Here is a 55,913-nt window from a genome sequence, read left to right on the forward strand (position 1 = left end):
CTTCGCGATCCTGTTCGAAGCGCTGTTCATCCTCACCGCAGTGGACGCGGGCACGCGTGCCGGCCGCTTCATGCTGCAGGACCTGCTGGGCAACTTCATCCCGGCGCTGAAGAGGACCGAATCGTGGACCGCCAACATCATCGCCACCGCCGGTTGCGTGGCGCTGTGGGGCTACCTGCTCTACACCGGCGTGATCGATCCGTTCGGCGGTATCCAGACGCTGTGGCCGTTGTTCGGCATCTCCAACCAGATGCTGGCCGGCATCGCGTTGATGCTGGGCACAGTGGTGCTGTTCAAGATGAAGCGTGACCGCTACGCCTGGGTCACCATCGTGCCGGCGCTGTGGCTGCTGTTGTGCACCACCTACGCCGGGCTGATCAAGATCTTCGACAGCAACCCGGCGCAGGGTTTCCTGGCGCAGGCGCACAAGTTCCAGGCCGCCATCGCCAGCAACACCATCACCGCACCGGCCAAGACCGTGCCGCAGATGCAGCAGATCGTCACCAACGCCTACGTCAACACCGGGCTGACAGTGCTGTTCCTGTTCGTGGTGGGCTCGATCCTGATCTACGCAGTCAAAACGATCGTGGTCGCCCGCCGCAGCCCGCAGCGCAGCGATCGCGAAACCCCGTACGTGGCACTGCAGCCACACCAGATGGCGGATCTGTAATGGGCACTCAACTCGTTCTTGCCAGCCAATACCAGGCCCATCGCCGCATCTGGCGCCGCCTGGTGCAGACCGCACGCCTGTGCTGCGGCATCCCGGACTACGACAACTACGTGCGCCACATGCTGGAGAAACACCCGGACAAGCCGGTGATGGACTACCCGGCGTTTTTCCGCGAACGCCAGGAAGCGCGTTACGGCGGCAAGAGCGGGTTCCGCTGCTGTTGATCGGTAATCGATAGATGTACACGCAACAGGGCGCGATGCGAATCGCGCCCTGTTGCGTTGATGTGGACGCGAAATGCGGTTTTCTTTATGCGATTGGACGGTGCGGCAGATTGGCTGCAGAGCGGTTGATCTGCGGCTTGGGTGGAGGGCCCTTTGCCCGCTCACCGTCGCGGGACGCGCCGGAAGGTAGAGCGGCTGATCTGCGGCTCTGCGGCTCTGCGGCTTGGCTGCACAGCCTGCTCGCTCACCGTCGCGAGCCACGTCGCAAGCTGGACAGGCTGATCTGTGGCTTGGCAGCAGGGCCCTTGCCCGCCCACCATCGCGGGACACGCTGCAAGTACGTCCTTGTAAGCTCTTACGCGGCATCCATGCCGCGTAAGGTCCCGCGACGGTGAGCGGGCAAGGACCAGTCGAGATGGTCGGTGTGCAAGATGCAAGCAATACATGAGGTGCTTCTAATTCGCGAACTCATGTCGTTGCGACCCGCAGCAGCAAGCCAATGCAGCTGGCGAGATGGCCCGCTTATCACCTAACTACCAACCAACTCTCTGGTGCGGTGCCCTCATCGCTTACGGGACCGTGTGGCGGCATGGATGCCGCCACCGAGCCTACAGGGACGTACTCGCGGCGTGTCCCGCAAGCGGTGAGGGCACCGCACGCGCGACCGAGCAGGCTTTTGATCCAAGCACTGACTGCAGCCAAACAATGCGACGAAGCGACACCCTCAACCAGCGCGCGTTTGCGCGAGCCGCTCGAACAACGCGGGCAAATCGCGCATATCGTCGAACACCTCCAGCACGCCGATCCGTCGCAGGGTGTCGCCGTGCCCTTGCGGAATATGGCTGGCACCGGTAAATCCCAGCACCTGCATGCCGGCCGCCAGCGCGGCGGTCGCACCGGTGGGGCTGTCTTCGATGACCAGGCAACGCTCCGGCGCTACACCGGCCGTGCGCGCAGCCAGCAGGTACACATCCGGTGCGGGCTTGGGCCGCTCCACCATGTCGGCGCTGAAGATCCGCCCTGCCGCACGCGCCGTGAGCCCGGCACGCTCTACGGATGCAATCACGTTATGGCGGCGGCTATTGGAGGCCACCGCCAGCGGCAGCGGGATCTGCTCCAGCGCCTGTCGCACGCCCGCAATCGGCTGCACCTCGGCGGCGATCAAGGCCTCGCTGCGCGCCTGGATCTGCGCCAGCAAGACTTCCGGCAACTGCAGCGCAAAGTGTTCTTCCACCCGCCGCAATACCTCGCGCGTGGTCTGCCCGAACGTGGTTTCCAGCAGATGTTCCAACGGCTCGGCCGGCACGAACGCTGCCAGCGCCTCACGCATCACCCGGTCGGCCAGGATTTCGCTGTCGACAAGAACCCCATCGCAGTCACTGATCAGTAGCTCGTACGCCATTGCACCCATCTGCTTGCAAAGCGCCATTATGCCGGCCCGGTCGTGACCGTCGGCTGTGGCGCAGTGCCCGCGCACATGACGAAGACGCCCGCGGGCCCATCAACACGGTCCGTGGCCAAGCAGACCCGGCCAGACGCCCGGCCTGCGCGCCCATGTCACGAAATCTTACCGCTTGGGATTTTTACAGCTGGTAGGATCGGCCCCGCTGTGGCGGGACGTGCCGCAGCGTCATCAGGAATGCGATCAGGAGAAGGAGATTTCGATGCAGACGCGATTCCCCACCCTGCTCGTTCTTGCGACCTCGTTCTTCGCGGTCTCATGCACCGCCTCGCCCGGTGCCAAGGAGCAAACCACCATGTCAGCTACGCTGCAGGACCACGCCGTCGCTTTCCGCGACCCCGGTCTGACCGACATCGCCAACGCCATCGCGCACGGCGACATCGCACGGATCAAAACGCTCGCCCCCACCGTCGATCTGGCCGCACACGGCGATCAGAACGTGACCTTGCTGGAATGGGCGATCTGGAACGAACAACCACGCGCCCTGGACGCGCTGCTTGACGCAGGCGCGGACCCGGCGTTGCCGGGCATGGACCAGGAAACGGTCGTGCACATGGCCGCCATGGCGCAGGACCCGGAATACCTGAAGATTCTGCTGCAGCACAAGGCGCCGATCGATGTGGTCAGCGCACGTGCCGGCTGGACGCCGCTGTTTCGCGCGGTGCAGAGCAAGCGCGATGCGCAGATCGGCCTGTTGCTCGACGCAGGCGCCGACGTGCAGCGCGTCGACCATACCGGTAACAGCCTGCTGCATCTGGCCGCGCAGAGCGGCGCCGCCAGCCCGACAGTGTTGCAATTGCTCAAGGCCGGTGTGGACCCCACGGTGCGCAATGCACAGCAGAAGACCTTCCAGGCGTATTTCTTCACGACGCCGGACCGTCTGCTCAACGCCACCGGACAACAGGTCAGATCGGATGTGCGCGCATGGTTGAGCGCTCACAACATTCCCGTGGAAAGCAGCCGCTAAGCGCGCTTTCCGCACGACGCACGCAAGGAACCGCGCATGTCCCCGTCAGAATCCACATCCTCCACCGCCGCATCCACTCCGTTCGCAGAGTCGATGCGCGGACAACAACCGCAGCCGCAGGACCGGCAATTTCCGGAGCTGCTGCAAGATCTCTATGCCACTGCCAATCAACGCCGCGAAGGCGGCGCCGAAACCTTCGCGCCGCTGGCCAACGGCTGGTCGCGCATGGACGACAGTGCGCTGCAGCAGGCCGGCATCGATCCGGCACTGCTGCACGACGCCAAAAGCGGCTTCGATGCCGCGTTCTATCGCAACGATCAAGGCCAGGTGGTGCTCGGTTTTTGCGGGACCGACGAAGGCAAGGACTGGAAGCACAACATCGGCCAGGGCCTGGGCTTCGACGATGCGCAATACGCATCGGCAATCCAGCTCGGCAGCCAGGCCAAACAGGCCTTCGGCGACCAGGTGGTGATCTCCGGCCATTCGTTAGGCGGTGGTCTGGCATCGGCATCTGCAATGGTCAACGACATTCCCGCGGTGACGTACAACGCGGCCGGCGTCAACGACCGTACCCTCGAACGCGAGGGCCTGGATGCATCGGCAGCCAAACAGTACGCCAGCGAGGAGTTGATTCGCGGCTACCACGTCAAGAACGAAATCCTCACCCATCTGCAGGAAGACAGCATTCCGCTGAAGTGGACGATGCCCAATGCGGCTGGCCACCAGATCGAATTGCCGGAGCCGGACCCGCTGTCGTTCGGGCAGCGGCTGGTACCCGGCATGATGCTCAAGCACCGCCTGGACCTGCACGGGATGGACTCGGTGATCAAGGCGCAGGACATGCAATCGCCCGACCAGGCACGCGGCGCGTCGCTGCAGCCCGGCAGCCAGCTGTTCAACGACGCGGTGGTGCAACTGGATGGCCAACGCGAGCGGCTGGGGCTGCGCGACGACACCGCGTTTCTCAACACCGCCGCCAGCGTGGCCGCGCGGGCAGGCAACGACGGCCTGCAGCGGATCGACCATCTGGTGCCCAACCGCGATGGCGACAGCCTGATCGCGGTGCAGGGCCGCATGGACGACCCCACCCATCTGCGCAGCCATGTGCAGACGGTGGCCGCGGCCAACGAACCGGCGCAGACCAATGTCGGCCAGTTGCAGCAGCAGAACCAGCAGCACGCGCATCCACAGGCCCAGCAGCAGGACGAGCAGCGCCGGGTGATCCAGCAATAAGCTGCTTGGCAAACCGTGCCGCATGCAGTCCTCGTCAGGTGGACGCGTGCGGTGCGGGAAGGTCCAGCAAGTGACCATCTGTTTACTGCGGTCAACCAAGCCCACCGCAGAGCTCATGGAGCTGTTGCAGGCAATCGCTCCATGACGCCGGCAAGGCAGCGTTAACCTGCCCCGGCCATCGCCCGCAAGGTAATTCCGACCAGATACGCCAGGTAGGTGCCGGTGGCATAGCCCATGGTGCCCAGCAGCACACCCACGGGCGCCAACGCGGGATGGAAGGCCGCAGCGACCACCGGCGCGGAAGCCGGCCCGCCGATGTTGGATTGCGAGCCGATCGCGAAATAGAAGAACGGTACCCGCAGCAGGCGGCCCAGGCCCAACAACAGCACGATGTGCACGGCAATCCAGATCAGCCCGAGCAGGAACAGCCACGGGCGATCGAGCAAGGCCAGCAGGTCCATTTGCATGCCGATGCAGGCGATCAGGAAATACAGCAGCAAGGTCCCGATCTTTGAAGCGCCCGCGCCTTCCAACGTGCGCGCGCGGGTGAAGCTGAGCAGCAGGCCCAGGCTGGTCGCCAGCACCACGACCCACACGAACGGCGTGTCCAGACTGAACTGGCGCGCCCAGCTCAGGTTCGCCTTGCACCAGCCGGCCAAGGGGGTGGCGAGCGCATGCGCCAGGCCCACGCCGCCGAACGCCACGGCCACGATCACCATCAGGTCCGACAGGCTGGGAATGCGCGCGTGCTCGGCCTGGAAGCGCGCCATGCGCTCCTGCAAGGCATCCAGTGCACGCGTATCGGCGCCGCTGCGCGCATCGATGCTGCGGGCGCGCCCGGCCAGGAAAATCAGCACCGCCATCCACACATAACCCACGCCAACATCGACCACGGCAAATTGCCCGAACGTGGTGGCATTCACCGCGAATACTTCGCGCATCGCCAGCATGTTGGCGCCACCGCCGATCCAGCTGCCGGCCAGCGCGGCCATGCCGGCCCAGGTATCGCCGGCCACGGTGGCCGGGTGCAGCCAACGCATCACCCAGAACGCGACCACCGCGCCCAGCATGATGCTCAGCGATGCGCCCAGATACATCGCCACCAGCTTGGGGCCCAGGCGCAGGATGGCGCGCAGGTCGATGCTCAGGGTCAGCAGGATCAGCGCGGCCGGCAGCAGCACGTCGCGGGCGATGGGGTTGTACAGCCGCGTGTTGGCGCCATCGATCAGCCCTACCGTGTTGTAGATGCCCGGCAGCAGATAGCAGAGCAACAAGGCCGGCACCACCGCGTAGAACCGCTGCCAGGGGCCGCGTTCGCGGGCGGAGGTCCAGAACACGGCGCCGAGGGTGGCGGCGATCAGACCGAACACGACAATGTCGTTCTGGATCAGTGCAACAGGGGGTGGGGTCACGAGCGGTGGAGATCCTGGCAGATGGCCGCGCAGTGGCGGATCGTCCAAGCGTGGCCGATCACCCGAATCTAGCCGACCGGCGTGCCTGCGCAAAGCGCGGGGATGGACTCGGTTTCCCTGTGCGGATGCCTCGGGCATGTGCGCACCGGTCTGTCAGGCAACCGGGCACCTGCGGGGACTTCTCCCCCCGACGGCTGACTCTCAGGACAAGTTGGTTGCGCTTGCCGCTGGAAGACGCTGCCAGCTCCCGTCCGCGAGGTCGCAAGCTCAGCCGTAACGCCGGACCAAACGATCGCCGTCGCCGGTATTGAGCACCACGCCGCTCGGCTCGCCGGTGGTCAGGCAGTGCAGTTTCGCCATCAATTCGGCCTGTGCCAGGGCGCCCTGCTCTCTCAGGTAGCGCAGCGGCGACCACTGCGGGCGCGTGACCCACCAGCCGTTCTTTTCCGAATGGATACGTACGACGTAACGGGAGTCGTCCATCTGGCCCTCCGGCCGGTGATGCAGCGAAGCGAGACAACCGGCCTGGAGCGGCGGTGCCTGCATGGGAATCGGTGTCTGGCGGGTGTGCCGGCGTGCCCTTACTCAAGGGGCCGCGGGAGAGTGGCCCAAGGCCCCGCGTCCGGCATAGCCAGCATGTGCCTATGGCTATGGCTGGCGCCGTCAGGCGGACACTGGCTCGCCGGTAGGAAAATTCTTACGTGACACACGTCACGCGCAGCGCTACATTCCGATACAGATAAGTGCCTCTGGGGAGGGTTTGCATGTATCTGCTGAGGAAGTTCCAATTCCCGGTCAAGACCGCCATGGTCGTTGGCTATGTCCTGGTGATTCGCGAAGCCGTGGTGCTCTGGATCTGAGCGCTTCGACCGCACATTAACTGACTGGCAGAAGGTGCATGGCTGCACCTTCGGCGTTGGTGTAGGTGCTTTGCAGCAGAGCGCGACGGCACGCGGCGATGCTCAGGAGCTGCGCGTTGCCGCTAGATCGTGAAGTGTCTGGTAGATGGTGCATGGCTGCACCGTCTGTGTTGGTTTGGCTGCTTTGCACCAACCGCGCGACTGGTCATGCCTACGTCACGCATGCGATCGGTGCCGCGCCGTGAGCTGGGCGATGCAGCGGTGCGACTAGGCGTCTCATAGCGATGCACTCGGCGATGCACTTGAACCACCGCGCACCGCAATTACAGCCGCTTACGCGCAGTGTGTTTTTCAGCGCAGCGCGTTGTTGAGATGCTTGTCGCGTGCATCGCTTGCGTCGCGTGCTGGCGCAGTGTGCGCGTGACTGGCGTACGTTGGAATGACGCACTCCGTGCAGCATGGCGAAGTATCGACACTGCACGCGTTGGCAAGGCAGCACACTCGCAATGTGCCGCGGGCACTTGCCAAATCACCTATCTACGCCAACAGCCACGCGCGGCTCAATCTGCATCGATCCAGCCACGCGCTTGCGCAGCAAGCAGGTCGGCCGGGGTGTCCACGTCCAGGGCGAGCGCCGGTGCGGTGACGCAACCCAGCGTCTGCGCATCCAGGCTGGCGAACAGCGCGCGCAGGCCGGTGTCAGCCAACAGCGGCACTTCATCCCACACCGCGTGCGTGACCACCACCGGAATCCCGCGCACGCCTGCATAGCCGCTGGTGGCGCAGCCCGATGCGGCCAGGTCGGCTTCTTCCAGCAAGCTGCGCAGATGCGGCGTGTCCAGCGCGGGCTGGTCGCAGCCGAGGATCAGGCTGCGGCGCAGCGTGGTGTCTTCGTGTACGTGCGCGCGCAACGCGGCAAGACTGGTGCCCATGCCGTCGGCCCAGCCGGCATGCCGCACGATTTCCACATCCAGGCCGCGCAAGGCCTCCATCACTAAATCGGCATCGGCGCCCACCACCACCACACAGTGCCGCGGCGCTGTCTGCAACGCAATGCGGGCTGCGCGCCGCACGAGGGGTTCGCCATCGCGCGTGAGCAATTGCTTGGAGCGGCCGAGCCGCCGGCCCGCGCCCGCCGCCAACACCAGCGCGGCATGGTCGCTGCTCACGCGCCGCGCCCCGCACGCCATGCAGCAAGCACTGACGTGTCAGCCGGCGCACTGCAATGCTGCACACCTGATCGCGCTGCCACCACGGTGTGGCACGCGTGCGCGGCGGTGCGTGATGGCGCGGCGGGCGCTGGAAGCAAAGCGATCATGAGCGGGCTATCTTGCATGTAAGGATGCCTGCAGCGTAGGGCCAAACATGTGCGCAGTGGGTGACCACGCAGCAAAGCCGCGCGTAGCGGCGGTGTGCATGCGCGACCACGACGCTCGCTGGATCTTTATGCGCAATTGCACAACGGCGAGAAGTCTCATCTGCGTAGTGATTGACCGCGCCGCATGGCCGCGCGCCTACAGACGTGCGGACATGGCCACCAAGTTTTTCGCTGCTTTACGCGCAACATTACGACTTCGGGAGAAAACCCTTCGCGACGGCACCATCGTCAAGCTGGGACGCGTGCACCACAGCGACTAGCGTGACCTGCAGTGCACTGCGACGTTGCGCGTCACGCTCGGTGAGCGATGTCGGCACGAAGCGAATCGATAAGTCCTGACGCACTGCGACCTAGAGAACGACCACCATGCACGGCGTTTCGGGAATGACGCCGAGGCAACGCCCGGGGATCACGCTGGCAGCAACCCAGGCCTGCGCATGACGCCCTATGCGCAATGCGCCCACTGCTCCAAAAAACCGAAAGTTCCTAAGGCGCTGCAGCCTGTAAATCGGACACTGCTTGCGTGGCTTCGGCGATGATGCCAAGCGCGATGCCGTGCGGCGACGATGGCCCCAGGCGGATGCCGGCCGGCAGGCGCACGCGTTCCAATGCGGCATCGTCATGACCGAGTGCGCGCAGGGCCTGCAATCGTGCCTGCCGTTTGTTGCGACTACCCAGGATGCCGATGCAGGCCACCTGGGACGACAGCCCGCGATGTGCAACCTGCAAATCGATGTCGCCGTCGTGGGCAAGGCTGTACAACGCGCAATGTGCGTCCAGTTCCACCTCTGCCAACGCATGCGCAAGACCGCGGCGATCGTAGTGCTCGGGGGCCAGCCCCGGTGGCGGTTCGACCGGGCCATGCGGGCGCAGCACCCGCACTTCAATCCCGGCCTGCGTCGCCAGCGCGATCAGCGCCAGTACCGACGGATCAGCCCCCACCAGCACCAGCCGCAGCGGCGGCCGCCTGGAGAACACGAATTCGCCGGGAGCGGCATCACTCGGTGTAGCCAGATAACGCAGCGTGCCGTGCACGCGATCCAGCGCAACATGAAACGCGCGACGGTGCTGGCGCGCATTGCGCCAACGCGCGAGATACCCGCCCAGATCCTGCACCGCACACACCAGCACGCCGATGCGCCCGCCGCAGCTCAGCTGGATATCGAGCACCTCGCTGCCTTCGCCGTAATCGAGCAAGCGCGGGTGGCCATCCTGCAGGACCGCCAACGCTTCATGCGCGACCGCCGCTTCAACGCAACCGCCCGACACATAGCCGGCCACCTGTCCGGTGCTGCTGATCGCCATCTGGCTACCCAGCGGGCGCGGCGAGGAGCCGCGCACCTCCACCAGCGTGGCCAGCGCCACGCGCTGACCGGCGCGGTGCCAGCCAGACAACGTCGGCAACAGGTCATCTTGCAGGGCGTACTCCGGCCAGGCCGGCCAGGCGGCGGCAGCCGGCATACCATGGCTGACAGGAGCCGCCACTGCACTCACGCGCGCAGCGGCTCAGGCAGATGCGGCAGCAGCTTGTCCAGCGTTACCGGGTAGTCGCGTACGCGCACGCCGGTGGCGTTGTAGACCGCATTGGCGATTGCTGCAGCGACCCCGCAGATGCCCAACTCGCCCACGCCCTTGGCCTTCATCGGCGAGGACATCGGGTCGGTTTCCTCCAGGAACACCACGTCCTGATGCGGGATGTCCGCATGCACCGGCACTTCGTAGCCGGCCAGGTCGTGGTTGACGAAAAAGCCCAACCGCTTGTCGACCACCAACTCTTCCATCAACGCCGAGCCGGCACCCATGGTCATCGCGCCGATCACCTGGCTGCGTGCGGTCTTGGGGTTGAGGATGCGCCCGGCCGCACACACGGCCAGCATGCGCCGGATGCGCACTTCGGCAGTCACCACGTCCACGCCGACCTCGACAAAATGCGCGCCGAAGGTGGACAGCTGCTGCTTCTTGGCCAGGTCGCCAAATTCGATCTTGTCCTCGACCACCAGTGGGCCCTGGGCAGCGGCATCACCCAAGGCGACGCGCTTGCCGCCGGCACGCACGTGCCCGTCGGCAAATTCGGCCTTGCTCGGGTCCAAGCCCAGTTGCGTGGCAATGGCCTCGCGCAGTTTCACCGCCGCCGCATACACGCCGGCGGTGGAACTGTTGGCGCCCCACTGCCCGCCGGAACCGGCCGAGACAGGAAAGCTCGAATCGCCCAGGCGCACGTCCACCCAATCCAGCGGCACGCCGAGCATCTCGGCCGCCGTCTGCGCAATGATGGTGTAAGAGCCGGTACCGATATCGGTCATGTCGGTTTCCACCACCACGCGGCCGCCCTGCTCCAGGCGCATACGCGCACCGGAGGTGGTGGCGATCGCGTTGCGGAATGCCGACGCCACCCCCATGCCCACCAGCCAGCGCCCATCACGGGTGCTGCCGGGTCTGGCCTTGCGCTTGGACCAGCCAAATTGTTTTGCCCCGTCTTCCAGGCACTTGACCAGCTGCCGCTGCGAAAACGGCCGCTGCGGGTTTTCGGGATCCACCTGGGTGTCGTTGACGACGCGGAACTTCACCGGGTCCATGGCCAGCTTCTCGGCCATTTCGTCCATGGCCACTTCCAGCGCCATCAATCCCGGTGCCTCGCCGGGTGCGCGCATCGCATTGCCTTCGGGAAGGTCCAGCACGGCCAGGCGTGTGGTGATCAGGCGATTGGCACCGGCATACAACAACTGCGTCTGTGAGGCAGCAATTTCCGGTGCACCGCCAGGCAGATCGCCCGACCAGCTCTCATGCGCAATGGCAGTGATCTTCCCGTCGCGCTGCGCGCCGATGCGGATGCGCTGCACGGTCGCAGGGCGATGGGTGGTGTTGTTGGCAATCAACGGCCGCGGCAGCATCACCTTCACCGGCCGCTTCACCTGGCGCGCGGCCAGTGCAGCGAGCACGGCGTCGGCACGCAGGAACAACTTGCCGCCGAAGCCACCACCGATGTACGGCGACATCAGGCGCACGTTTTCCGGCGGAAGACCGAGCGTGCGTGCCAGATCGCCGGCACCCCAGTTGATCATCTGGTTGGAAGTCCAGACATTGAGCTTGTCGCCCTCCCACATGGCGATGGAGGCATGCGGTTCCATCATCGCGTGCGAATGATCGGGCGTGGTGTATTCGGCATCCAGCTGCACCGGTGCGGCCGCAAACGCACCGGCAAAATCGCCGACATTACTGTTCGGTGCACCGCCTTCCTTGGTGACCTCGGCTTTGGGACGCGCGCGTGCCAGATCGTATTCGCCCACGTGGCGGCCGTAGTCCACCTTGATCAACTGACCGGCCGCGCGTGCCTGCTCAAATGTCTCCGCCACCACCACCGCAATTGCCTGGTGATAGTGCTGAATCTCCGGTCCACCCAACAACTTGGCCGTGTTGAGCTTGCCTTTTTGCAGCTTACCGGCGTTTTGCGCAGTGACGATGCCGAGCACGCCGGGCGCATTGCGCGCGGCACTCAAATCAATACTGCGAATCGTGCCCTTGGCAATGCCGGCGCCAACCACGTGGCCATAGGCCGCCTTGCCGGGTAGGTCGTGATGCTCATACGCATACGGCGCCATGCCAGTGGTCTTGAGCGGGCCGTCGATGCGGTCGACCGGCTTGCCGACGATCTTGCCCTGGTCGATGGGATTGGTACCGGCGGGAGTGTCGAATTTCATGTCAGGCCCTCGTGTCCGCCAGGATCGCGCTCAAGGTGCGTTCCACCAGCGGCACCTTGAATGCGTTGTGTTCGGTGGGCTGTGCGCCCTCCAGCAAGATGGCCGTGATGGCACGCCCGCCCTGGCGGGTCTGTGCTTCGGCGACCTCGTTCCGCCATGGCTTGTGCGCCACGCCGCCAATAGCCACCTGCGCATTGCCACTGCGTGGCACGATCGCCGCCACCGAGATCAGCGCGAAGGCGTAGGACGCGCGGTCGCGCACCTTGCGGTAGACGTGCGTGCCTTCCACCGGCTTGGGCAGGGTTACGGCCGTGATCAGTTCGCCACGCTCCAGCACGGTTTCGATATGCGGCGTCTTGCCCGGTGCGCGGTAGAACTCGGCGATCGGGATGGCGCGGGTCTGCCCATCTGGCCGCACGGTTTCCACCACCGCATCCAGGGCGCGCATGGCCACCGCCATGTCGCTGGGATGGGTGGCGATGCAATCTTCGCTGGCGCCGATCACCGCCAGCTGGCGGTTGAAGCCGCCGATTGCCGCACAGCCACTGCCCGGCAGCCGCTTGTTGCACGGCTGGTTGGTGTCATAGAAATACGGGCAGCGCGTGCGCTGCAGCAAATTACCCGCAGTGGTGGCGCGATTGCGCAGCTGCCCGGACGCGCCGGCCAGCAATGCGCGCGAGAGCACTGCGTAATCGCGGCGCACGCGCGCATCCGCGGCCAGATCGGTATTGCGTACCAGCGCGCCGATACGCAGGCCGCCCTCGGGCGTCGCGTCAATGGTGTCCAGCGTAAGGCCGTTGACATCGATCAGATGCGAGGGGGTTTCGATCTGCAGTTTCATCAGATCCAGCAGGTTGGTGCCGCCGGCGATGAACTTGGCGCCGGGCTGACGCGCGGCCTTGGCTGCGGCATCTGCCGGGGAGGTGGCGCGCTCGTAACTGAAAGCCTTCATGTGCGGTCTCCGGCAACTTCGGTGATCGCCTCGACGATGTTGGAGTACGCACCGCAGCGGCAGATGTTGCCGCTCATGCGCTCCTGCAACTCCACCGTGGTGAGCCGCGTCTTGGCAGTGAGATCGTCGGTGACGTGGCTGGGGATGCCGCGCTTGACCTCATCCAGCACCGCCACCGCCGAGCAGATCTGCCCCGGCGTGCAATAGCCGCACTGGTAGCCATCATGTTTGACGAAGGCCGCCTGCATCGGATGCAGCTTGTCGGGCGTACCGAGCCCTTCGATGGTGGTGACCTTGGCGCCCTGATGCATCACGGCCAGCGACAGGCAGGAATTCATGCGCTGCCCGTCGACGATAACGGTGCAGGCACCGCATTGGCCGTGGTCGCAGCCCTTCTTGGTGCCGGTGAGATGCAGATGCTCGCGCAGCGCATCCAGCAAGGTGGTGCGGTTGTCCAGCGTCAGCGTCACCGGCTTGCCGTTGACTTCGAAGGCCACCTCGCTGGATGCGTTGGCGGGTTCGGCGGCCTGGCGCTGCGACAGCGCGTTGGCGGCGCCGGCAGCCATGGACTGACTGGCAGCGACGCTGGCGGCAGACGCCGTGCCAGCGATCAACACCTCGCGTCGGGTCATCTTGATATCTCTCATGGCTGGCATCTCCAACAATGCTGGCTTATACAGTTCTTAAATAATGTGCAGCGCTGCCGGTCACAAGCGCGTGAGCGCGGCTGTGTGCGATGGCGGCAATGCAGTGGGTTGTCCCGATTCTAAGGCGCGGTTCTGCCGGCATTAGCTGCTGTAGCCGCATGCGTCTATGAAACACACTCATCACTGCCACGCCCGAATTAGACGGCCCCTTCACTCAGTGATGCGCCGAGCGTGCCGCATCGCCACCTCTGTCGAGATCGCTGACACCCCCTGCCGCCACGCCGCACATCAGCAGCGCTATCGCATGACGCGCCGCAGGCAGGTGTTGGACCCTGCCCGCGCGCGCCGCGCCAGGCTCAGAATTCCAGCACGATCTTGCCCAGGTGGCCACCGGCGTGTTGCAACGCAAACGCCTCGGCGATGTCCTCCAGCGCAAACGAGCGATCGATCACCGGTCGCAACGGCAAGCCGTCCAGTGCCCGCACCAACTCCTGCTGATGCCGGCGGCTACCCACCACCAAGCCTTGCAGCCGTTGCTGGCGTCCCATCATCTCGGCGGTGGGCACCGGGCCCGCGGCGCCGGTGAGCACACCGATCAAGGCGATGTGCCCGCCCACGCGCGCAGCCTTGATGGACTGCGCCAGCGTGCCCGGGCCGCCGACTTCCACCACGTGGTCCACACCGCGCCCGTTGGTGATCTCCAGCACCTGCGCCGCCCATTCGGTGTGCTGGCGATAATTGATGCAGTGGTCGGCACCGAGCGTGCGCGCCGTCTCCAGCTTCTGGTCCGACGACGAGGTGACGATCACCGTGGCGCCCATCGCCTTGGCGAACTGCAGCGCAAAGATCGACACACCGCCGGTGCCGAGCACCAGCACGGTGTCGCCGGCCTTGATCCGGCCATTGACCACCAGGGCGCGCCACGCCGTGACGCCGGCGGTGGTCAAGGTGGCAGCTTCGGCATGGCTATAGCCGCGCGGCGCATGCGTGAAAGCCTGCGCAGCCGCGACCACGGCCGAGCGTGCATAGCCGTCTACCCCGTCGCCAGGCGTGGTGGCAAAGCCTGCATGCAACGGCTCACCGTCCAGCCACTGCGGGAAGAACGTAGACACCACGTGGTCGCCCACGGCGAAATCACTGACCGCCTCGCCCACCGCCTCCACCACGCCAGCACCGTCGGACATCGGGATGCGGCCATCGGCGGTTGGCATCTGTCCGCTGACAATGCCCAGGTCATGAAAATTCAGCGAACTGGCATGCAGCCGCACGCGGATCTGGCCTGCTGCGGGCTGGCCGGGATCGGGCAACGCGACGGAGGTGAGTGACGCCAGGCCTGCTGGTTGCTGCAAACGAATGCCACGCATCGTGGTCTCCTCATACTGATGGGCCGCCCGGGATACCACGCGCACCGTTACGCGCATGCGGTCGCGTCTGCTGTGTGCACTTGCCACGCCGTGAACAATTGCAGCGGACCTGCGTGACGTAATACATCGCCAACGTCAGCAGGCAAGCGGGCTCCACCGCGACATCAGGCGCCGCGGCCGCGATGGGCCGAGCGGTCAGTCACAGATCCGGATTGCACGCGCGGCCTGCCTCGCCGGCATCGGGCGCCACCACGTACGCTGGCATGGCGGTTGCATCGGCTCTGCGTCCTGGACAAGGAAACACAGTGGTGTCGACAAGCAAGCAGTGGCGGCAACGTGCACAGCGCATCGCGCTGCATTTCGTGTTGACCGCATCGTGGATACTTCTGCTCGGTTCCGAATACTGGTCGATCCATGAGGAGCGCGACAGCGCCTTGCAGGCCGCGCAGACGCAGTCGTTGAACCTGGCCGATTCTCTGGCGCAGCACGCCAGCGACACCATGACCATCGCCGATGCGGTGTTGTCGGGGCTGGTTGCACGCCTGCAACAGGACCGCGGCTCGGCCAACGAACATGCGGCGATGCATGCATTTTTGGTCAGTGAGGCCCGCCGCTCGGAGCGCCTGCATGGCATTTTCATCTACGCCGCCGATGGCCACTGGGTGAACTCGTCGCTGGGCAGCCTGCCGCGCACGCACAACAATGCCGACCGGGCGTATTTCAAGTACCACCGCGACCATCGCGACGCTCTGGTGTTCGTCGGGCCGCCGGTGCAGAGCCGCTCGGACGGGCGCTGGGTGATCACATTGAGCCGCCGCCTCACGACGCCGAGCGGCGAGTTCGATGGCGTGGCGCTGGTGACGCTGCGGCTGAAGTATTTCCAGGACTACTACAGCCGCTTCCAGGTTGGGGATCACGGCACCATCGGCCTGTTCAACGACGATGGCGTGGTGATCGTGCGGCGGCCGGAGCGCGACGACCAGACCGCCAGCTCGATCGCGGGCACGTCGCTGTACGTGACCATGCGCAACGAGCGCCGCGGCACGCTCACCTACCGCTCGCCGCTGGATGGCGTGCAACGCATCTCCAGCTTTGTGCCGGCCCGGCCCTATCCACTCACCGTGCTGACCGGCGTGGCAGTGGACGATGCGCTGGCCAATTGGCGCGCATCCGCACGCCAACGCATCATCATTGCCGTGCTCGGCTTCGTACTGCTGCTGGCGGTGGGCATCTGGCTGGACCTGCAGCTGCGCCGCATGCATCGCAATGAAGCGCGGCTCAGCTCCGAGGTCTGGGTGGACGCCTTGACCGGCATCGCCAACCGGCGCGCCTTCGACCACCGCCTGTCTGAGGCCTTGCAGGATGCCGTACACACGCAGGCGCCGCTGTCGGTGCTGATGATTGATGTCGACCACTTCAAGCTCTACAACGACACCTACGGGCACGTCAACGGCGATGCCTGCCTGCGCCTGATCGCGGGCGCGATTGCCGGCTGTGCCCGGCGCAGCGACGACATCGCCGCGCGCTACGGCGGCGAGGAATTCGGCATGATCCTGCCGCACACCGACGTTGCCGGCGCGCTGCGCCTGGCCGATGCCATTCGCACGGCGGTGGCGGAACTGGGGTTGATGCATCTGACCAGCCCGACCAGTGCACATGTGACCGTCAGCGTTGGCGCTGCCACCTTTGAACCGGGCGAAACACCGCTGACCCCCGATGCGATCGTGCGCGACGCCGATGGAGCGTTGTATCGGGCCAAACAGGGCGGCCGGGACCGGACATCTGCCTGAGCTGCCACGTTGTTTGGGGTGGTCGTCGTTGCGCGCGGGTGGCGTGATGTTGCCCAGGGCTGTTTGCAATCGCCAGAGAGATCGCTGTGACTGCCCTTCGCTGTCAGCGTTGGCAAATCGCGGCGACTACGGCTGAAAGTCGATCACCGCAAGCGTGCCCTGCGCCGCAGAGGATTCCAGATGCAGGCGCCAACCGAAGCGTTCGCAGATGCGCCGGGTGAGGAACAGCCCCAGTCCCGCACCGCCGCCTTGCTTGACCGATTGCTTCAATGACGCGGTATAGCGCTGCGCCGCCAGCGCGGTATCGAAGCCGTCGCCGGAGTCGCGGATGCTCAACCGGTGCGCGTGCAGGCTCACCTCGATCTGCCCCACGTAGGTGTGATCGGCCGCGTTGCGCAGCAGGTTGCCCACCGCAATGCGCACCATCGATTCCGGTGCGTGCAGCGTGAGTGGCTCCAGCGCCGTGACCACCACCTCCACCGGTTTGTCCGAGAGCAGATACAGGTGGTCCTGCACCAGTTCGGGCAGTAGCGCGTGCAGGATGGTCACCTGCTGCCGCTCCGCCGGGGTGGATTCGCGCGAGAGGTAGAGCAGCGCTTCCATGATGCGGGTGAGGTTGTCCACTGCCTCGTCGATCCGGTGCAACGGCCCCTGCACCCGCTCCGGCAGCTGCTGCTTGTGCAGCACATCGGCCGCACCGGAAATCACCGCCAAGGGCGTGCGGAACTCATGACTGGCCTGATCCAGCAGACTGCGTTCGCGCTCGATCGCGCGCTCCACGCGTTCTAGATGCGCGTTGGCCTCGCGCGCGATGGTGTTGAGTTCGCTCTTGCCGTAGTCGGTGGGCAGCCGCTGCGCCGGCTGCAACGGATCCAGCCGGCGCATGCGCCTGGCAAGGTCCTGCACCGGCCGCGCAAAGCCCAGGAACAGCCACCAGATCACCAGCCCGATCATCGCCAGGTTGCAGATAAAGAACAGCACGCTGAGCTGCACGCTGCTATTTTGCTTGTCCTCCAGCGCGGTGATGTCGATGCTCATGATCAGCCGCCCTTGCGGTAGCGCGGTGACCAGCGCCGAATAGCTGCGATCGAGTCGCGTGCCATCTGCATCGTTGGCGAACGGCCCCCAGTGCGGCCGAATGATGGACAGGAATTTTGCCGCGGTAGAGGGGTCGCCCTGCGTGTCCAGCTGGCCTTCGCCGTAGTAACCGGGTGCCAGCTCGGCGAAGAAGGGCGGCATGCTCGCCGGCAACGGCGCACCGTCGCGCAGCAGCCAGCCTTTCACCGGGCCAGTGCTGGGCAAGGCCTGCTGCAGGCGCTCGGGCGGCACGCGCGTGACGTTCTGCGTACTTGCGGTGAGCAGCTGCCGCCAGATCGGATCTTCGATCAGTTCCTGGCTCAAAAAGCCCTGCACCGACAACCCCAACGCCAGCACCGCGCACGACATCAGCAGGCTGGCGCTGATCAACCACTGCAGGCTGCGCAGGCGGCCGTCTCGGCTCATTCGGCTGGCCCGCCAAGGCGATAACCAACGCCGGTGACGGTCTGCAGCAGCTTCTGCTCGCCGTCGTGATCCAACGCGCGCCGCAGCACATGCATATGCGAGCGCAACAGGTCGCCTTCGGGCACCGCATCGCCCCAGATCAGTTGCTCCAACCGGTCACGCCACACCACACGCGGCGATTCCCGCATCAGCAGTTCCAGCACCGTGCGCAAGGTACCGGACAGCACCACCGCGCGGGTGCCGCGCGACACCGCCAGGCGGTCCAGGTCGTAGCGCAGGTCATGCACCTGCAGCACGTTGCCCGCCGCCGCGCTGGCGCGGGCACGGCTCACCATGACGCGCAGGCGGATTTCTAGTTCCGGCAACGCCACCGGCTTGACCAGGTAGTCGTCGGCACCGTTCTCGAAACCCAGCAGCTTGCCTTCCAGCTGGTCCTTGGCGGTGAGCATGATGATCGGCGTGCGGCAGGCGTGTTCTTCGCGCAACCTGCGCAGCACGCTCATGCCGTCCATGCGCGGCAACATCCAGTCCAGGATGATCGCGTCGTAGCGGTTGCTGATCGCCAGGTTCAAGCCCGACTGCCCGTCCGGCGCCGCATCCGGGCGGTGCCCGCAAGCTTCCAGGTAATCGAAGATATTGGCTGCCAGGGCGCGGTTGTCCTCGATGATGAGGACCTGCAGAACCTGCGCCTGGGCGACCGGATGCGTCATCGACATGGCAATTCTCGGGAATGGAAACATCATACGCAGCGCGCGGTCCATGGCCTGGGCCGATGCCCGCAGGCCGCACCACCAGCGCACCGCCCAATGGTGCCTGCGCTCAGCCATGCAGCAGCCATCGCAGCACACCAACCCCGGCAGCAAGCAGTGCAAGCATGGCGCCCAGCAGACTCAGATTGATCGTCCACTTGAGCAACGCATACAGCGGGCGGTGCTGCGCACGCAGGCGCCTTCCGTAGGCCATCAGCGGTGCGACAGCCGCATACAACGCGCTCACCGGGCCGCGCCGGTCGCGCGCGTCGTTGGGCGTCCGCGCCGCACGTGCGAGCTGCGTATAGACCAGGTTGAACCACCGCCCTGGCCAGCGCATTGGCCGCTCCACATCGCACATCAGGATCAGCCGCGGCGCATCGGTATCGTTACGCACGAAGTGCAGATAGGTCTCGTCGAACACGAACGCATCCCCGTCCTGCCAGGCACGGTTGCGTCCGTCCACGTTGATGAAGCACTGCGCCGCGTTGGGCGTGGCCAGGCCCAGGTGATAGCGCAGCGAGCAGCCCAACGGGTCCGCATGCGGCGTCAGCACCGAACGCGGCGGCAACACGGCAAACATCGCCGCGCGGATCTCCGGATAGCCGGCCAACAGGTCCAGCGTGCGTGGGCAACTGGCACGTGCGGAGGCATGTGGCGCGCCATACCAGCGCAGGTAGTAGCGGCTCCACCCGTATTTGTAGAAAGTGCGGAAGCCCACATCGAACGCGGCCGGTGAGCCGTCGCGCCGCACCTCGTCGAAGCTGCCATCTCCCAGCAGGGCCATCGCTTCGTCGCGGATGCACTCCCAGTGCTGCGCCAAGGCCGGAAGCTTGCGATATAGCTCCAGCGGCACGAACGGCCCGCGCGCCGCCGTGCGGGTGAAGGCATACAGGATGACGTTCGGCAGCGCGAACACCGGCCAACTCTTGCGCAGGTACTGGCGCAGGCTGGCGTAGCGCGCCTGGCCGCGGAAGCGGTAGACGTAGGTCATCGCCGCAATCCAGCTGGCGATCACACACAGCAGCGTGGCGGCGATCATGTGCGGACCGTCCTGGCCGCGCGGCGGGCGGCGCCGGGCATCACTTGAGTGCGGCCCATCAGAAGCCCCGCGAGAACCCGATCAACACCGAGCCGACTCCGTCGCTATCCGGCGCGAGCAGCGGGCTGTCACTCAGCGCATCGGGCAACACGCTGTATTGCAGCCGGGTCAGGAACTGCCAGCGTTTGCCGATCGGCCGCATATAAGTCAGCCCCACTGTCGGCACGGTCGCCGCGCCCGGCTTGTAGTCCACGACGCCGCGAGCGACCTCGGCATCGAGCGTGCCGTAGTAATAGTTGGCCATGTCCTTGGACAGGTGACTGACACTGATGCTCGGAGTCAGCTGGCCACGCCCGACAGCGAAGGCGTAGCCGTAACGGGCGGTCAGTTCATAGCCTTCGCTGGTACCGGTGACATCGGCCTTGGCAGTGAGTTCCAGTTCGCCGGCGGCACCACGCCACGCACCGACCAGGCCCATGTCCAGGCTGTCGTCGCGGTCGTCCAGCAGGGCACGGTCGATACCATTGCGGGCCAGTTCGGCCACGCCCAGATCGTCCGCAGCCACGCCGTCCAGGCGCAGCGCCACGATGGCGTCCAGGCCGAAGCTCTCGCCCTGCACCAGATGCGCGCCGCCGGTGATGCCGCGTAAGAAGAAGCGCTCACCTTCGAACAGGATCAGCGGGATCGGATTGGTGCGCGTTCCCTCGCCGGCAAACGGGCTGTCCGACGCCACCACGCCCACGCCGATGCCCCAGCGATACGGGCCTTGCTCGGACAACGATGGATCGGTCTGCGGGGTGGTCTGGGCGACGGCAATGGCGGGCAGTGCGAACAGCGCAGCGAACGCAAGGCGGGAGCAAGTCATGGGCGGGCGTCTCGAGGGGAAGGAGTGCCGCGCTGTCGTGGCCAACCGGATTGGCGCCTATCGCAGCGGTGCGGCGGCAGCGTGCCGCAGCGGTGTCGGCCAAATGTCGTCGTGGCAGGCAACGCCGCCGCTGCGCGCACACGACATGTCACCGACATCGGCCTGCCACGGTCAGTGCCGCCCCCTGGACGCCAGATGCCACCCGATGCCAGCGAACCTCGCGCCACCGCCCTGCCCCGACACCGCCATCCTTCAGCTGGCCGGCCTGCTCGTACCCGCGCACGAAGCCAGCCGCTGGTTCCATCACGACCCCATCGACGAACTCGGCGGCTGGACCGCCGCGCAGCTGAGCCGGATGCAGCGACAGCCGCAGGTCATCGCGTTCCTGCAGTCGGTGTTGTGCGGCGAGCGCGGCTGAGGGACGCTGCGATCACTGCATTGCGCTGGGCTGCAATGCATTGCAATTGCATTGCATTGCCATGAATTGCATCAGCATGTATTGACGACGCAACGGCGAAAGCTCGCGCGGAAGTCACTCTGTCGCGTCGTTCGCCACGCCGTTCCGCCAACAAAAAAGGCCCGCGCAAGCGGGCCTTTCGAGTGTGCAAGCAACGATCGCCGGGATCAGAACGGGATATCGTCGTCCGCAAAATCATCCATCGGCGGTGCCGACTGCTGCTGGGCCGGCTGCTGACGGCGCGGTGCGTAGTCCTGACCACCACCACCACCGCCGCCACCGCCGCCACCCTGCTGCTGGCGCGGGGCCTGCGTGCGCTGCGGGCGATCGCCGCCCATGCCGCCGCCACCGCCGCCTTCACCGCGGCCGCCGAGCATCTGCATCTCGTTGGCGACGATGTCGGTGCTGTACTTCTCCACGCCGTCCTGGCCGGTGTACTTGTCGTAGCGCAGCTCGCCTTCGACATACACCTGCGAGCCCTTGCGCAGGTACTCACCGGCGATCTCGCCCAATTTTCCAAAAAACACCACGCGGTGCCACTCGGTGCGTTCCTGGTTATTGCCTTCGCGGTCCTTGCGCATGCTGGTGGTGGCCAGGCTCACGCGGGTGATCGCCATGCCGGCCTGGGTGTACTTGGTGTCGGGATCGTTGCCGAGGTTGCCGACGAGGATGACTTTGTTGATGCCGCGGGCCATAGGTGCTTCCGAGATGGTGCGCCGGCGCCGTGGGGCGCGAGGCGATGAATGTCTGTTCTGGGGGCCAATGTTACCGCACCTGCCCGCCACCGCACCTGACGCATTCCCTTGCCGGCAGGCCGGACAACCGCGCGTGGCGGGGTCGGGATCCTGCGCACCGGCAGCCGCGAAATGCCCGTCACAGCTGGTTCCGGGGCCACCGCGCAAGGGCTGAAACAGGCGCGGCGGGACGGATCTGGCGCGGGCACCTATAATCGGCCGACATCTCGATTTGCCTGCGCATGACCATCGCCCAAGACCTCCCCACCGTACTGGGCCTGCCCCAGATCCAGTCCCTCGCCGCGCCCGACATGGCGGCGGTCGATGCCTTGATCCGCCGCCGTCTGGCGTCGGACGTCGTGCTGATCAACCAGATTGCCGATCACATCATCTCCGCCGGCGGCAAACGCCTGCGCCCGATGCTGGTGATGCTGGCCGGCCACGCCGCAGGCGGCTCCGGGCCGGAGCACCACCAGCTTGCGGCGATCATCGAGTTCATCCACACCTCCACGCTGCTGCATGACGACGTGGTGGACGAATCCGACCTGCGCCGCGGCCGCAGCACCGCCAATGCGCTGTGGGGCAACGCGCCCAGCGTGCTGGTGGGGGATTTCCTGTATTCGCGCAGCTTCCAGCTGATGGTCGAACTGGACCGCATGGAAGTGATGCAGATCCTGGCCGACACCACCAACCGCATAGCCGAAGGCGAGGTGCTGCAGCTCTTGCATGTACACAACCCCGACACCGATGAAGCCGCGTACCTGCGCGTGATCGAGCGCAAGACCGCGGTGCTGTTTGCCGCCGGCACGCGCCTGGGCGCTCTGGCGTCTGGCGCGGATGCGCAGGTACAGCAGCGTCTGTACGACTACGGCATGCAGCTGGGCTTTGCGTTCCAGATCGCCGATGACGTGCTCGACTACGCCGCCGATGCCACCGACCTGGGCAAGAACCTGGGCGACGACCTGGCCGAGGGCAAGGCCACCCTGCCGCTGATCCACGCCATTGCGCATTCCGATGCCGCCACCCAGCAGCGCCTGCGGCAGATCGTCGAACAGGGCGATGCCGAGGCGATGCCGGAGGTGTTGACGGCCATCCGCGCGACCGGTGGGCTCGATTACAGCCGCCAGCGCGCCGCCGAATACGCCGCCGCCGCCGAACAGGCCCTGGACGGCTTGCCGCCGAGCCCGGCAGTGGCCGCATTGCGCGGCCTGGCGCGTTATGCGGTGGAACGGACGCACTGATCGCAGCACGCGGCGCTGGGCGAGTGTCCGGCGCCGCCACCGAGCAAAGTGTCCCGCAAAGCGCTTGTGGTTGTCAGTCCGGCACCGCCCTGCAGGGCCGTCCTGCAGGCCACAACAGCTGACAACGCTCATCCAAACGACACGCGCCACTGCGTTCCGACAGTGACGCGCTGAAACACGGCCGCTGCATCCGATCAAGTGGAAACGCTGGCGCGCAGGACATGCCGCACGCCGGCGCGCCCCTCACTTACCGAAACGTTCGTCGAAGAACCCGTGCAGCATGCCGAACGCACGCTTGGCCGCACGCGCGTTGTACAGGCAGCCCGGCGGGCTGTTGGCATCGGCTTCGGCGAAGCAATGCACCGCTCCGCTGAAGTTCACAAACTGCCAGTCCGCGCCAGCGCCGTTCATTTCGGTTTCGAACGCGGCGATGTCGGCCTGGGTCACGCTCTTGTCATCGGCGCCGTTGAGCACCAGCACCGGCGTCTTCGCGGAGTTGGCGGCCGCCGGCGCGGGTGTGGAAATACCGCCATGCAGGCTGACCACGCCGGCCAGCTGCGCGCCCGCGCGCACCAGTTCCAGCACCGTGGTGCCGCCGAAACAGAAACCCACCGCACCGATGCGTGCTGCATCCAGCGGTGCGCTGCCGGCCTGCGCCTTGAGCACATCCACCGCCTTGAGGGCACGCGCCTGCAGCGTGGGCCGGTCATCGCGCAGCGTCTTGGCCTGCGCCCCTGCTTCGGTGTCGTTCTTGGGCCGGATGCCCTTGCCGTAGACGTCCGCCACCAGCACCACGTAGTCGTCGCCGGCCAGCTGCTTGGCCTTGGTCACCGCCGAGTCGTTGACCCCGCGCCAGTTGGGCACCATCACCAGGCCCGGGCGCTTGGCAGGGCCGGCATCGTCGTACACCAGCACGCCGCTGAAGCTGTCCTTGCCGATGGTCCATTCCAGCGGCTTGGCCTGCATCGCCGCCATGGCCGGACCGGCCATCAACGCCAGCAGGCCGGCCAGACCGGCGCGTTTCCATTTCGATTGCGTCTGCATGCACATGCTCCCGGGGATGTGCAGCGAGTCTAGGCGTTTGCGTGGTGCCTGGATGGTGACGGCGCGCGGCGCGTGGCCGGCCGCCATCCATTACGACAAAACAGAGCACAGGCTTGCAACCCGCTGCGCGTAACGCAATCGACAGCTTGGAACTACTGCACACCCAGGCCGGGAATCGCACTGATCGCCGCAGGATCGAACCCCGCAAGCTGCGCAAAGTGGCGGCCACGCGCCACGTAATCGCTGTACACGCCAAAGCTGGGCGCGCCGGGCGACAGCAGCACCACCCCACCCTGTGCACCGAGTGCGCTGCGTGCCAGCTGCATCGCATGCGCCAGGTCGTCGGCGGCATGCAGGCCAAAGCCAGCGCTCTGCGCCAGTGGTGCCAGCAACGCATGGATGCGCGGGCCGTTGGCGCCCATGGTGACGATTTCCAACGGCGCCTGCTGCGCCATGTGCGCGGCGAAGTCCTGCCAGTCCAGCCCACGGTCGTGCCCACCCACCAGCAACGCCACGCGCTGCTGTGCGAAGCAGGCCAAGGCTGCCAGCGAGGCATGCGGTGTGGTGCTGATGGAATCGTTGACGTATGCGATGCCGTCCACACTGCCGAGCCACTGCAGCCGGTTGGGCAACGGACGAAAGGTCAGTGCCGCCGTCGCCAATGCCGCCGCATCCAGGCCCAGGGCCTCCACTGCCGCCAGCACGGCGCACAGGTTGCGCCGGTTGTGTTCCCCCGGCAGCGGCACGTTGGCGGTATCGAAAATCGCCTGCTGGCCGCGATAAACCACATCGCCACGCAGGTGCCAGCCGTCGGGATGATTGAACCAGCGCACCTCGCTCTCAGGCAGCTGCAGCTGCGCCAGATGCGGGTCTGCGGCATTGAGCAGCGCGATGCGCGGGCGGCCGCCAGTCACCAGCGCCAGCTTGTCGCGCACATACGCCGCTTCGCTGCCGTGCCAGTCCAGATGCTCGGGAAACAGGTTCAGCACCAGCGCCAACTCCGGACGTGCGCCACTGCGCCCCACCTCACCGGTCTGGTAGCTGGACAGCTCGATCGCCCAGTACGCAGGCGGCGGCTGTGGGGAGAGCACTTCCAGCAACGGCTGGCCGATATTGCCGACCAGCGCGGCGCGATGGCCGCCGGCGCGCAACAGATGCGCCAGCAGCGCGGTGGTGGTGCTCTTGCCCTTGGTGCCGGTCACGCAGATCGCGCCCGGCACGTAGCCGTCCGGCTGCGCGTGTTCGGCAAACCACAGCGCGGTACCGCCGATGAAGCGCGTGCCCTGCGCGGCGGCGGCGCGTGCTTCTTCACGGTACGGGCTGATGCCCGGTGACTTGATCACGACCTCGAACGCGGCCAGCGCCTGTGCGCTCGCTTCGGTCTGCACCTGCAACGCGGGGTCTGCCAATGCGGCAACGTCGCGTGCCTCTTCGGCATTACAAAAGACCGTCAGCGGCTGCGCAGGCAGCTGTTGGCGCAGCGCGCGATAGGCGGCGCGCCCTTCGCGCGCCCATCCCCACAACGCAACCGCCTTGCCCTCAAGCTGCGAAATTCGCACGCACGCGCTCCCACAGCGCCGAAGGAACGCGGTGCTCGCCATCGATGGCCATCAAGGGCTCCAACTGCAGTGCGTCCTGCTCCAGCTGCGGTTGGATCTCGCGGATAAACCGCTTCACCAGTGCGTCTTCCTTCCATTCCGCACGGGTGGCCAGCACCGCCATCGCGGCACGCGACTCTCGCCCCTCGCCCACGCATTCGAACGGCTTGTGGTCCTGGAATTCGAGCAACGCATCGTAGCCGCCGGCCTGGGCGGCATCGTCGAGCAGGTTGCGCCCGAAGATCTTGACCAGGCGCGTCTTCGGCATGAACGGTGCCAACGCGAGAAACACGAAATGGCATTTGGGGCACACCCCGCACCAGCGATGCACCGGCCGCTCGCCCATGATGTGGAAATTGCGGTTGCAGCTGGAAAAATGCGCGTCGTAATGATCGGTCTTGGCGAACTGGCGTGCCACCGCGAGCTCGGAGAGCGGCCGCAGCAGCGAGTAATAACGCAGGTCGGCGGCAACATGCTGCTGCACGTACTCACCAAAGGCTTTCTCGAACGCCCAACCCTTGGACCACTGGTGATTGACCTCGCCGGTGCCAGGAATCTGGCTGCCGTAGCTGGCCGAACGCTCGTTGGAAAACACCACCTGGTCCACGCCGGTGAGCAGCGCCGACAACACCAGGATGGCCGAATTCACCGCCGTCACCGGGATGTGCCCGTTCCAGGCACCCTGACGATTGAGCTCGAACAACTCCGGCGCCAGCACGCGGCCGATGTTGAGCACCGGTAGCCCGGTCCGCTCGGCGCAGGCGCGGATCAATTGCGAACCGCCGATCCAGCTGACGGTCTGATCCACCCCGGCCTGCCGCAGCGCTTCAATACTGACCAGCGAATCCTTGCCGCCGCCGATGGCCACCAGCGCATGCTCGCGCAGCCCTGCGGCCGGTGCCTGCTCAGCCGCCGGCGCCGTCACCGGGAAGTGGATCTTGCCGTGCAGGTTCAAGCCATTGCGGTAGGCGAATTCGCCCAGGCCGTGCAGATAAACGCTTTCCACCAGTGCGGCGGTCTTCGCATCGATGGCGTAGTCGTCGATCTGGATAGTCGGCGGCACCGCCGCCTTGTAGTAGCTGACACCGGCGATCAGGTGCAGCAGGCGCAAGGCCTGTTGCACGGCCGCCGCACGCGTGGCGTCCAGCACGAACGGGGCACCGGGCACCGCCACGGTCTCCACCAGTTCCGGCCCCTGGTCGAAGGCATACACCAGCGTCGCCACGCCGGTCTGCGCATCCAGCGCGCAGCGGACAAAGCGGAACGTGGACACCTGATGTTTGTCGAAAGCGCTCATACACACCCTGCAGGCACACGTGCGCGACGCAGATAACGCCGGCACAGGAAATATTCGATGATGGAAAACGGCACAGCGGCCCACAGCAGTGGCAGGCAACCAATGAGGAACACCAGCAGCAGTGCCTCCGAGCCAATGACTTCTGCGCTGCCAGTGACCGCCAACGCGACCACCAGATACAACAACAACAGCGGCGGATAGCTGAGTGCGTTCAATACCAGCGTGCGCAACGCCATGCCGCCGGCATGCTGCGCCGGCGCGCGATGCTGGCGCCAACGCTGCCAGCGCGCCGCACCCCATGCACCCACACCGGCAGCGACCAGCGCGGGCAGCGCCCACTTCAGGCTATCGGTCCACGGCATCGCCTGGCCGGCCATGTCGATGGCGGTGGACACCACCATCGACACACCACCGGCCAGCGTGCTCAGCGCGATGAACTCAGCCAGTGGCCGCATCGATCACCTCTTCGCGCGGCAACTCCCGCTGGTTGTAGGTGCTGGCCATGGAATACCCATACGCGCCGGCATCGGCGATCAGCATCACATCGCCCGGTGCGGTGGCCGCAGGCAGGCGGCGACGCTTGCCGAACACATCGGAGGATTCGCAGATCGGCCCCACCACATCGAAGCTGCCATCGGCAGGCGCACCGAGCTGGCTGAGGTTTTCGATGTCGTGCCAGGCGTCGTACAGCGCCGGGCGGATCAGGCTGTTCATGCCGGCATCCAGGCCAACGCGATGGATGCCGTCCTTTTCGATCACCTGGGTCGCCTGGGCCAACAACACGCCGGCCTCGGCCACCAGATAACGGCCAGGCTCGATCGCCAGACGGAAGCCCGGATGCACGGCCTTGACCTCGGCCAGCCCCTTGGCCCACAGCTCCAGGTCGAACGGCTCGTCTTCGGCGCTGTAGGGAATCGGCAGCCCACCGCCGATGTCGATGGTCTCCACGGTGCCGATGCGGCGCGCGAAGCCGGCCAGTTCGTCGTACATCATCCGCCAGTGTTCGCCGGTCTCCACGCCGCTGCCCAGATGCGCATGCACGCCGGTGATGGTGACTTCCAGCGTGCGCGCCAATTCGACGAACTCATCCACGCGCGTCGACGACAGCCCGAACTTGGACGCCTTGCCACCGGTGTTGACCTTCTCGTGGTGGCCATCGCCGTGGCCCAGGTCGATGCGCAGCCACACGTTGCGGCCGCGGAACAACTCCGGCCAGCGCTTGAGCGCTTCGACGTTGTCCACGGTGACGGTCACGCCCAGCGCAAACGCGGCCTCGTATTCGCTACGCGGCGCGAAACTCGGCGTGAACAACACGCGGCGCGGCGACAGCTCCGGCAACGTGTCGAACACGCGGCGCAATTCGCCATGCGAGACGCATTCCAGGCCGAATCCAGCCTGTTCCAGCGCCATCAGGATGGCCGGATGCGAATTGGCCTTGATCGCGTAATAGCGCTGGTCCACTGCAGCAATCTGCGCTAGCGCCTGCGCACGTGCGCGCACCGTGGGCAGGTGATACACGTAACGCGGCGTGCCGGCCTTGGACAGCGTCAGCAGATGCGCGCGCTCGGCATGCCACCACGGCGTGGGCCGCGGCCGCACCGAACCGATGATTTCGCGCCAGCGTGGGCCAAACACCTCGCCTTCGCTGACCGGCATGGCGCCACTGTCGATCAATTCCGCATGCAAAATCGGCAACAGGCCGTCGGCATCGGATTCGTCGATGACGAAGGTCAGGTTCAAGTCGTTGGACGACTGCGAAATCATGTGCACGCGCTCCTGCCCGAACGTGGCCCACACGTCGGAGAGCTTGTGCAGCAGCGAGCGCATGCCGCGCCCGACCAGTGTAATCGCCGCGCACGGCACGATGATCTTGACCTTGCAGATCTGCGACAGGTCTGCCGACAACGCCGCCAGCACATCGGTGTTGACCAGGTTTTCAGACGGATCCAGCGACACGGTGACATTGGTTTCGGCCGAGCCGATCAGATCCACCGACAAGCCATGCTTCTTGAACAGCGTGAACACATCGGCCAGGAAGCCGACCTGCTGCCACATGCCGATGCCTTCCATCGACACCAGCACGATGCCGTTGCGGCGGCTGATCGCCTTGACGCCGAGTACTGGTTCGGCGCTGCCATCGATGCTGGTGCCTGGCAGATCCGGACGTTCGGTATCCAGGATCGCCATCGGCACGCCGGAATCGCGGCAGGGCTTGATCGAGCGCGGATGCAGCACCTTGGCGCCGGTGGTGGCGATTTCCTGCGCTTCGTAATAGTCCAGGCGGGTCAGCAGACGCGCGTCCGGCACTTCCTTCGGGTTGGCGCTGAACATGCCGGGCACGTCGGTCCAGATTTCCACCCGGCTGGCACCGAGCAATGCACCGAAATACGCCGCCGAAGTGTCCGAGCCGCCACGGCCCAGGATCGCGGTGCCGCCATCGGCGTGCCGCGAGATAAAGCCCTGCGTGATCAGCAGCCGCGTGGGCTGCGCATCGAAACGCGCCCGCCATGCGGCATCGGATTGCCACTGGCACGACACCGACAAGCGCTTGGACCACTCGCTCTGGTTGGGCTGCGGCGGCAACGCCGACAACCACTCCCGCGCATCCAGCCAGCCCATGTCCAGGCCATTGGCATGCAGGTAAGCCGCACCGATGGTGGAAGACAGCAATTCGCCCTGCCCCAGCACCTCGGCCTGCCAGTCGAGCGTGCGGCTGGCAGCGCGTGCATCACCCACCAATGCGTGCAACGCGGCAAGCCGCGCACCTAGCACTGCGTCGGCATCGAGCTCGAGCTCGGCAAGGAATTCGCGATGCCGCAGTTCCAGTGCCGCCACACGCTGCGCGCTGTCGGCAGCACCATCGGCAATGGCAGTGAGCTCGTTGGTGACGCCCGACAGCGCAGACACCACCACCAGCACGCGGCCGCCGGTCTCGTTCGCCCGTTTGCTTGCCAGTTTTCCAATCGTGTCCCAGCGATGACGACGCGACACCGAGGTGCCGCCGAACTTGAGGACGATCCAACGATCGGTAGAAAGGGAAGCTGACATTAGATGTGGGCGTTTAGGATGGGGGGAGTTGCCCGGTACGCCGGGCGGAACCTCCGATTCTACTGCCAATATCCCAGCCATGACCCCTCCTCGCGTCACAGCCGCGCTGCCAGGCACCATCGCGCCCATGCACCCCGCGCGCCTGCAGCCATCGCTGTCTGCGCGCACTGTCCTTTCACCGTAACGGCCGCCCTGATGCGCACATTTCGCTACCTGCAACTGGATGTTTTCTCCAACCGCCCTGGCGCTGGCAACCCGCTGGGCGTGGTCGTCGATGCCGGCGCACTGTCAGCGCAACAGATGCAGCAGATTGCCGCCTGGCTGAACCTGTCGGAGACGGTGTTTTTCCTGCCGGTGAGCGCGCCGGGCGCGGATTACCACATCCGCATTTTCACCCCGCGCGCGGAGCTGCCGTTTGCCGGGCACCCCAGCGTGGGCGCTGCCTGGGTTGCCAGGACGCACGGCCTGGTGGGATACCGCCAGGACAACCGGCTGTACCAGCAATGCGCCGCCGGCGTGCTGCCGGTGGATGTGTTCGACCGTCACGACGTGGTGCTGGTGCGTCTGCGCGCGCCGCGCGCGCAGTGCGGTGACACCGGCACGCAACACGCCGCTGCGCTGGCGCAGGTCACCCGGACGTTCGCCATGAGCGCGCAGGCGCCTGCCCTGTGGAACAACGGGCCCAGCTGGTGGTTGCTGGAGCTGGCCGACGAGGCCGCGGTGCGGACGGCCGTGCCCGACCTGGCCGCCATCGCCGCACTCACCGCCGCCAGCGGGGCGGTCGGGCTGGCCATCTATGCCGCCGCAGCCAGCGATGCGGAAGATCTGGTGGTACGTGCGTTCTGCCCGGGCGACGGCATTCCGGAAGACCCGGTCACCGGCAGCGCCAATGCCTGCATCGCCGCGCGTCTGCTGGCCGAGGATCGGCTGCCGGGCAGGCAGGGCCGCTACGTCGCCAGTCAGGGCCGCGAGGTCGGCCGCGATGGCCGCGTGGAGGTGGAAGTCGACGCCGCCGGCGATGTATGGATCGGCGGCGCGACGCAGCAAGTGATCGAAGGCCGCATCGCTTGGTAAGCTGCCGCGCCCTGCTCGCGGACCCGCTCCCATGACCACGCGTCGATTCCTGCAACTGGATGTGTTCTCGGCCCGCCCCGGCAGCGGCAACCCGTTGGCGGTGGTGCTCGACGCCGATGGCCTGGACGATGCCGCGATGCAGGCCATTGCGCGCTGGACCAAGTTGCCGGAAACCACCTTCGTGTTTCCGGCCCCCGATGACGCCAGCAGTTATCGCCTGCGCATGTTTTCGCCGCAAAAAGAGGTGCCGTTCGCCGGCCACCCCAGTGTCGGCACCGCGCATGCAGTGCTCGACGCCGGCCTGGCCGCGCCGCGCGACGGCGTGCTGGTGCAGGACGGCATCGCCGGGCAATTGCCGCTGCGCGTGGAGCAGATCGCCGGCCACCGCAGCATCGCCATCCGCACGCCGCGCGCGCGCGTCACCGAACAGGTGCAGGCCGACGACCCACGCCTGAGCGACAGCCTGCGCGGCTGGCCGCTGGGCGCCTTGCCGCCAGCCCTGATGGACGGCGGGCGTACCTGGTGGGTGGTGGAACTGGCCAGCGAAGCCGCCTTGCGCAGCCTGGACCCGGACTGGAACGCGATTGCGGCCTTGGCCGAATCCACCGGCAGCATGGGCGTGTTCGCCTACGCGCGTGCAGCGGCAACCGGCGCCTACGATCTGGCGGTGCGCGCCTTCGTCGGCAATGGCCGCCGCTTCGAGGACGCCGCCTCTGGCGCCGCCAACGCCGTGCTTGCGGCCTGGCTGGATAGCAAGGATGCCTTGCCCGGCACCGACGGCCGCTACGTGGTCAGCCAGGGCCGCGAAATCGGCTTCGACGCGCTGCTGGAGTTGCGCATCGATGCCAACGGCGAGGTCTGGTCGGGTGGACAGGTGCAGACGGTCATTCGCGGCACGCTGGATTGGGAGTGATTGGACTTCCCTTGCCCATCGCCGGCACGAGAGACGGGATAGCTGACCGTGATCGGTCATTGGAACATCGAACCTAAGCAACGCCAGGGCCGGATAGTTCGGCAGCTCTGACGCTGAAGCCTTCGCGTCCGGCGCGCAACGCGCGCGAGATGAAAAAACGCTGCGGTCTCCCGCAGCGTTTTGTCTATTCGAAACCCCAGGACCAGCAACCACCACATCGTAGGAGCGCGCTCGCGCGCGAGGGCGTTATCGGGAATGCCTCATCGCGCGCAAGCGCGCTCCTACACAGCCTGATGTTGTTCTAGGCACCACTCCAAAAAACATCTGCACCACCCGCACGCGCCATGCACCCGCCGCTGCATCCGCACTCCGGATGCAGCGCCCACCATCGACACTCAGTCGGGGCGCACATCCACGCGCACGCGGATGCGGTCACCGGGGTTGTAGTCGCTGCGGGTGTGATACATCCGGCCGCCGTATTCGTAGGTCACGTCATAGCCGTCGACACGGTCGCGCTCACGGCGGTAGGACACCGGCTCGCAGACGCTGACATTGCCCTGGTAAGAGCGGTGATTGGCTTCGTAGATCGAACGGCCTGCAGCGACGCCGGCCATGGTGCCGACTGCAGTGCCGACCAGACGGCCATTGCCGCCACCGACCTGGCTGCCCAGCACCGCACCGGCGATGCCGCCGATCACGCTGGCAACCCCACGATTGGAGGGATTGGCCCCGCCATAACCACCGTCGTTGCGGTAGTAGCCGTCGTTGCTGGTGTAGTACCCGTCGGACGGCCGGTTGTAGCAGCGCTCGCTGGTGCGCTCGGTGTACGCGTCCGAGACGATGATCGGATCCACGCGCACCACGCGGGCGTATTCGTAGCGCCCATCCTCGTAGCCGCCGCGGCCATTGTCGCGGTAGCCATTGTCGTACCGCTGCGCCGTCGCGTTGCCCGCAACAGCCAGACCGATCACCAGCGCACCAAGCAGAAGAGTTTTCATTGCGGCAGCTTCACAGGGAGGACACGCTGCCGATCCTCGGCTTGCTGCGGTGAAACCGCCCTGAACCGAACGGCCTGCGCAAAGCCCTATTCAGCAAGCCGCCAGCTGCGTACATCGACGCCTTGCGCCGATGTACGCAGCCAGCGCCGCGGTCAGCTGGAAAACTCGGTTTCCAGGCTGATCGGCACAGCGCTCAGTGCCTTGGACACCGGGCAATTCTTCTTGGCGGTGTCGGCCAGCTCGCGGAACTTGGCTTCATCAATGCCCGGCACCACGGCCTTGAGCTTCAAGCGGATCTGCGACAGCTGCGGGCCGCCTTCCATCGACAGATCGACATCGGCGCGGGTGTCTAGCGAGGTGGGCGGAAAGCCGGCTTCGGTCAACTGCGCGGACAGCGCCATGGTGAAGCAGCCTGCATGCGCGGCAGCGATCAACTCTTCGGGGTTGGTGCCCTTTTCGTCGCCGAAGCGGCTGCTGAAGGCATACCGGGTGTTCTCCATCAACCCGCTCTGCGGAGTGCTGAGCTGGCCCTTGCCGGTCTTGAGGTCGCCTTCCCAGTGTGCGGTGGCGTGACGCGAAATGCCCATTGCGGTCTCCTGCGATTGAAAGGAACCGTTACCTTAGGCGAGCGGGTGTTATGGCGTTGAGAGGTGGAATTGGGAATTGGGAATTGGGAATTGGGAATTGGGAATTGGGAATCGTAAGAGCGTGCGTCGTTGCGTGGGTATTTTCACGCTAGACGAATGGGGTTTGTTCGGATGTAGGGCTTGGCCATGCTGCGCGCTTGTTTGGCGCGGACGCGGCCAAGTACGAAACAAAAACGGGCGTCGCGATGATTGTCGCGACGCCCGTGCGAAGGCAGTCTTTTGCATTCACTACGATCGCGCTGTTACGCGATCACAGCGGCGTATGCGGGCCATCAGCCCAGCAGGGTTTCCAGGACCGCCATGCGTACGGCCACGCCGTTGGCCACCTGGCGCAGCACGCAGGACTGCGCGCCATCGGCCACCTCATCGGTGATCTCCACGCCGCGATTGATCGGGCCCGGATGCAGCACTGCCGCGTCGCGTCCCGCACGTGCCAGGCGCTCGCGGGTCAGGCCGTAGTCGGCGTGGTACTGCTCCAGCGATGGCACCAGGCCTTCTTCCATGCGCTCGCGCTGCAGGCGCAGCATCATCAGTGCATCGGCGCCTTCCAGCATCGCGTCGAAGTCCTCGCCGACCACGCAGCCGTCCAGCATGTCGTCGTCGGGCAGCAGGCTGGCCGGGCCGCACACGCGGATCTCGCCGGCACCCAGCGTGCGCAAGGCGTGCAGGTCCGAGCGCGCTACGCGCGAGTGCTTCACGTCACCGACGATCACCACCTTGAGCTTGGAAAAATCCGTGCCCTTGGCCTGACGCAGGGTGAGCATGTCCAGCAGGCCTTGGGTGGGATGCGCACTGCGCCCATCGCCGGCATTGATCAGCGCGGTACCCTCGCCGGCAGCTTCGGCCAGTCGCTCCACCGCGCCGTCTTCGGGATGACGCACCACGAAGCCGCGCACGCCCATCGCCTCGAGATTCTTCAAGGTATCGCGTGCAGTTTCGCCCTTGCGGGTGGACGAGGTGGACGCGTCGAAATTGAGCACGTCTGCGCCCAGCCGCTGCGCGGCCAGGTGGAACGAACTGCGGGTGCGCGTGGAGGGTTCGAAGAACAGCGTGCACACCGCGGTGCCCGCGAGCACGCTGCGCTTGCCCACGCGCCCCACCGCCGCATCGCGGATCTGGCCGGCGCGATCGAGCAGCTGCAGCAAGGTGGCGCGCGGCAGTCCTTCCAGGGTGAGCAGGTGGCGCAGGCGTCCGTCCGAATCGAGTTGCATGGTGGTCATCGCAGGTCGGGAGAATCAGGGAAGAAGAGTGGCTTGCTCGGGCGCCGACAACCAGCGCTCGACGATCACCGCCGCGGCCATCGCGTCCAGCGCGTCGGCATCGCGGCGGCGCTTGCGCCCATCGGCGCGCTCGCGCGCAAAGCGCTGCGCAGCCTCAACCGAGCTGGAGCGCTCATCGATCAGCACCACCGGCAGCGCATAGCGCTCGCGCAGTTCGCGTGCGAAGGCGTGCGCGCGCTTGCGTGCGGGCTGGTCCTTGTCGTCCAGGGTGAGCGGGTCGCCGACCACCAGGCCGGCGGGGCGCCATTCCTTGTGCACACGATCCAGCGCCACCCAATCGGGCCCGTTGGCATGCACGTTGATCACGGCCACGGCGCGGGCACCCGCGCCAAGCGCGGTTCCCACGGCCACGCCGATCCGGCGCGACCCCACGTCGAAACCCAGCACCGTCGCGTCGGGGCGGATCGCGCCCGCCTCAGGCATGCCCGGAGTAATCCGTGAGCCGGAACAGGTCCACGCCGATGCGGCCGGCGGCGGTCTGCCAGCGGTCTTCCAGCGCGGTATCGAACAGCACGTTGGCGTCCGAGGGCGCGGTGAGCCAGCTGTTTTCGCCGAGCTCGAATTCCAGCTGCCCGGCGCCCCAGCCCGCGCAGCCCAGCGCCACCAGTGCATTGCGCGGGCCGTCGCCGGCGGCCATGGCCTCGAGGATGTCGCGCGAGGTGGTCAGGTAGACGCCCTGGCCCACTTCCAGGCTGGAATCCCATGCGCGCGCGTCGTCGTGAATGACGAAACCACGTTCCGGGTGCACCGGCCCGCCGCTGAGCACCGGTTGCTCACGCAGGCGCTCGTCGCTGGTGTCGATCCCCATCTGCGACAGCACTTCGCCCAGGGTGTACTCGGACGGGCGGTTGACCAGCACACCCATGGCGCCGTTCTCGTCGTGCTGACAGATCAGCGCGACGCTGCGCGAAAAGGTGGGGTCGGACAGCGCCGGAAGCGCAATCAGCAGTTGGTTGGCCAGAGGCGTGGGCAAAACAGACATGCGGCCATTCTAGCGGTTCGTTTCGAACCGCGCTGGGGCGCTGCCATACTGGCCGCTTGCCTCAGCCATGGACTGCCGATGCTGCCCACATCTGCGCTGCACCCCGCCTCCGACGATCTGCCCCTGCCCCGCCAGACCCGCGCGTTCATTGTGCTGGTGGCCCTGCTGCAAGGCGGCCTGCTGTATCTGGCCGAATGGGGCGCAGACCACGGCGTGGCGCCGTTCGCTGCGCTGGGTGGGCGCGTGTGCTGGTACACCCTGATACTCACCGTTCCCAGCATGCTGCTGTTGAGCGTGCAGACCCTGCACGACCGTCGCCTGTGGCAGCAGTTGGCCGTAGTGGCGGCCGTGTTCGCCGCACTTGCCGGCTGGGCGGCGTGGAGCGCAACCGGGGCACCCGGCCTGGAAAGCAACAAGGTGCTGACCCCGTTCGGCCTGAGCGTGGCGGCCGCGCTGTTGATCGCCCTGCCCTGGCTGCAGTTCCGTCAGCACCATGGCAGCTGGCGTGCCAGCTATCACGCGCTGTTCGAACACGCCTGGCAGAACACGCTCACGCTTGCGTTGGCACTGGTGTTCGTCGGCGTGTGCTGGGGCGTGCTGACGTTATGGGCCGAGTTGTTCGCATTGGTGAAGATCGATCTCTTCCGCACGCTGTTTCGCGAGGATGCCTTCATCTACCTGGCCACCGGCACGATGGCCGGCCTGGGCATCCTGATCGGGCGCACCCGCCAGCGTGCGGTGCAGGTGATGCGGCAGATCGTGTTCGCCCTGTGCACCGGCCTGGTGCCCTTGCTGGCCAGTATCGCGCTGCTGTTCATCCTCACCCTGCCGCTGACCGGCCTGCAGCCGCTGTGGCAGACCCGCGCGGCGGCGGCGATCCTGCTGTGCATGGTGTTCGGGCTGGTGCTGTTCACCAATGCGGTGTATCAGGATGGCGCGACGCCGCCAGCGTATCCGGGCTGGTTGCGGCGCGTTGTCGAGGCCGGGCTGCTCACACTGCCGCTGTATGCAGGCCTGGCGTTTTACGCGGTGGGCGTGCGCATTGCCCAGTACGGCTGGACCGGCGAACGCTTCTGGGGCGTGGTGCTGGCCGCGGTGGCCAGCGCCTATGCAGTGGGATATGCCATTGCAGTGCTGCGGCCACGCCCGGGGCAGTGGCTGGCGCCGCTGGCGCGCAGCAACAAGATGCTGTCGTGGGTGGTCATCGCCCTGCTGCTATTGGTCAATACGCCTGTGCTGGATCCGTATCGGATTGTGGTGGCCAGCCAGCTGCAGCAGTTGGCACAGCGCGGCGGCACTGCAAACCCGGATCTGCTGCAGGACGATCTGGAATTCCTGCGGTTTGCCAACGGCCGCCGTGGTTATCACGCGGTGCAAGCGCTGCGGGACACCCCCGTCTTTGCCAACGATGCCAAGCGCAGCCGGCAGCTCACTCTGCTGCTAGGGCGGACGCAACGTTGGCAGGAACCGCAGTCGGATGACGCACTGCGACGCACGCGCATGCATGACGCGGCCGAGCTGCAGGCACACCTGCTGCTCGCCGCAGGCAGCAGCAGCCCGGACCCAACCTGGTGGAGCGCCCTGGCGCAGGGCAGCTTGCACAACGACAGCTGCCTGCAACGCGATGCCGACTGCGTGATCACCCGCCGCGACCTGGATCAGGACGGCCAGGACGAGGTGATGCTGTGCGATCTTTCAGGGAAGTTTGGTGTCACCTGCACGCTGTACACCCGCGATGCGCAGGGCTGGTATCGAGTGGACACATTGAACAGCTTCCCGCAGCGCAGCCAGCAACAAGAAGCCCTGCGTGAGGCCGTGCGCCAAGGCAAACTCGCCACGCTGCCACGCCGTTGGCCGGACCTGCTGTTTCCCGGCGGTAAACCGATGGGCATCAACTCATCCGCCAATGCACGCAAGACAACGGAGACCCCATGAGCGGTTATTGCAGCATTGCGCCCGGCCACCCGGTGCACGGCCACTATCACGACCACGAATACGGCTTCCCCCAGCGCGACGAACGCGAACTGTTCGAACGCCTGGTGCTGGAGATCAACCAGGCCGGCCTGAGTTGGGAAACCATCCTGCGCAAGCGCGGCAGCTTCCAGCGTGCCTATGACGGGTTCGACGTGGACACCGTGGCCGCGTACGGCGAGGCGGAGATTGCCAGGCTGATGCAGGATGCCTGCATCATTCGCAATCGCCTGAAGGTGCTGGCTGCCATCCACAACGCGCAGGTGATCCAGCGCCTGCGCGCAACGCACGGCAGCTTTGCCAACTGGCTGGATGCACAACATCCCCTCGACAAGCCGGCCTGGGTGAAAGTGTTCAAGAAGACCTTCCGTTTCACTGGTGGCGAAATCACCGGAGAATTCCTGATGAGCCTGGGCTACCTGCGCGGCGCGCACCATGCCGACTGCCCGGTATTTGCGGATATTCAGGCACTATCGCCGCCGTGGATGCGCAGCGCGTGAGCGACACCCTGCGTGCCGCGTGCGAGGCGCCTGTACTCAGTGCCGCGACCACACCGCATCGCACATTTCGCATGCGGCGCTTGCTGGGCATTGCTGGGTTGCTGATTGCCTCCGCCGCGGCAGTGCCGCAGGCAGACGCGCACAAGATGCCTAGGCTTTCGCTGACGCAGGTGCTGGACCAGTTGCGCCGCGACATCGCCGCCGTGCCGGCCAGCGACCCCACGCCGATCGACACGGTGATGAAGCGCCATGCCGATACCCGTGGCCAAAGCTTCGACATCGCAAGCCCGGATCCGGAGGAAGACCCATCCGAGGCGGTGCCGCCCACGCAGCCGGCCGGCCTCACCGATGCCGAGTGGCACGCGCTGCAGGCCTACCGCGCGCACACCACCAGCGAAGCGGACGATATCTCCGAGAACCGCAGCCACCACTACACCCTGATCGACCTGGACGAGGACGGCCAACGCGACCTACTGGATGACGCCTATGTCGGCGGCACTGGTTTGTTTACGCAGATCACGGTGCTGCAAGGCCATACCGATGGCTTCCGCGCAGCCACCGCCACGCCCACAGGTACTCCAGCGGATAGAGAAGCGGACGCTGGATTCAGCATCAACGGCCGCGGCGGCGACCAGGCGCTGTACTGGCTACGCATCGACGGACGCAGCTACGCGGCCTACCGCGACGGCGACTATTTCCAGGACACGCTGACTCTCTCGCGCCCGTTGTCGCCGCTGCCCGCCGAACGCCGCCCGACCCAGGCACTGCAGATCCGCTATCGCTACCAGCACACGCTGGCGCCGCCGCGAAAGGATGCTGCCGAGCGCTTGCCCGAGGAACGCCAAGCGGACGACTGGCTGGCGCAACACCCGGCGATGCGTGCCGCGGTAGACGCCCAGTTACAGCACCTGCGCCTGGATGCGCAAGGCCGGCAGCGTTCGCCTGATCCGGAGACACGCTGCCCGATGCCCGCCGAAAGCAGCGACCCCGAGCTGGAGGCGCAATGGCCATGGCATGACGCCGGGCATTACACGTTCGACTTTGTCGCCAATCTTCGCGTGCGCCACGGCAGCGAGTGCTACAGCGCCAGCGTGGTGGCGTTCCGCAGCAGCTTTCAAAGCGCCAATACCGCGTGCTGCGTGCTGTGGCTCTACGAGGCGCCCGGCAACCAGGTTGCGAACCTGCCGCTACTGTCAAAGCGCACGCGCAGCGGCATTGCATTGATCACGGCAGCGCCTGTGGATGCCTCGCAAGACTGACCGCACGTAGCGAGCCGCCAGCCAGACAGTGATGGCACCACAGTCGGGTGCTGGGTGCGCGCTCCATGCCCACTCCACGCACCGGCTGCGCCCGCCTCGCGCGGCGCGATCGTTTCGAGAATGCCGCCCCGCTTATCCACTCGCACGCACCGGCGCACCAGATGACGCGGCCTTGCCACAGCATCCACGACTACTGCACACCCGCCGCGGCATGGTCGGCACATGAGCATCCGCATCGGCATTTCGGGCTGGCGTTATGCACGCTGGCGCGGCACGTTCTACCCGACCGGGCTGGCCCAGCGGCGCGAGTTGGCCTATGCCGGGCGCTGTTTTCCCAGCGTGGAAATCAACGGCTCGTTCTATTCGCTGCAACGCCCGGAGAGCTACCAGAGCTGGCATGACGAGACGCCGGACGACTTCGTCTTCGCAGTCAAAGGCCCGCGGTTTGTCACGCATATGAAGCGGCTGCGCGATTGCGAACAGGCGCTAGCCAACTTCTTTGCATCCGGCGTGCTGCGGCTGGGCCCGAAGCTGGGGCCGATCCTGTGGCAATTGCCGCCAACCCTGCGCTTCGATGACGCGTTGTTGGATGCATTTCTCTCCGCCCTGCCGCGCGATACCGAGGCAGCGCTCGCCCTGGCGCGCAAACGCGACACCACCTTGATGCATGGGCGTACGGCCTTGAGCGTCGATCGCAAGCGCCCGCTACGGCATGCGCTGGAAATGCGCCACCCCAGCTTCTGCGATCCGTCCTGCATGAAACTGCTGCGCAAGCACAAGGTGGGCGTGGTGGTGGCCGACACTGCGGGCAAGTTCCCGTACCTGGAGGATGTCACTGCCGACTTTGTCTATCTGCGGCTGCATGGCGACGCGCAGCTGTATGCCAGCGGCTATAGCGACCACGCCCTGGACCGCTGGGGCGCGCGGATTGCGGCCTGGGCCGCAGGCGGTGAGCCCTCCGATGCCCAGCGTGTCGGGCCGCGCGCCAGCAAGCGCGCACGGCGCGACGTGTACTGCTACTTCGACAACGACATGAAGGTGCACGCACCGTTCGATGCGCGCGGCCTGATGCAGCGTTTGGACCTGCCCACCGACTGCCCGGCGCGCGAGGAGGTCGTGTAAGTCCGCTACGCGCTCACACGCCCATGTAGCGGTGCGGCCGGTGGTTGAACATCAGCACCAGGCTCAGCATCAGCGCGCCAATGGCCGAATACAGCACTTTGTCCGGCGTCAGCACGAAGAACGCGACCAGCATCAGCATCGCATCGAAACTCATCTGCACCTTGCCCGCACTCCAGCCGCGCTCGCGCTGCAGATACACCGCCAGGATGCCGATGCCGCCGAGGCTGCCGCGGTGGCGAATGAAGAACAAAATGCCCAGCCCGGCCAGCGCGCCGCCCACCACCGCCGCAAACAACGTACTCATGTGCGCGTAGTCGGCCCAGCGCGGCAGCAGGTCGGTCAAGGCCCCGCACGCGCCAACCGCAGCGAAGGTCTTCAGGGTGAATTCCCAGCCCATGCGGCGCACGCTCAGCCAATAGAACGGCAGGTTGACCAGCACGAAGACCAGGCCGAAATTCCAGTGCAGCGCGTAGTGCAGCAGGAACGCCACCCCGGCCATGCCACCGATCATCAGGCCGCCCTTGGCAAAGATCGCCAGCCCCAGAGAGGCCACCAACGTGGCCAGCACCATGCCTTGCGCATCTTCGGCCACCGAGTGGTGATAGGCGTGGTCATCGGCACTGGTACCGGCCGAATCCGGCGGCGGCGTCAGCGGGCCGGAGGTGAACACGGCGCCATCGTCGGGCAACGGCTCTTGCTCCGGACGGAGATCGGAATCTGGAAGGCTCACGGGTCTGGGAACTGCGGTGGGGTGCGGATATTAGACACTATCGGCCACCCTGGTTACATCTGAAACGTCAGTCGTGCATAGCTGCTGGACGCACGGCTGCACTGGCTCGGCGCCGCACTGCACGCAATCGCTGGCGTTGGCTGCGAAGCACGACGCGCCCAGACTGACCGCAGCGCGTCGTTGGTGCACGGAACGCTGGTCGCACCGCCACCGCATCATGGAGCGCGGCCGTGCGCCTCACCGAACCTCGGCAATCTCCACGCCATCCAGCCCCTGCGACAGCGTCTTCGCATCGCCGCCTTGCGAGAGCTTGATGCGCAGGCGCACCTCGTTCTGCGAGTCGGCGTAGCGCAGTGCGTCTTCGTAGCTGATCTCGCCCGCCTGGTACAGCTCGAACAGGCTCTGATCGAAGGTGCGCATGCCCAGGTTGGTGGACTCCTTCATGATCTCCTTGAGCTTGTGGATCTCGCCGTCGCGGATGTAGTCCTGCACCAGCGGCGTGCCCAGCATGATCTCCATCGCCACGCGGCGGCCGCGGCCATCCGGGGTCGGGATCAACTGCTGCGCCACCACACCCTTGAGGTTGAGCGACAGGTCCATCAGCAGCTGGTTGCGGCGATCTTCCGGGAAGAAGTTGATGATGCGGTCCATCGCCTGGTTGGCGTTGTTGGCGTGCAACGTGCACAGCACCAAGTGGCCGGTTTCGGCGAAGGCGATGGCATGGTCCATGCCTTCGCGGGTGCGCACTTCGCCGATCATGATCACATCCGGCGCCTGGCGCAGGGTGTTTTTCAGCGCGTTTTCCCAGCTATCGGTATCGATGCCGACTTCGCGCTGGGTGATGATGCAACCCTCGTGCTTGTGCACGAATTCGATCGGGTCTTCGATGGTGATGATGTGCCCGGTGGAATTCTGGTTGCGGTAGCCGATCATCGCCGCCAGCGAGGTCGACTTGCCGGTGCCGGTAGCGCCGACAAAGATGATGATGCCGCGCTTGGTCATCGCCAGCGTCTTGATCACCGGCGGCAGGCTCAGCTCTTCCACGGTGGGAATGCGCGTCTCGATCCGCCGCAGCACCATGCCCACCTGGTTGCGCTGATAGAAGCAACTCACACGGAACCGCCCCACCCCGGACACGCCGATGGCGAAGTTGCACTCGTGGGTCTTTTCGAATTCCTCGCGCTGCGAGGGCGTCATCACGTTCAACACCAGGTCGCGACTCTGCTGCGCGGTCAGCGGCGTCTGGGTGATCGGGCTGATCTTGCCATGCACCTTGATCGCCGGCGGCATGCCAGAGGTGATGAACAGATCCGACGCCTTCTGGTGCGCCATCAGCTTGAGGAAGGAGGTGAAGTCGATGGTGCTCATGGCGTGCTCCTCGGGAGCAGGGATTCGGGAGTGGAGATTCGCGATTCGCAAGGACGGGGTCCGGCCCGGGAGCCGCCGTAACGAATCCCGAATCCCGAATCCCAAATCCCGGCTACTCGAATATCCGCTTGTCCTTGGCGTACTCGCGCGCCTGGTTGCGCGTGATCAGGCTACGCTTGACCAGGTCCTGCAGATGCTGGTCAAGCGTCTGCATGCCGTATTGCTGGCCGGTCTGGATGGAGGAATACATCTGCGCCACCTTGTCCTCGCGGATCAGGTTGCGGATAGCCGGGGTGCCGACCATGATTTCCCACGCTGCGGTACGTCCGCCGCCCACTTTCTTGAGCAATGCCTGCGAAATCACCGCACGCAGCGATTCGGACAGCATCGAGCGCACCATCGGCTTTTCGCCGGCCGGGAACACGTCGATGATGCGGTCGATGGTCTTGGCCGCCGAGCTGGTGTGCAGGGTGCCGAACACCAGATGGCCGGTTTCCGCAGCGGTCAGTGCCAGGCGGATGGTTTCCAGATCGCGCAACTCGCCGACCAGGATGATGTCCGGGTCTTCGCGCAGGGCCGAACGCAGCGCCTCGTTGAAGCCGTGCGTGTCGCGGTGCACTTCGCGCTGGTTGATCAGGCACTTCTGCGAGGTGTGCACGAATTCGATCGGATCCTCGACGGTGAGGATGTGGCCGTATTCGTTCTTGTTGATGTAGTCGATCATGCCGGCAAGCGTGGTCGACTTGCCCGACCCGGTCGGGCCGGTCACCAGGATCAGACCCTGCGGCTGGTCGATCAACTGGCGGAAGATCGGCGGGCAGCCCAGGTCTTCCAGGGTCAGCACTTCGGACGGAATGGTACGGAACACCGCACCGGCGCCACGGTTCTGATTGAACGCATTGACGCGGAAACGCGCCAGCGACGGAATCTCGAACGAGAAGTCGACCTCGAGGAATTCCTCGTAATCGCGGCGCTGCTTGTCCGACATGATGTCGTAGACCAGCGCGTGCACCTGCTTATGGTCCAAGGCCGGAATATTGATGCGGCGGACATCGCCATCGACACGGATCATCGGCGGCAAGCCTGCAGACAGGTGCAGGTCCGATGCCTTGTTCTTGACAGAAAACGCCAATAGTTCAGCGATATCCATGCGCTGCTTTTCCCCTAGGCTGCGATTGGAAGATACTCCCCGGCCGGCAGTATAGCGTTCTGGCAGCGCCCTGGAAGCGCGCCGTGCGTCGGTTCAGCCCGCCAGCATGAATGCCGATGGCCGGCGTTTCCGATGGCCGGGGCGGCGGTACCGTGCGCCGCAGCGCGCCTTTATCCACGCAACTCGTCGCAAGGACGATCCGCCGCGCCCGGCGCGCACCGGCACAACTGGAAGGAAAGGCACGGGCGCGGCACTATGGCCGCCTTGTTTACCCATTGGCTGACCTGTGCCCGTTTCCTCGTTGCACCAGACGCTGGCCGCCATCCAGGCGGCAACCCCTCCCAACGCCGCGCCCGCGCGCCTGCTGGCGGTGTCCAAGACCCAGCCGGCCGACGCCGTGGCGGCGTTAGCCGCGCAAGGCCAGCAGGCCTTCGGCGAGAACTATGTGCAGGAAGCGGCCACCAAGATCGCGCAGCTTCAGGCGCTGCAGCTGGAGTGGCACCTGATCGGCCACCTGCAATCCAACAAGGCCGACATGGCCAGCCAGTGTTTCGATTGGGTGCAGACCGTGGACCGCGCCAAGCTGATCGCACTGCTGGCCCGGCATCGCCCGGACGGCCGCGCACCCTTGAATGTGCTGATCCAGGTCAATATCGACGACGAGGACAGCAAGCACGGCTGCGCGCCCGAGGCGATCGACGCCCTGGCCGCAGAGATTGCCACCCACCCCCAACTGCAGCTGCGCGGATTGATGGCGATTCCCGCGCCATTTCCCGAGGTCACGCGCCGGCACCAGGCATTCGCACGCATGCAGGCCTTGTTCGCAACACTGCGCAGCCAGTATTCGCAGGCAGATACCTTGTCGATGGGCATGAGCGCGGATTTCGCCGATGCCATTGCGGCCGGCGCCACCATGGTGCGCGTGGGCACGGCGCTATTTGGCCAGCGCAACGCGCCACCGGCCGCCTGACCTATCGGCCGTTTCCTTCCTCCTTCTTGATGGTGCTGCAATGACCCAGCCTTCCTCCTCCACAGCTGTGGCTGCGCACGGCGATGTTCCGGTGGTCGCCTTTATCGGTGGCGGCAACATGGCGCGCAGCCTGATCGCCGGGCTGCTGCGCCAGGGCGCGCCGGCCAGCGCCATCCGCGTCGCCGAGCCGGTCGCCGAACTGCGTCAGGCGCTGTCCGCTGACTTCGGCGTGCAAGTGTTCGACGACGCGCGCAGCGCCGTGGAGGGCGCCGCACTCTGGGTACTGGCGGTCAAGCCGCAGGTCATGCCCACCGTGTGCACGCAGCTGGCCGATCTCGCGCAGCAACATCACCCGCTGCTGCTGTCGATCGCCGCAGGCATCACCGCAACGCAACTGGAGCGCTGGTGCGGCGGCACGGCCGCCGTGGTGCGCGCCATGCCCAACACGCCGGCCCTGCTCGGCGCCGGTGTGACCGGCCTGTATGCCAATGCACGCGTCAGCACTGCGCAGCGCGCGCAGGCAACCCGGCTGATGGAAAGCGCCGGCGTCACCGTCTGGCTCCACGACGAGGCACAGATGGACGCGGTCACCGCGGTGTCCGGCAGCGGACCGGCCTATGTCTTTCTGCTGGCCGAAGCGATGGAGGCCGCGGCGCGCGCGCAAGGCCTGCCCGCCGAGACCGCCCGCACGCTGGTGCTGCACACCCTGCTCGGCGCAGCGCGCATGCTGACCGAATCCGGCGAAGCACCGGAGGTATTGCGGCGGCGCGTGACCTCCCCCAACGGCACCACGCAGGCCGCGATCGAGGCATTCCAGGCCGGCGGTTTCGAAGCGCTGACCGCCACCGCGATTGCCGCAGCGACCGAACGCGGCCGCAGTTTGTCGGCAGCCAACGACTGATCCGCGGGAGCGATGCGGCGTCGCTGGCTGGATCGCTCGCTTGCCTGGAGACGCGCCATTCGGCGCATCGCTGTCCGAATGCGAAATGATGCGAGCCCCGGCTTCATCGAATGCGCTTCGTTTGGCGCCTGCAATCGATTGGCAGGCAGCACGCACGCCATTCTTCGCCACATTGGCATGCGCCCTTTGCTCGACCACGGCGCCCTGGCTGGGTCGAGGCATGCCTCGCCAAGCGAACGCATTGATCGACATGCGCCTGCGCAGCAGCTGCCCAGATCGCGCGGATCCGCGATCCATGCCGCGTCACCTTGATCTGCTGCTGTGCGTCAGAGCGCGCGCAGCATCCCACGCCAAGCGAACCCAGAGCGCTTTTTTCTCGTGTTTTTTGGCGTCCAGTGAACGAATGCCCGTGCCAAGTCGGTCTTTTCGTGTTGTTTCATCGATTCCCTATTGGCGGCGCGCGGCAGTTGCCCTACATTTCGCGTTGCCGACTGGGTCGGCAGACCCAAACACCACCAACGAATACGGAACACATAACTCATGGCAAAAACCGCCGCTAAGAAGGCTGCCCCCAAGAAGGCAGTGAAAAAGGTCGCCGCCTCCAAGACCGCAAAGCCGGCCAAGGCCGCTAGCAAGACCGCTGCGCCGAAGCCGATCAAGGAAGCCCTGAGCAAGACCGGCCTGGTCGCGCACATCGCCGAAACCACCCAGCTGGCTCCGAAGGACGTCCGCGCCGTGCTGGCGTCGCTGGAAGCCACCGCGCACGCGTCGCTGAGCAAGAAGGGCGTCGGTTCGTTCGTCCTGCCGGGCATGCTGAAGATCACCTCGGTCAACGTGCCGGCCAAGCCGAAGCGCAAGGGCATCAACCCGTTCACCAAGGAAGAGCAGGTGTTTGCTGCCAAGCCTGCGACCTGCAAGCTGAAGGTCCGTGCGATGAAGCGTCTGAAGGACGCCGCGCTGTAATCGCGCTGCATCCGGTTTGATCGAGACGGCCTTAGGGCCGTCTTTTTTTGCGCGTTTGCCACGTCTTCTTCGCCTCCTGACAGGCACACCACATCGCACTCATCGCCGCTGCCCTACCCTGGCGGTGAGTTCGCAACCAAGAGTGCCTGTGACCGCGCCACAGCCCACCCGCAGCCCAGCCAGACGCGTGCGCCACCTGCTGGTATCGATCGTGATGCTGTGCGCGCTGGGTGTTGCTGCGCGCTGGGCCTGGCTGTCACCGATGGCCGAACGCCTGCGCACCAGCTGGGAGTTGTCGCAGATGCCGGCACCCACGCAGTTGCACATCCCGGTAGACGGTGTGCGTGGTCGCCAGATTGCCGACACCTTCGGCGCCCCACGCGGACGCGACCGCAGCCATGCCGGTGTGGATATCTTCGCGCCGCGCGGCACAACGGTGGTCGCCGCGACCCGTGGGGTGGTCAGTTCCATTCGCGACACAGGGCTGGGTGGCAAACAGGTGTGGGTGCTCGGCCCGGCGATGGAACGGCACTACTACGCGCACCTGGACGACTGGGCACCCGGGTTAGCAGTCGGCGATGTGGTCGAGCCCGGCACTGCACTGGGCATGGTCGGCACCACCGGCAACGCGCGCGGTACGCCGCCGCATCTGCATTACGGGATCTATGGGCGCAACGGTGCGTACGATCCGCTGCCACTGCTCCGGCAACCCGCGCCACAGCAGGCACCCTGAGCGCACTGGAACACTGCGTCATGGCCCGGCCTATCGAGACCCTGCGCGTGCGCGCCTATGGTGGAGCCAGCCCCACAGTGACGCGACCTTCCATGTCCCGCAAACGCTACCGCATTACGGTCACGCCCATCGAAAACGACGGCAGCCCCTGCCATGACCGCTGCACCATCGAATTCGAACAGCGTTCGCGTGCCGACTGGATGCGGCTGTTCGAAGAGCTGCACCTGCGCCGCGACCTGAGCAGTGACGAGTGCGCCGCGCTCACCGTCGGTTCGCAATTGCTCGAGGACCTGGCGGCGCGCCCACGCGCGCGGCCCAGCAATGCCCTGGATGCGCTACAGCCGAAATTGCAGCTATTGCTGGACCGCCTGCAACGCGTGCATCCCGCTGCCGGGCGCTGATCCGCGCGGTGCCAACTGCCGCTACACTGCGCCGATCGTGACGGGAGCGGCGATGCGCCAACTGATCAGTGTCTTTTCGCTACTGCTGCTGGCCGGCTGTAGCTGCCAACGCACGCCCGAACCACAGGCCGCCAACGGCTCGCCTGCATCGGCGACTGTCGCCACAACTGCGGCATCGCCCGCGGCCAGCGAGCATCCCGGCACTGCATCGACCGCCACCGATTCCAAACAGGCACTTGCAAGTGCGAACTACGCGCAAGCAAGCGCAACCGTTCATCGTTATCTGGGCGCACTGCCCGGTGCTGCACGTGCCGATGCGGATGCCCTGTGGACCGGCGGCCATCCCGCACCCGTGCCGGACGATGCGGTGCTGCGCAACATCGGGCAGATCATCAGCCTGCGCATCAACAACGATCCGCCAATCGCGCTGGACCAACAGCACCCGCCGCGTTTGATCGAAGTGCCGGTGCAGCTGACCGTGCGCACCACGACTGGTACCGAACGCCTGGTCGGTGCTTACCGTCTGCAGCCACGCGTTGGCAGCGACACGTGGGAAATCTATGCGGCCACCCTGCAGCCGGTGCTGCGTTAGAGCCGCCGTCCAAGCAATTGCACGTTCGCAGGCAGAGGTGGCGGATACGCGAGATCCGCAGTCGACGCCCACAAACACCGAAGCGCATTCGCTGCGAGCACCCCAACCACCGCGGCACGCAGTGTCGTACTCATCCCGCCATACCGCAGCACGCTAACCCGTGGTTCACCGGCGCTGACTAAGGTGATGCCATCCACCGCCGGAGTTGCCCGATGAAACTGCGTTTAGTTGCCGGATCCCTGCTTGCCCTCGCCCTGGCGATGCCACTGTCCGCAGCGTGGGCGGCGCCTCAGATCCAGGGGCGGCAAATCAGCGTGCAGGCCGCCGACGTGCAGCAGTACCTGGGCGGGCGCTTCCCGCAGACCCACGATGCGCTGGGTGGGTTGATCGAAATGACGGTCAGCAACCCGGCGCTGTCGTTGCCACCTGGCGACCGTTTGAAGATGGCGTTCGACCTTGCATTGGCCACGGCCGGCGGCGCGCCGGCGCCGGTGGGCAACGTCACCTTGAGCAGCGCGCTGCGTTACGACACGGCAAAGCAGGGGTTTTATCTCGACCAGCCAACGGTCGATGATTTCCGCCCCGCCAACGCCGGTGCCAAGTTGGACAGCAGCACGCGCCAGTTGCTCAACGCGTGGTTGGCCGACTACGCACGCAAGGAGCCGATCTACAAGATCGATCCCGCCATTGCGGCCGTGATGGGCAATGTGCAGGTGGAGTCGGTGGCGATACAGAACGGCCGGCTGGCGGTGAACTTCAACCAGAATATCGAGCAATTGGTGCCGGCCGGCGCCATGCCAGGCAAGTAACCGATCGGCGCTGCGAGCACACCGCGCATCTGCCAACGCAAAATTAAAAGAGCCCGGCGCAACGCTGCACCGGGCTCTCTTTTATAGCTGCTGCGTGACCTCAGGCAGCCAGTGCCTTGGCAACCGCATCGGTGAATGCAGGAATATCGTCCGGCTTGCGGCTGGTGATCAGCTGGCCATCCACCACCACCTCGGCATCCTCCCAGCGGCCGCCCGCGTTGCTCAGATCGGTCTTGACCGACGGCCACGACGTCACCCTGCGGTCGCGCACCAACTCAGCTTCCACCAGCAACCACGGCCCGTGGCAGATCGCGGCCACTGGCTTGCCGTTGGCCGCAATGCTACGGATGAAGTCGATCGCCTGCGTGTTGGTGCGCAGGTTGTCCGGGTTGATCACACCGCCTGGCAGCACCAGCGCGTCGTAGCGGTCGGGCTTGGCCTGCGCAAGTGGCATATCCACCGGCACGCTGTCGCCCCAGTCGGTGTGGTTCCAGCCACGGATCTGTGCATCGTCGCCGGGCGCGATCACCTCGACGGTGGCGCCCCAGGATTCAAGTAAGCGCTTGGGCTCCTGCAGCTCGGATTGTTCGAAGCCGCTGGTCGCGAGCACGGCAACGGTCTTGCCGGAGAGCGAGTGGGTCATGAGGAACTCCTCAATCTGCAAAGGAGCCTGCACCCTAGGAATGCGCGTGTTGCGCATCCGTGAACCGATGTGCGCGCCGCGTCATGGCGACCGCAGCGCGCCGTTGCTCAGCGCTTGGGCTGCAACATGGTGCCGGTGCAATTCTTCGAGCCGCAGCGGCATTCCCAGATCTTCTTCAAGCGCGGCGTGTGCCGCTCGCCCAGGGTGATGCCGTAGTTATAGGTCAGCTCCTGGCCCGGCTTGATTGCGCGCTTGGCTTCGATGAAGACCTTGTCCTTGCTGCGGTCGTCGCCTTCAGCCTCTTCGATCACTGCTTCGCAATTGGGATTGCAGCTGTGGTTGATCCAGCGCGCGATGTTGCCTTCGTAGTTGGCGTCGAGCACGTAGTCATCGCTCAGCGTAAACAGAAAAGTGTGGCCGCTTTCCACATCGCCGGTGTCGTCGGCATCCACTTCGGCATGCGTCCGCAGACGCCCCTTGTACTGGATGATGCGTTCGCCCTTGCTGAGCGCAGCGACGGCGAACACGCCATTGCCATGGATACGTGACTTGCGGGCGGCAACTTTGCGCGACATGAAAGGGTCCGGTGATGGGGCCGCTCATTGTGACCGCAGCGCGCCCACGCGCCAAGCACAAGCGCACCTGCCACCGCAACGGGCTGGCCTTTCCGGCGGCTGAACCGCGCGGTTGGACTGAGCGGAGCAAAAGAGTACAATTTCGGTCCGCTTTAGGGATTCACCGTCTTCGCATGTTGCGCGTCACCAAATTGACCGATTACGCCACCGTCGTATTGACGGTGCTGGCTGCACGGAGCGACCAGGTGCTCAGCGCGAGCGAACTGGCCGAACAGGCCGGCCTGGAAGCGCCCACCGTCAGCAAGATCCTCAAGCCGTTGTCGCAGGCTGGCCTGGTGGAAGGATTGCGCGGCGTGCATGGCGGCTACCGGCTTGCACGCGCGGCCAGCGCGATCACCCTGGTGGAGATCGTCGAGGCCATGGAAGGACCGCTGGCCATCACCGAATGCAGCCAGGACCACAGTCAATGCGGGATCGCCCACCAATGCGGTGTGCGCTCCAATTGGCGCCTGATCAACGATGTGGTGGGCGATGCCCTGCGTCGCGTGACCCTGGCGCAGATGCTGCACCCCCTCTCCCTCCCTGGCGACAACCGTCGGCGTTCCATCGCCGCGCGCGTCGCGACCACCTGACCCAGTAGGCAGCCGATGGCCACCGAACTTGCCCCCCCGCAGAATGCGCAGATCCTCGAACGGTTGGGCCGACGTTATGACGCCGGTTTCATCACCGAGATCGAATCCGATTCGCTCCCGCCTGGTCTGGACGAAGACATCATCCGTGCACTGTCGGCCAAGAAAGAAGAGCCGCAATGGATGACCGACTGGCGCCTGGAGGCCTACCGCCACTGGCTGAAAATGCCGATGCCGGAGTGGGCCAAGCTGAAGATCGCGCCGATCGATTTCCAGGCGTTGAGCTATTACTCCGCGCCCAAGGGCCCGAAGTACGCCTCGCTGGATGACGTGCCCAAGGAGCTGCTCGACACCTACGACAAGCTCGGCGTGCCGTTGCACGAGCGCGCGCGGCTGGCCGGAGTTGCGGTGGATGCAGTGTTCGACTCGGTCTCCGTCGGCACCACGTTCCGCAAGGAACTGGCCGAAAAGGGCGTGATCTTTTGCTCGATGTCCGAGGCGATCAAGGAACATCCGGAGATCGTCAAGCAGTACCTCGGCAGCGTGGTGCCGGTGGGCGACAACTATTTTGCCGCGCTGAACTCGGCCGTATTTTCCGATGGCAGCTTCGTGTTCATTCCCAAGGGCGTGCGTTGCCCGATGGAACTGAGCACCTACTTCCGCATCAACGCCGGCCACACTGGCCAGTTCGAGCGCACCTTGATCGTGTGCGAAGACAAGGCCTACGTGTCGTATCTGGAAGGCTGCACCGCGCCAATGCGCGATGAGAACCAGCTGCATGCGGCCGTGGTGGAACTGGTGACGCTGGAAGATGCGGAGATCAAGTATTCGACTGTGCAGAACTGGTATCCGGGCGATGAAGAAGGCCGCGGCGGCATCTACAACTTCGTCACCAAGCGTGCCGAATGCCGTGGCGACCGCAGCAAGGTGACCTGGACCCAGGTCGAAACTGGCTCGGCGATCACCTGGAAGTACCCGTCGTGCGTGCTGCTCGGCGACGATTCGGTGGGTGAGTTCCACTCGGTGGCCCTCACCCACCATCGTCAGCAGGCCGATACCGGCACCAAGATGATCCACATCGGCAAGCGCACCAAGAGCAAGATCGTCAGCAAGGGCATCAGCGCCGGCCGCGGCCAGAACACCTACCGTGGCCTGGTCAAGGTGGACCGCAACGCCGATGGCGCGCGCAACTACACCCAGTGCGATTCGCTGTTGATCGGCAAGCAGTGCGGCGCCCACACCTTTCCCTATATCGAGGTGAAGAATCCCGGCGCCACAGTCGAGCACGAAGCCACCACCTCCAAGATCAGCGACGACCAGCTGTTCTACTGCCGCGCACGCGGCATCAGCCAGGAGGACGCGGTTTCGTTGATCGTGGATGGGTTCTGCAAGCAGGTGTTCCGCGAACTGCCGATGGAATTTGCGGTGGAAGCCAAGAAGCTGCTCGAAGTCTCGCTGGAAGGCTCGGTGGGATGATCCGGCGGCTGCCCTGGCCTTCGGTAATGGCGGCCGTGGCAAGCCTGCTGCTGTCGGCGCTGACGACATACGCCTGGAACGAGCGGTATTGGCGCTGGCGCGACTGCTTCAACGCCGAGGGCCGCTGCTACGACAGCCAGGCCGGTGTCATGGTGGCCCAGTCCGGTGTCATTTGGGGCGGGTTGTCCGTGCTGTTCCTGGTGGTGTTCGCTGCAGCTTGCGCGCATTTGTTGTACCTGCGCAGCACGACGCGCGTACTCGGTGGCGCAGCGCCGGGCCGCTAATGAGTTGACTGTTGGCTGCAGCGGATGTCACGCGCGGCTTCGTATTTCCCTCTTACTCAAGACGATTACCGCAATGTTGAAGATCGAAAATCTCCACGCCAGCATCGCCGGCAAAGACATCCTCAAGGGCTTGTCGCTGGACATCCAGCCCGGCCAGGTGCACGCCATCATGGGGCCCAACGGCGCCGGCAAATCGACCCTGGGCAATGTGCTCGCCGGTCGCGATGGCTACGAAGTCACTGCCGGCAGCGTGCAGTTTGAAGGCGCCGACCTGCTCGACCTGCAGCCGGAAGAACGCGCCGCGGCCGGCCTCTTCCTGGCCTTCCAGTATCCGGTGGAAATCCCCGGCGTGAACAACACCTACTTCCTGCGTGCCGCGCTCAATGCGCAGCGCAAGGCGCGTGGCGAAGAAGAGCTGGATTCCATGCAGTTCCTCAAGCTGGTGCGGCAGAAGCTGGCGGTGCTACACCTGAAGGACGAGCTGCTGCACCGTGGCGTCAACGAAGGGTTCTCCGGCGGCGAAAAGAAGCGCAACGAGATCTTCCAGCTGGCCGTGCTCGAGCCGAAGTTGGCGATCCTGGATGAAACCGACTCCGGTCTGGATATCGATGCACTCAAGAGCGTGGCCGACGGCGTCAATGCGCTGCGCTCGACCGAGCGTTCGTTCCTGGTGATCACGCATTACCAGCGCTTGCTCGACTACATCAAGCCGGACGTGGTGCATGTGCTGTCCGATGGGCGCATCGTGCAGAGTGGCGGCCCGGAGCTGGCGCTGGAACTGGAAAAACACGGCTATCACTTCCTGAAGGACCGTGTGGTGCCGGAGGCCGCCGCCTGATGAGTGCCTTGTTGGAATCCCTTGCCAGCGGGTTTAGCGGCAACGCTGCACGGCGCGCCGAACTCGACGCGGCCTTGCAGACCGGCTTGCCCGGCCCACGCGCCGAAGCCTGGAAATACACCTCGCTGCGCCAGCTGGAACGCCGCAGCTTCCAGCCTGCACCGTTGGTGCCGGCGCTGATCGATGCCGCGGTGCTGGATGAGATCCCCACCCCGCGCCTGGTGTTCGTCAATGGCCGTGCGTCGGATGCGCTGAGCGATCTGTCCGAACTTCCGGCAGGCGTGCAGGTGCAGACGCTGTCGTCCGCACTGGCTGCCGATGAATCAGCGCAGCAGCTGCTTGGCCGCCGCTTTGAGCGCAGCGATGAAATCTTCGCGCGTCTGAATGCCGCGCTGGCCGATGAAGGCGCGCTGGTGCGCGTGGACGCGGGCATCAAGGTGGCGCTGCCGCTGCAGCTGGTGTTCGTCAGCGTGGCCGGCGAGCACGACCTGGCCTGGCACCACCGCCATCTGATCGAATTGCGTGCCGACGCCGCGCTCGGCGTGGTCGAGCACCACCTGCATGTGGGCGATGCAGCGCATCTGGACAACAGCGTGATGCATGTCCATCTGGCCCAGGACGCTGTGCTTTCGCACGCACGCGTGCAGGCCGATGGCACACGCGCCACCGCGTTCGCGCGGACCGATGCGGTGCTGGCGCGCAATGCGCAGTACCAGCGTGTGGACCTGGAGCTGGGCGCAGGCTTGTCGCGGCACGAACTCAATGCGCGGCTGGAAGGCAACAATGCACGGCTCACCGCCAATGGCGTACTGCTCGGCAACGGCCGCCGGCATGTGGATACCCGCCTGGGCATCGAGCACATCGCCCGCGACACCGCCTGCGAGCTGGTCTGGCGCGGCGTCGGCGCCGACCGCAGCCGCGTGGTGTTCCACGGCGGCATCCATATCCGCCAGGGCGCCGATGGCACCGATGCACGTTTGTCGAACAAGAACCTGTTGCTCTCGGACAACGCCGAAATCGACACCCAGCCGGTACTGGTGATCGACGCGGACGAAGTGCAGGCCGCGCACGGTGCCACCGTGGGTCAGCTCGACGACAACGCGCTGTTCTACCTGCGCTCGCGCGGGTTGCCGCAGCAGCAGGCGCAGCGCTTGCTCAGCGCCGCGTTCTGCCATGAGCCGTTGCGCGCACTGCCGTCGCCATTGCGCGATCTGCTGGCCGTGCAGCTGGACCGCGCCCTGAATTCGGCGGGCGTGGCATGAACGCCTCCGTCGCCGCCACTCCGGCACCGGACTGGGAGCGCGTACGCTCCGATTTCCCGCTGCTGATGCGGCAGGTGCACGGCAAGCCGCTGATCTATTTCGACAACGCCAACACCGGGCAGAAGCCGCTGCAGGTGATCGCTGCCACCGACGAGTTCTATCGCCGGCAGAACGCCAATGTCAGCCGCGCGGTGCATGCACTGGGCACCGAAGCCACCGACGCGTTCGAAGGCGCACGCAGCAAGCTGGCGCGTTTTCTCAACGTGCGCGCCGACGAGCTGGTGCTGTGCAGCGGCACCACCTTCGCGATCAATCTGGTGGCCTATTCCTGGGCGCTGCCGCGCCTGGCGCCGGGCGATGTGATCCTGGTGTCGCGCATGGAGCACCACGCCAATATCGTGCCGTGGCAGTTGGTCGCCCAGCGCACCGGCGCCACCATCCGCGTGGCCGAGATCACGCCTGAGGGCGCGCTGGATCTGGATGCACTGCGCAAGGCGATGACCCCCGAGGTCAAGCTGCTGGCGATCACCCACGTGTCCAACGTGCTGGGCACGGTGAACCCGGTGCGCGAGATCTGCCGTGAGGCACGCAAGCGCGGCATCATCACC

At 65.8% G+C, this 55,913-nt stretch carries 55 protein-coding genes (2 of these 55 only partly in view); 26 read left to right on the forward strand and 29 right to left on the reverse strand.

Annotated features, from left to right (window positions below):
• Both QRM89_RS12695 and QRM89_RS12700 read left to right on the forward strand, forming a co-directional pair.
• Nucleotides 1–670, forward strand: partial view of a carbon starvation CstA family protein gene (locus QRM89_RS12695; RefSeq protein ID WP_285448164.1) — the 3' end only. 1,403 nt of this gene lie to the left of the window's left edge; the window shows 670 of its 2,073 coding nt (coding positions 1,404–2,073); the start codon falls outside the window, past its left edge; the stop codon is at nt 668–670.
• A complete protein-coding gene (locus QRM89_RS12700) occupies nt 670–894 on the forward strand; it encodes a CstA-like transporter-associated (seleno)protein (protein WP_014508400.1) in 225 nt (74 codons plus the stop codon). Before QRM89_RS12695 ends, QRM89_RS12700 begins: the two co-directional genes overlap by 1 nt.
• A gap of 724 nt (nt 895–1,618) precedes the next feature.
• Here the strand turns inward: QRM89_RS12700 and QRM89_RS12705 are convergent.
• On the reverse strand, nt 1,619–2,323 hold the full coding sequence (locus tag QRM89_RS12705; RefSeq protein ID WP_192884258.1) for an HAD family hydrolase: 705 nt from the start codon (nt 2,321–2,323) through the stop codon (nt 1,619–1,621).
• Nucleotides 2,324–2,513: 190 nt separating this feature from the next.
• Between QRM89_RS12705 and QRM89_RS12710 the strand changes: the two genes are divergently transcribed.
• Together QRM89_RS12710 and QRM89_RS12715 are read left to right on the forward strand one after the other, a co-directional pair.
• Nucleotides 2,514–3,323 carry an ankyrin repeat domain-containing protein gene (locus QRM89_RS12710; protein WP_285448165.1) on the forward strand — a complete coding sequence of 270 codons (810 nt, stop codon included), beginning with the start codon at nt 2,514–2,516 and terminating at the stop codon, nt 3,321–3,323.
• Between the two features lie 36 nt (nt 3,324–3,359).
• Nucleotides 3,360–4,556: an XVIPCD domain-containing protein gene (locus tag QRM89_RS12715; protein ID WP_285448166.1), complete on the forward strand. Its 1,197-nt coding sequence runs from the start codon at nt 3,360–3,362 to the stop codon at nt 4,554–4,556.
• 161 nt (nt 4,557–4,717) lie between these two features.
• Here QRM89_RS12715 and QRM89_RS12720 read toward each other — a convergent pair whose 3' ends face one another.
• From QRM89_RS12720 to QRM89_RS12755, 8 genes are all read right to left on the reverse strand, one after another.
• On the reverse strand, nt 4,718–5,968 hold the full coding sequence (locus QRM89_RS12720) for a DUF819 family protein (RefSeq protein ID WP_285448167.1): 1,251 nt from the start codon (nt 5,966–5,968) through the stop codon (nt 4,718–4,720).
• Nucleotides 5,969–6,235: 267 nt separating this feature from the next.
• Nucleotides 6,236–6,451 (reverse strand): hypothetical protein, encoded by a 216-nt coding sequence (locus QRM89_RS12725; RefSeq protein WP_011037854.1) that lies wholly within the window; start codon nt 6,449–6,451, stop codon nt 6,236–6,238.
• 937 nt (nt 6,452–7,388) lie between these two features.
• Nucleotides 7,389–7,997: a nucleotidyltransferase family protein gene (locus QRM89_RS12730; protein WP_285448168.1), complete on the reverse strand. Its 609-nt coding sequence runs from the start codon at nt 7,995–7,997 to the stop codon at nt 7,389–7,391.
• Between the two features lie 695 nt (nt 7,998–8,692).
• Nucleotides 8,693–9,700, reverse strand: a complete 1,008-nt coding sequence (locus QRM89_RS12735) for an XdhC family protein (RefSeq protein ID WP_285448169.1) — start codon at nt 9,698–9,700, stop codon at nt 8,693–8,695.
• The gene (paoC, locus tag QRM89_RS12740) at nt 9,697–11,904 is read right to left on the reverse strand and encodes an aldehyde oxidoreductase molybdenum-binding subunit PaoC (protein ID WP_285448170.1); all 2,208 of its coding nucleotides are present in this window, start codon (nt 11,902–11,904) and stop codon (nt 9,697–9,699) included. Before paoC ends, QRM89_RS12735 begins: the two co-directional genes overlap by 4 nt.
• 1 nt (nt 11,905) lies before the next feature.
• Complete coding sequence (locus QRM89_RS12745) at nt 11,906–12,856, reverse strand: xanthine dehydrogenase family protein subunit M (protein ID WP_285448171.1); 951 nt, start codon at nt 12,854–12,856, stop codon at nt 11,906–11,908.
• The gene (gene paoA, locus QRM89_RS12750; RefSeq protein ID WP_285448172.1) at nt 12,853–13,512 is read right to left on the reverse strand and encodes an aldehyde dehydrogenase iron-sulfur subunit PaoA; all 660 of its coding nucleotides are present in this window, start codon (nt 13,510–13,512) and stop codon (nt 12,853–12,855) included. The genes QRM89_RS12745 and paoA overlap by 4 nt, the downstream gene beginning before the upstream one ends.
• Nucleotides 13,513–13,859: 347 nt before the next feature.
• Nucleotides 13,860–14,867, reverse strand: coding sequence for an NAD(P)-dependent alcohol dehydrogenase (locus QRM89_RS12755; RefSeq protein WP_228431674.1), 1,008 nt, complete (start codon nt 14,865–14,867; stop codon nt 13,860–13,862).
• Between the two features lie 305 nt (nt 14,868–15,172).
• Here QRM89_RS12755 and QRM89_RS12760 point away from each other — a divergent pair, with 305 nt between their 5' ends.
• Entirely contained in the window at nt 15,173–16,657 is a 1,485-nt protein-coding gene (locus QRM89_RS12760; protein ID WP_115530803.1) for a sensor domain-containing diguanylate cyclase, read from the forward strand.
• Between the two features lie 126 nt (nt 16,658–16,783).
• Here the strand turns inward: QRM89_RS12760 and QRM89_RS12765 are convergent, their stop codons facing one another.
• The 4 genes from QRM89_RS12765 to QRM89_RS12780 all read right to left on the reverse strand — a co-directional run bounded on the left by QRM89_RS12765 (nt 16,784) and on the right by QRM89_RS12780 (nt 20,816).
• Complete coding sequence (locus tag QRM89_RS12765; RefSeq protein ID WP_285448173.1) at nt 16,784–18,160, reverse strand: HAMP domain-containing sensor histidine kinase; 1,377 nt, start codon at nt 18,158–18,160, stop codon at nt 16,784–16,786.
• Nucleotides 18,157–18,840 carry a response regulator transcription factor gene (locus QRM89_RS12770; protein ID WP_285448227.1) on the reverse strand — a complete coding sequence of 228 codons (684 nt, stop codon included), beginning with the start codon at nt 18,838–18,840 and terminating at the stop codon, nt 18,157–18,159. The genes QRM89_RS12765 and QRM89_RS12770 overlap by 4 nt, the downstream gene beginning before the upstream one ends.
• A 139-nt stretch (nt 18,841–18,979) precedes the next feature.
• On the reverse strand, nt 18,980–19,951 hold the full coding sequence (locus QRM89_RS12775) for an aspartyl/asparaginyl beta-hydroxylase domain-containing protein (protein WP_285448174.1): 972 nt from the start codon (nt 19,949–19,951) through the stop codon (nt 18,980–18,982).
• A 58-nt stretch (nt 19,952–20,009) separates the two neighbouring features.
• Nucleotides 20,010–20,816 (reverse strand): MipA/OmpV family protein, encoded by an 807-nt coding sequence (locus QRM89_RS12780; protein ID WP_228431671.1) that lies wholly within the window; start codon nt 20,814–20,816, stop codon nt 20,010–20,012.
• Here QRM89_RS12780 and QRM89_RS12785 point away from each other — a divergent pair.
• On the forward strand, nt 20,815–21,234 hold the full coding sequence (locus QRM89_RS12785; protein WP_285448175.1) for a hypothetical protein: 420 nt from the start codon (nt 20,815–20,817) through the stop codon (nt 21,232–21,234). The two genes, QRM89_RS12780 and QRM89_RS12785, sit on opposite strands and share 2 nt — an antisense overlap.
• Nucleotides 21,235–21,440: 206 nt before the next feature.
• Here the strand turns inward: QRM89_RS12785 and QRM89_RS12790 are convergent, their stop codons facing one another.
• Nucleotides 21,441–21,968, reverse strand: coding sequence for a single-stranded DNA-binding protein (locus tag QRM89_RS12790; protein ID WP_285448176.1), 528 nt, complete (start codon nt 21,966–21,968; stop codon nt 21,441–21,443).
• A 281-nt stretch (nt 21,969–22,249) separates the two neighbouring features.
• On the opposite strand from QRM89_RS12790, the gene QRM89_RS12795 reads away from it, so the two are divergent.
• Nucleotides 22,250–23,248, forward strand: coding sequence for a polyprenyl synthetase family protein (locus QRM89_RS12795; protein ID WP_070690369.1), 999 nt, complete (start codon nt 22,250–22,252; stop codon nt 23,246–23,248).
• A gap of 243 nt (nt 23,249–23,491) precedes the next feature.
• Here the strand turns inward: QRM89_RS12795 and QRM89_RS12800 are convergent, their stop codons facing one another.
• The 5 genes from QRM89_RS12800 to QRM89_RS12820 all read right to left on the reverse strand — a co-directional run bounded on the left by QRM89_RS12800 (nt 23,492) and on the right by QRM89_RS12820 (nt 30,235).
• On the reverse strand, nt 23,492–24,292 hold the full coding sequence (locus QRM89_RS12800) for a dienelactone hydrolase family protein (RefSeq protein WP_043877734.1): 801 nt from the start codon (nt 24,290–24,292) through the stop codon (nt 23,492–23,494).
• 152 nt (nt 24,293–24,444) lie between these two features.
• Complete coding sequence (gene murD, locus QRM89_RS12805) at nt 24,445–25,851, reverse strand: UDP-N-acetylmuramoyl-L-alanine--D-glutamate ligase (RefSeq protein ID WP_285448177.1); 1,407 nt, start codon at nt 25,849–25,851, stop codon at nt 24,445–24,447.
• Nucleotides 25,832–27,187, reverse strand: coding sequence for a UDP-N-acetyl-alpha-D-muramoyl-L-alanyl-L-glutamate epimerase (gene murL, locus QRM89_RS12810; RefSeq protein ID WP_042598135.1), 1,356 nt, complete (start codon nt 27,185–27,187; stop codon nt 25,832–25,834). Before murL ends, murD begins: the two co-directional genes overlap by 20 nt.
• Nucleotides 27,184–27,642, reverse strand: coding sequence for a hypothetical protein (locus tag QRM89_RS12815; RefSeq protein WP_042598134.1), 459 nt, complete (start codon nt 27,640–27,642; stop codon nt 27,184–27,186). The genes murL and QRM89_RS12815 overlap by 4 nt, the downstream gene beginning before the upstream one ends.
• Nucleotides 27,626–30,235 (reverse strand): bifunctional aspartate kinase/diaminopimelate decarboxylase, encoded by a 2,610-nt coding sequence (locus QRM89_RS12820; RefSeq protein WP_285448178.1) that lies wholly within the window; start codon nt 30,233–30,235, stop codon nt 27,626–27,628. The genes QRM89_RS12815 and QRM89_RS12820 overlap by 17 nt, the downstream gene beginning before the upstream one ends.
• Before the next feature lie 195 nt (nt 30,236–30,430).
• Between QRM89_RS12820 and QRM89_RS12825 the strand changes: the two genes are divergently transcribed.
• Both QRM89_RS12825 and QRM89_RS12830 read left to right on the forward strand, forming a co-directional pair.
• Complete coding sequence (locus QRM89_RS12825; protein ID WP_285448179.1) at nt 30,431–31,309, forward strand: PhzF family phenazine biosynthesis protein; 879 nt, start codon at nt 30,431–30,433, stop codon at nt 31,307–31,309.
• A gap of 31 nt (nt 31,310–31,340) precedes the next feature.
• The gene (locus QRM89_RS12830; RefSeq protein ID WP_285448180.1) at nt 31,341–32,222 is read left to right on the forward strand and encodes a PhzF family phenazine biosynthesis protein; all 882 of its coding nucleotides are present in this window, start codon (nt 31,341–31,343) and stop codon (nt 32,220–32,222) included.
• A 395-nt stretch (nt 32,223–32,617) separates the two neighbouring features.
• Here QRM89_RS12830 and QRM89_RS12835 read toward each other — a convergent pair whose 3' ends face one another.
• The 5 genes from QRM89_RS12835 to QRM89_RS12855 form a co-directional block, all read right to left on the reverse strand.
• Complete coding sequence (locus QRM89_RS12835) at nt 32,618–33,220, reverse strand: glycine zipper 2TM domain-containing protein (RefSeq protein WP_285448181.1); 603 nt, start codon at nt 33,218–33,220, stop codon at nt 32,618–32,620.
• A gap of 152 nt (nt 33,221–33,372) precedes the next feature.
• The gene (locus tag QRM89_RS12840) at nt 33,373–33,807 is read right to left on the reverse strand and encodes an OsmC family protein (RefSeq protein WP_019237459.1); all 435 of its coding nucleotides are present in this window, start codon (nt 33,805–33,807) and stop codon (nt 33,373–33,375) included.
• 332 nt (nt 33,808–34,139) lie between these two features.
• A complete protein-coding gene (locus QRM89_RS12845) occupies nt 34,140–35,087 on the reverse strand; it encodes an aspartate carbamoyltransferase catalytic subunit (protein ID WP_011037876.1) in 948 nt (315 codons plus the stop codon).
• Nucleotides 35,088–35,102: 15 nt separating this feature from the next.
• Nucleotides 35,103–35,570 carry a Holliday junction resolvase RuvX gene (gene ruvX, locus QRM89_RS12850; RefSeq protein ID WP_012437809.1) on the reverse strand — a complete coding sequence of 156 codons (468 nt, stop codon included), beginning with the start codon at nt 35,568–35,570 and terminating at the stop codon, nt 35,103–35,105.
• Nucleotides 35,563–36,129, reverse strand: coding sequence for a YqgE/AlgH family protein (locus QRM89_RS12855; protein WP_011037878.1), 567 nt, complete (start codon nt 36,127–36,129; stop codon nt 35,563–35,565). Before QRM89_RS12855 ends, ruvX begins: the two co-directional genes overlap by 8 nt.
• A 78-nt stretch (nt 36,130–36,207) precedes the next feature.
• On the opposite strand from QRM89_RS12855, the gene QRM89_RS12860 reads away from it, so the two are divergent.
• From QRM89_RS12860 to QRM89_RS12875, 4 genes are all read left to right on the forward strand, one after another.
• The gene (locus QRM89_RS12860; RefSeq protein WP_285448182.1) at nt 36,208–38,064 is read left to right on the forward strand and encodes a DUF4153 domain-containing protein; all 1,857 of its coding nucleotides are present in this window, start codon (nt 36,208–36,210) and stop codon (nt 38,062–38,064) included.
• Entirely contained in the window at nt 38,061–38,600 is a 540-nt protein-coding gene (locus QRM89_RS12865) for a DNA-3-methyladenine glycosylase I (protein ID WP_285448183.1), read from the forward strand. The genes QRM89_RS12860 and QRM89_RS12865 overlap by 4 nt, the downstream gene beginning before the upstream one ends.
• Entirely contained in the window at nt 38,597–39,859 is a 1,263-nt protein-coding gene (locus tag QRM89_RS12870; RefSeq protein ID WP_285448184.1) for a hypothetical protein, read from the forward strand. The genes QRM89_RS12865 and QRM89_RS12870 overlap by 4 nt, the downstream gene beginning before the upstream one ends.
• A gap of 222 nt (nt 39,860–40,081) precedes the next feature.
• A complete protein-coding gene (locus QRM89_RS12875) occupies nt 40,082–40,981 on the forward strand; it encodes a DUF72 domain-containing protein (RefSeq protein ID WP_285448185.1) in 900 nt (299 codons plus the stop codon).
• Nucleotides 40,982–40,994: 13 nt separating this feature from the next.
• Here QRM89_RS12875 and QRM89_RS12880 read toward each other — a convergent pair whose 3' ends face one another.
• From QRM89_RS12880 to QRM89_RS12890, 3 genes are all read right to left on the reverse strand, one after another.
• Nucleotides 40,995–41,669 carry a YitT family protein gene (locus QRM89_RS12880; RefSeq protein WP_014508435.1) on the reverse strand — a complete coding sequence of 225 codons (675 nt, stop codon included), beginning with the start codon at nt 41,667–41,669 and terminating at the stop codon, nt 40,995–40,997.
• A 279-nt stretch (nt 41,670–41,948) separates the two neighbouring features.
• Complete coding sequence (locus tag QRM89_RS12885) at nt 41,949–43,079, reverse strand: PilT/PilU family type 4a pilus ATPase (protein ID WP_005990431.1); 1,131 nt, start codon at nt 43,077–43,079, stop codon at nt 41,949–41,951.
• Between the two features lie 112 nt (nt 43,080–43,191).
• Nucleotides 43,192–44,229 carry a type IV pilus twitching motility protein PilT gene (locus tag QRM89_RS12890; RefSeq protein ID WP_003489919.1) on the reverse strand — a complete coding sequence of 346 codons (1,038 nt, stop codon included), beginning with the start codon at nt 44,227–44,229 and terminating at the stop codon, nt 43,192–43,194.
• Nucleotides 44,230–44,515: 286 nt separating this feature from the next.
• Between QRM89_RS12890 and QRM89_RS12895 the strand changes: the two genes are divergently transcribed.
• The 7 genes from QRM89_RS12895 (at nt 44,516) to QRM89_RS12925 (ending at nt 49,598) form a co-directional block, all read left to right on the forward strand.
• Nucleotides 44,516–45,199, forward strand: coding sequence for a YggS family pyridoxal phosphate-dependent enzyme (locus tag QRM89_RS12895; protein WP_285448186.1), 684 nt, complete (start codon nt 44,516–44,518; stop codon nt 45,197–45,199).
• A gap of 40 nt (nt 45,200–45,239) precedes the next feature.
• On the forward strand, nt 45,240–46,100 hold the full coding sequence (gene proC, locus QRM89_RS12900; RefSeq protein WP_285448187.1) for a pyrroline-5-carboxylate reductase: 861 nt from the start codon (nt 45,240–45,242) through the stop codon (nt 46,098–46,100).
• A gap of 540 nt (nt 46,101–46,640) precedes the next feature.
• Nucleotides 46,641–47,063, forward strand: coding sequence for an HU family DNA-binding protein (locus tag QRM89_RS12905; protein WP_103700764.1), 423 nt, complete (start codon nt 46,641–46,643; stop codon nt 47,061–47,063).
• A gap of 142 nt (nt 47,064–47,205) precedes the next feature.
• Entirely contained in the window at nt 47,206–47,796 is a 591-nt protein-coding gene (locus QRM89_RS12910; protein ID WP_285448188.1) for a M23 family metallopeptidase, read from the forward strand.
• Between the two features lie 92 nt (nt 47,797–47,888).
• A complete protein-coding gene (locus QRM89_RS12915) occupies nt 47,889–48,197 on the forward strand; it encodes a DUF3861 domain-containing protein (RefSeq protein WP_228418939.1) in 309 nt (102 codons plus the stop codon).
• Nucleotides 48,198–48,249: 52 nt separating this feature from the next.
• Nucleotides 48,250–48,789, forward strand: a complete 540-nt coding sequence (locus tag QRM89_RS21360; protein ID WP_343237681.1) for a hypothetical protein — start codon at nt 48,250–48,252, stop codon at nt 48,787–48,789.
• A gap of 212 nt (nt 48,790–49,001) precedes the next feature.
• On the forward strand, nt 49,002–49,598 hold the full coding sequence (locus QRM89_RS12925; RefSeq protein ID WP_040940935.1) for a DUF1439 domain-containing protein: 597 nt from the start codon (nt 49,002–49,004) through the stop codon (nt 49,596–49,598).
• Between the two features lie 100 nt (nt 49,599–49,698).
• On the opposite strand, the gene QRM89_RS12930 is transcribed toward QRM89_RS12925, so the two are convergent.
• Together QRM89_RS12930 and QRM89_RS12935 are read right to left on the reverse strand one after the other, a co-directional pair.
• Complete coding sequence (locus QRM89_RS12930) at nt 49,699–50,241, reverse strand: type 1 glutamine amidotransferase domain-containing protein (protein WP_285448189.1); 543 nt, start codon at nt 50,239–50,241, stop codon at nt 49,699–49,701.
• 107 nt (nt 50,242–50,348) lie between these two features.
• The gene (locus QRM89_RS12935; protein WP_016944109.1) at nt 50,349–50,816 is read right to left on the reverse strand and encodes an SET domain-containing protein-lysine N-methyltransferase; all 468 of its coding nucleotides are present in this window, start codon (nt 50,814–50,816) and stop codon (nt 50,349–50,351) included.
• Between the two features lie 173 nt (nt 50,817–50,989).
• On the opposite strand from QRM89_RS12935, the gene QRM89_RS12940 reads away from it, so the two are divergent.
• From QRM89_RS12940 to QRM89_RS12965, 6 genes are all read left to right on the forward strand, one after another.
• Nucleotides 50,990–51,448, forward strand: a complete 459-nt coding sequence (locus QRM89_RS12940) for an SUF system Fe-S cluster assembly regulator (protein WP_011037893.1) — start codon at nt 50,990–50,992, stop codon at nt 51,446–51,448.
• 15 nt (nt 51,449–51,463) lie between these two features.
• Nucleotides 51,464–52,921: a Fe-S cluster assembly protein SufB gene (gene sufB, locus QRM89_RS12945; protein WP_011037894.1), complete on the forward strand. Its 1,458-nt coding sequence runs from the start codon at nt 51,464–51,466 to the stop codon at nt 52,919–52,921.
• Nucleotides 52,918–53,205: a hypothetical protein gene (locus QRM89_RS12950; protein ID WP_285448190.1), complete on the forward strand. Its 288-nt coding sequence runs from the start codon at nt 52,918–52,920 to the stop codon at nt 53,203–53,205. Before sufB ends, QRM89_RS12950 begins: the two co-directional genes overlap by 4 nt.
• 73 nt (nt 53,206–53,278) lie before the next feature.
• On the forward strand, nt 53,279–54,043 hold the full coding sequence (gene sufC, locus QRM89_RS12955) for a Fe-S cluster assembly ATPase SufC (RefSeq protein ID WP_285448191.1): 765 nt from the start codon (nt 53,279–53,281) through the stop codon (nt 54,041–54,043).
• Nucleotides 54,043–55,305: a Fe-S cluster assembly protein SufD gene (gene sufD / locus QRM89_RS12960; RefSeq protein WP_285448192.1), complete on the forward strand. Its 1,263-nt coding sequence runs from the start codon at nt 54,043–54,045 to the stop codon at nt 55,303–55,305. Before sufC ends, sufD begins: the two co-directional genes overlap by 1 nt.
• Nucleotides 55,302–55,913 carry the start of a cysteine desulfurase gene (locus QRM89_RS12965; protein ID WP_285448193.1) on the forward strand. It continues 630 nt past the right edge of the window, so 612 of the gene's 1,242 nt are visible here — the first part of the coding sequence; the start codon lies at nt 55,302–55,304; its stop codon lies off the right edge, out of view. Before sufD ends, QRM89_RS12965 begins: the two co-directional genes overlap by 4 nt.

This window comes from Xanthomonas sp. LMC-A-07 (assembly GCF_030208825.1).
Taxonomy (GTDB): domain Bacteria; phylum Pseudomonadota; class Gammaproteobacteria; order Xanthomonadales; family Xanthomonadaceae; genus Xanthomonas; species Xanthomonas campestris.

What these genes read in the sequence shown, in the direction of transcription:
- QRM89_RS12700 (WP_014508400.1), top strand. Translation starts at nt 670, where the DNA reads ATGGGCACTCAACTCGTTCTTGCCAGCCAATACCAGGCCCATCGCCGC.
- QRM89_RS12705 (WP_192884258.1), bottom strand. Translation starts at nt 2,323, where the DNA reads ATGGCGCTTTGCAAGCAGATGGGTGCAATGGCGTACGAGCTACTGATC.
- QRM89_RS12715 (WP_285448166.1), top strand. Translation starts at nt 3,360, where the DNA reads ATGTCCCCGTCAGAATCCACATCCTCCACCGCCGCATCCACTCCGTTC.
- QRM89_RS12725 (WP_011037854.1), bottom strand. Translation starts at nt 6,451, where the DNA reads ATGGACGACTCCCGTTACGTCGTACGTATCCATTCGGAAAAGAACGGC.
- paoC (WP_285448170.1), bottom strand. Translation starts at nt 11,904, where the DNA reads ATGAAATTCGACACTCCCGCCGGTACCAATCCCATCGACCAGGGCAAG.
- QRM89_RS12745 (WP_285448171.1), bottom strand. Translation starts at nt 12,856, where the DNA reads ATGAAGGCTTTCAGTTACGAGCGCGCCACCTCCCCGGCAGATGCCGCA.
- paoA (WP_285448172.1), bottom strand. Translation starts at nt 13,512, where the DNA reads ATGCCAGCCATGAGAGATATCAAGATGACCCGACGCGAGGTGTTGATC.
- QRM89_RS12755 (WP_228431674.1), bottom strand. Translation starts at nt 14,867, where the DNA reads ATGCGTGGCATTCGTTTGCAGCAACCAGCAGGCCTGGCGTCACTCACC.
- QRM89_RS12765 (WP_285448173.1), bottom strand. Translation starts at nt 18,160, where the DNA reads ATGAGCCGAGACGGCCGCCTGCGCAGCCTGCAGTGGTTGATCAGCGCC.
- QRM89_RS12775 (WP_285448174.1), bottom strand. Translation starts at nt 19,951, where the DNA reads ATGATCGCCGCCACGCTGCTGTGTGTGATCGCCAGCTGGATTGCGGCG.
- QRM89_RS12785 (WP_285448175.1), top strand. Translation starts at nt 20,815, where the DNA reads ATGGGCGGGCGTCTCGAGGGGAAGGAGTGCCGCGCTGTCGTGGCCAAC.
- QRM89_RS12780 (WP_228431671.1), bottom strand. Translation starts at nt 20,816, where the DNA reads ATGACTTGCTCCCGCCTTGCGTTCGCTGCGCTGTTCGCACTGCCCGCC.
- QRM89_RS12790 (WP_285448176.1), bottom strand. Translation starts at nt 21,968, where the DNA reads ATGGCCCGCGGCATCAACAAAGTCATCCTCGTCGGCAACCTCGGCAAC.
- QRM89_RS12795 (WP_070690369.1), top strand. Translation starts at nt 22,250, where the DNA reads ATGACCATCGCCCAAGACCTCCCCACCGTACTGGGCCTGCCCCAGATC.
- QRM89_RS12800 (WP_043877734.1), bottom strand. Translation starts at nt 24,292, where the DNA reads ATGCAGACGCAATCGAAATGGAAACGCGCCGGTCTGGCCGGCCTGCTG.
- murL (WP_042598135.1), bottom strand. Translation starts at nt 27,187, where the DNA reads ATGAGCGCTTTCGACAAACATCAGGTGTCCACGTTCCGCTTTGTCCGC.
- QRM89_RS12815 (WP_042598134.1), bottom strand. Translation starts at nt 27,642, where the DNA reads ATGCGGCCACTGGCTGAGTTCATCGCGCTGAGCACGCTGGCCGGTGGT.
- QRM89_RS12820 (WP_285448178.1), bottom strand. Translation starts at nt 30,235, where the DNA reads ATGTCAGCTTCCCTTTCTACCGATCGTTGGATCGTCCTCAAGTTCGGC.
- QRM89_RS12825 (WP_285448179.1), top strand. Translation starts at nt 30,431, where the DNA reads ATGCGCACATTTCGCTACCTGCAACTGGATGTTTTCTCCAACCGCCCT.
- QRM89_RS12830 (WP_285448180.1), top strand. Translation starts at nt 31,341, where the DNA reads ATGACCACGCGTCGATTCCTGCAACTGGATGTGTTCTCGGCCCGCCCC.
- QRM89_RS12835 (WP_285448181.1), bottom strand. Translation starts at nt 33,220, where the DNA reads ATGAAAACTCTTCTGCTTGGTGCGCTGGTGATCGGTCTGGCTGTTGCG.
- QRM89_RS12840 (WP_019237459.1), bottom strand. Translation starts at nt 33,807, where the DNA reads ATGGGCATTTCGCGTCACGCCACCGCACACTGGGAAGGCGACCTCAAG.
- QRM89_RS12845 (WP_011037876.1), bottom strand. Translation starts at nt 35,087, where the DNA reads ATGACCACCATGCAACTCGATTCGGACGGACGCCTGCGCCACCTGCTC.
- ruvX (WP_012437809.1), bottom strand. Translation starts at nt 35,570, where the DNA reads ATGCCTGAGGCGGGCGCGATCCGCCCCGACGCGACGGTGCTGGGTTTC.
- QRM89_RS12855 (WP_011037878.1), bottom strand. Translation starts at nt 36,129, where the DNA reads ATGTCTGTTTTGCCCACGCCTCTGGCCAACCAACTGCTGATTGCGCTT.
- QRM89_RS12860 (WP_285448182.1), top strand. Translation starts at nt 36,208, where the DNA reads ATGCTGCCCACATCTGCGCTGCACCCCGCCTCCGACGATCTGCCCCTG.
- QRM89_RS12865 (WP_285448183.1), top strand. Translation starts at nt 38,061, where the DNA reads ATGAGCGGTTATTGCAGCATTGCGCCCGGCCACCCGGTGCACGGCCAC.
- QRM89_RS12875 (WP_285448185.1), top strand. Translation starts at nt 40,082, where the DNA reads ATGAGCATCCGCATCGGCATTTCGGGCTGGCGTTATGCACGCTGGCGC.
- QRM89_RS12885 (WP_005990431.1), bottom strand. Translation starts at nt 43,079, where the DNA reads ATGAGCACCATCGACTTCACCTCCTTCCTCAAGCTGATGGCGCACCAG.
- QRM89_RS12890 (WP_003489919.1), bottom strand. Translation starts at nt 44,229, where the DNA reads ATGGATATCGCTGAACTATTGGCGTTTTCTGTCAAGAACAAGGCATCG.
- proC (WP_285448187.1), top strand. Translation starts at nt 45,240, where the DNA reads ATGACCCAGCCTTCCTCCTCCACAGCTGTGGCTGCGCACGGCGATGTT.
- QRM89_RS12905 (WP_103700764.1), top strand. Translation starts at nt 46,641, where the DNA reads ATGGCAAAAACCGCCGCTAAGAAGGCTGCCCCCAAGAAGGCAGTGAAA.
- QRM89_RS12915 (WP_228418939.1), top strand. Translation starts at nt 47,889, where the DNA reads ATGTCCCGCAAACGCTACCGCATTACGGTCACGCCCATCGAAAACGAC.
- QRM89_RS21360 (WP_343237681.1), top strand. Translation starts at nt 48,250, where the DNA reads ATGCGCCAACTGATCAGTGTCTTTTCGCTACTGCTGCTGGCCGGCTGT.
- QRM89_RS12925 (WP_040940935.1), top strand. Translation starts at nt 49,002, where the DNA reads ATGAAACTGCGTTTAGTTGCCGGATCCCTGCTTGCCCTCGCCCTGGCG.
- QRM89_RS12930 (WP_285448189.1), bottom strand. Translation starts at nt 50,241, where the DNA reads ATGACCCACTCGCTCTCCGGCAAGACCGTTGCCGTGCTCGCGACCAGC.
- QRM89_RS12935 (WP_016944109.1), bottom strand. Translation starts at nt 50,816, where the DNA reads ATGTCGCGCAAAGTTGCCGCCCGCAAGTCACGTATCCATGGCAATGGC.
- QRM89_RS12940 (WP_011037893.1), top strand. Translation starts at nt 50,990, where the DNA reads ATGTTGCGCGTCACCAAATTGACCGATTACGCCACCGTCGTATTGACG.
- sufB (WP_011037894.1), top strand. Translation starts at nt 51,464, where the DNA reads ATGGCCACCGAACTTGCCCCCCCGCAGAATGCGCAGATCCTCGAACGG.
- QRM89_RS12950 (WP_285448190.1), top strand. Translation starts at nt 52,918, where the DNA reads ATGATCCGGCGGCTGCCCTGGCCTTCGGTAATGGCGGCCGTGGCAAGC.
- sufC (WP_285448191.1), top strand. Translation starts at nt 53,279, where the DNA reads ATGTTGAAGATCGAAAATCTCCACGCCAGCATCGCCGGCAAAGACATC.
- sufD (WP_285448192.1), top strand. Translation starts at nt 54,043, where the DNA reads ATGAGTGCCTTGTTGGAATCCCTTGCCAGCGGGTTTAGCGGCAACGCT.